General features: G+C 55.0%; 62 protein-coding genes, 4 tRNA genes and 5 pseudogenes (1 of these 71 only partly in view). 62 read left to right on the forward strand and 9 right to left on the reverse strand.

The window, feature by feature from the left end; translation table 11 throughout:
- The 6 genes and pseudogenes from OZX57_RS02080 to OZX57_RS02105 all read left to right on the forward strand — a co-directional run.
- A pseudogene (locus OZX57_RS02080) lies at positions 1–718 on the forward strand (NCS2 family permease); it begins 676 nt to the left of the window's first position.
- Between the two features lie 561 nt (positions 719–1,279).
- Positions 1,280–1,801, forward strand: a complete 522-nt coding sequence (gene rplJ / locus OZX57_RS02085; protein WP_277162526.1) for a 50S ribosomal protein L10 — start codon at positions 1,280–1,282, stop codon at positions 1,799–1,801.
- Positions 1,802–1,922: 121 nt separating this feature from the next.
- Positions 1,923–2,306 (forward strand): 50S ribosomal protein L7/L12, encoded by a 384-nt coding sequence (gene rplL / locus OZX57_RS02090; protein ID WP_277162527.1) that lies wholly within the window; start codon positions 1,923–1,925, stop codon positions 2,304–2,306.
- A 275-nt stretch (positions 2,307–2,581) separates the two neighbouring features.
- Entirely contained in the window at positions 2,582–4,498 is a 1,917-nt protein-coding gene (locus tag OZX57_RS02095; RefSeq protein ID WP_277162528.1) for an FHA domain-containing protein, read from the forward strand.
- On the forward strand, positions 4,495–8,112 hold the full coding sequence (locus OZX57_RS02100) for a helicase (RefSeq protein WP_277162529.1): 3,618 nt from the start codon (positions 4,495–4,497) through the stop codon (positions 8,110–8,112). The genes OZX57_RS02095 and OZX57_RS02100 overlap by 4 nt, the downstream gene beginning before the upstream one ends.
- Positions 8,109–8,312: a hypothetical protein gene (locus OZX57_RS02105; RefSeq protein WP_277162907.1), complete on the forward strand. Its 204-nt coding sequence runs from the start codon at positions 8,109–8,111 to the stop codon at positions 8,310–8,312. Before OZX57_RS02100 ends, OZX57_RS02105 begins: the two co-directional genes overlap by 4 nt.
- Positions 8,313–8,557: 245 nt before the next feature.
- On the opposite strand, the gene OZX57_RS02110 is transcribed toward OZX57_RS02105, so the two are convergent.
- From OZX57_RS02110 to OZX57_RS02120, 3 genes are all read right to left on the reverse strand, one after another.
- On the reverse strand, positions 8,558–9,367 hold the full coding sequence (locus OZX57_RS02110) for an SAF domain-containing protein (RefSeq protein WP_277162530.1): 810 nt from the start codon (positions 9,365–9,367) through the stop codon (positions 8,558–8,560).
- Between the two features lie 280 nt (positions 9,368–9,647).
- The gene (locus OZX57_RS02115; protein ID WP_277162531.1) at positions 9,648–9,851 is read right to left on the reverse strand and encodes an FmdB family zinc ribbon protein; all 204 of its coding nucleotides are present in this window, start codon (positions 9,849–9,851) and stop codon (positions 9,648–9,650) included.
- Positions 9,852–10,077: 226 nt separating this feature from the next.
- Complete coding sequence (locus tag OZX57_RS02120; protein WP_277162532.1) at positions 10,078–10,818, reverse strand: 5-formyltetrahydrofolate cyclo-ligase; 741 nt, start codon at positions 10,816–10,818, stop codon at positions 10,078–10,080.
- 152 nt (positions 10,819–10,970) lie between these two features.
- Between OZX57_RS02120 and OZX57_RS02125 the strand changes: the two genes are divergently transcribed.
- The 12 genes from OZX57_RS02125 to dapC all read left to right on the forward strand — a co-directional run bounded on the left by OZX57_RS02125 (position 10,971) and on the right by dapC (position 20,852).
- On the forward strand, positions 10,971–11,561 hold the full coding sequence (locus OZX57_RS02125) for a GNAT family protein (RefSeq protein ID WP_277162533.1): 591 nt from the start codon (positions 10,971–10,973) through the stop codon (positions 11,559–11,561).
- A gap of 260 nt (positions 11,562–11,821) precedes the next feature.
- Entirely contained in the window at positions 11,822–13,204 is a 1,383-nt protein-coding gene (locus tag OZX57_RS02130; RefSeq protein ID WP_277162534.1) for a hypothetical protein, read from the forward strand.
- A gap of 243 nt (positions 13,205–13,447) precedes the next feature.
- Positions 13,448–13,741, forward strand: coding sequence for a co-chaperone GroES (gene groES / locus OZX57_RS02135; RefSeq protein WP_277162535.1), 294 nt, complete (start codon positions 13,448–13,450; stop codon positions 13,739–13,741).
- 265 nt (positions 13,742–14,006) lie between these two features.
- Positions 14,007–15,089: a histidinol-phosphate transaminase gene (locus tag OZX57_RS02140; protein ID WP_277162536.1), complete on the forward strand. Its 1,083-nt coding sequence runs from the start codon at positions 14,007–14,009 to the stop codon at positions 15,087–15,089.
- 284 nt (positions 15,090–15,373) lie between these two features.
- Positions 15,374–15,455: transfer RNA gene (locus OZX57_RS02145), tRNA-Tyr, on the forward strand.
- A gap of 1 nt (position 15,456) precedes the next feature.
- Positions 15,457–15,528: transfer RNA gene (locus tag OZX57_RS02150), tRNA-Thr, on the forward strand.
- A 4-nt stretch (positions 15,529–15,532) separates the two neighbouring features.
- Positions 15,533–15,606, forward strand: a tRNA-Met gene (locus OZX57_RS02155).
- Positions 15,607–15,655: 49 nt separating this feature from the next.
- Positions 15,656–15,826 (forward strand): 50S ribosomal protein L33, encoded by a 171-nt coding sequence (gene rpmG / locus OZX57_RS02160; RefSeq protein WP_277162537.1) that lies wholly within the window; start codon positions 15,656–15,658, stop codon positions 15,824–15,826.
- Positions 15,827–15,956: 130 nt separating this feature from the next.
- Positions 15,957–17,219: a UDP-N-acetylmuramate dehydrogenase gene (locus tag OZX57_RS02165; protein ID WP_277162538.1), complete on the forward strand. Its 1,263-nt coding sequence runs from the start codon at positions 15,957–15,959 to the stop codon at positions 17,217–17,219.
- 257 nt (positions 17,220–17,476) lie between these two features.
- The gene (locus OZX57_RS02170; protein ID WP_277162539.1) at positions 17,477–19,036 is read left to right on the forward strand and encodes an amino acid permease; all 1,560 of its coding nucleotides are present in this window, start codon (positions 17,477–17,479) and stop codon (positions 19,034–19,036) included.
- Positions 19,037–19,092: 56 nt separating this feature from the next.
- Entirely contained in the window at positions 19,093–19,416 is a 324-nt protein-coding gene (gene fdxA / locus OZX57_RS02175) for a ferredoxin (RefSeq protein WP_277162540.1), read from the forward strand.
- A gap of 299 nt (positions 19,417–19,715) precedes the next feature.
- Entirely contained in the window at positions 19,716–20,852 is a 1,137-nt protein-coding gene (gene dapC / locus OZX57_RS02180) for a succinyldiaminopimelate transaminase (protein WP_277162541.1), read from the forward strand.
- Between the two features lie 20 nt (positions 20,853–20,872).
- Here the strand turns inward: dapC and dinB are convergent, their stop codons facing one another.
- Positions 20,873–22,339 (reverse strand): DNA polymerase IV, encoded by a 1,467-nt coding sequence (dinB, locus tag OZX57_RS02185; RefSeq protein WP_277162908.1) that lies wholly within the window; start codon positions 22,337–22,339, stop codon positions 20,873–20,875.
- A 277-nt stretch (positions 22,340–22,616) separates the two neighbouring features.
- Between dinB and OZX57_RS02190 the strand changes: the two genes are divergently transcribed.
- From OZX57_RS02190 to OZX57_RS02200, 3 genes are all read left to right on the forward strand, one after another.
- Positions 22,617–23,510 carry an EamA family transporter gene (locus OZX57_RS02190; RefSeq protein WP_277162909.1) on the forward strand — a complete coding sequence of 298 codons (894 nt, stop codon included), beginning with the start codon at positions 22,617–22,619 and terminating at the stop codon, positions 23,508–23,510.
- A 160-nt stretch (positions 23,511–23,670) separates the two neighbouring features.
- Positions 23,671–23,757: transfer RNA gene (locus OZX57_RS02195), tRNA-Ser, on the forward strand.
- Between the two features lie 203 nt (positions 23,758–23,960).
- Positions 23,961–25,229 carry a tyrosine-type recombinase/integrase gene (locus OZX57_RS02200; protein WP_277162542.1) on the forward strand — a complete coding sequence of 423 codons (1,269 nt, stop codon included), beginning with the start codon at positions 23,961–23,963 and terminating at the stop codon, positions 25,227–25,229.
- A gap of 8 nt (positions 25,230–25,237) precedes the next feature.
- On the opposite strand, the gene OZX57_RS02205 is transcribed toward OZX57_RS02200, so the two are convergent.
- Both OZX57_RS02205 and OZX57_RS02210 read right to left on the reverse strand, forming a co-directional pair.
- Entirely contained in the window at positions 25,238–25,519 is a 282-nt protein-coding gene (locus tag OZX57_RS02205; RefSeq protein ID WP_277162543.1) for a hypothetical protein, read from the reverse strand.
- Positions 25,516–26,190, reverse strand: coding sequence for a hypothetical protein (locus OZX57_RS02210; RefSeq protein ID WP_277162544.1), 675 nt, complete (start codon positions 26,188–26,190; stop codon positions 25,516–25,518). The genes OZX57_RS02205 and OZX57_RS02210 overlap by 4 nt, the downstream gene beginning before the upstream one ends.
- A gap of 526 nt (positions 26,191–26,716) precedes the next feature.
- Here OZX57_RS02210 and OZX57_RS02215 point away from each other — a divergent pair.
- From OZX57_RS02215 to OZX57_RS02230, 4 genes are all read left to right on the forward strand, one after another.
- Positions 26,717–27,130: a hypothetical protein gene (locus tag OZX57_RS02215; RefSeq protein ID WP_277162545.1), complete on the forward strand. Its 414-nt coding sequence runs from the start codon at positions 26,717–26,719 to the stop codon at positions 27,128–27,130.
- Positions 27,127–27,831, forward strand: coding sequence for a hypothetical protein (locus tag OZX57_RS02220; protein ID WP_277162546.1), 705 nt, complete (start codon positions 27,127–27,129; stop codon positions 27,829–27,831). Before OZX57_RS02215 ends, OZX57_RS02220 begins: the two co-directional genes overlap by 4 nt.
- A 20-nt stretch (positions 27,832–27,851) precedes the next feature.
- Positions 27,852–28,631, forward strand: a complete 780-nt coding sequence (locus OZX57_RS02225) for an FtsK/SpoIIIE domain-containing protein (RefSeq protein ID WP_277162547.1) — start codon at positions 27,852–27,854, stop codon at positions 28,629–28,631.
- A 182-nt stretch (positions 28,632–28,813) separates the two neighbouring features.
- Positions 28,814–29,563, forward strand: a complete 750-nt coding sequence (locus OZX57_RS02230) for a Rep family protein (protein ID WP_277162548.1) — start codon at positions 28,814–28,816, stop codon at positions 29,561–29,563.
- A gap of 106 nt (positions 29,564–29,669) precedes the next feature.
- Here OZX57_RS02230 and OZX57_RS02235 read toward each other — a convergent pair whose 3' ends face one another.
- The 3 genes from OZX57_RS02235 to OZX57_RS02245 form a co-directional block, all read right to left on the reverse strand.
- Positions 29,670–30,197: a hypothetical protein gene (locus tag OZX57_RS02235; protein WP_277162549.1), complete on the reverse strand. Its 528-nt coding sequence runs from the start codon at positions 30,195–30,197 to the stop codon at positions 29,670–29,672.
- 259 nt (positions 30,198–30,456) lie between these two features.
- The gene (locus OZX57_RS02240; protein ID WP_277162550.1) at positions 30,457–30,786 is read right to left on the reverse strand and encodes a hypothetical protein; all 330 of its coding nucleotides are present in this window, start codon (positions 30,784–30,786) and stop codon (positions 30,457–30,459) included.
- Between the two features lie 244 nt (positions 30,787–31,030).
- Positions 31,031–32,206 (reverse strand): hypothetical protein, encoded by a 1,176-nt coding sequence (locus tag OZX57_RS02245; RefSeq protein ID WP_277162551.1) that lies wholly within the window; start codon positions 32,204–32,206, stop codon positions 31,031–31,033.
- A gap of 106 nt (positions 32,207–32,312) precedes the next feature.
- On the opposite strand from OZX57_RS02245, the gene OZX57_RS02250 reads away from it, so the two are divergent.
- The 37 genes and pseudogenes from OZX57_RS02250 (at position 32,313) to rplQ (ending at position 55,583) form a co-directional block, all read left to right on the forward strand.
- Positions 32,313–32,594, forward strand: a complete 282-nt coding sequence (locus OZX57_RS02250) for a helix-turn-helix transcriptional regulator (protein ID WP_277162552.1) — start codon at positions 32,313–32,315, stop codon at positions 32,592–32,594.
- Positions 32,595–33,334: 740 nt separating this feature from the next.
- A pseudogene (locus OZX57_RS02255) lies at positions 33,335–33,960 on the forward strand (YigZ family protein).
- 70 nt (positions 33,961–34,030) lie between these two features.
- Entirely contained in the window at positions 34,031–34,282 is a 252-nt protein-coding gene (locus OZX57_RS02260; RefSeq protein ID WP_277162553.1) for a hypothetical protein, read from the forward strand.
- Positions 34,270–34,857 (forward strand): annotated as a pseudogene (locus tag OZX57_RS02265) (AbrB family transcriptional regulator); the annotation flags it as partial. The gene OZX57_RS02260 and the pseudogene OZX57_RS02265, both read left to right, overlap by 13 nt.
- Before the next feature lie 219 nt (positions 34,858–35,076).
- Positions 35,077–35,526 carry a 50S ribosomal protein L13 gene (gene rplM / locus OZX57_RS02270; RefSeq protein ID WP_277162554.1) on the forward strand — a complete coding sequence of 150 codons (450 nt, stop codon included), beginning with the start codon at positions 35,077–35,079 and terminating at the stop codon, positions 35,524–35,526.
- Positions 35,527–35,547: 21 nt separating this feature from the next.
- Entirely contained in the window at positions 35,548–36,039 is a 492-nt protein-coding gene (gene rpsI, locus OZX57_RS02275) for a 30S ribosomal protein S9 (protein ID WP_277162555.1), read from the forward strand.
- A 173-nt stretch (positions 36,040–36,212) separates the two neighbouring features.
- Positions 36,213–36,611, forward strand: a complete 399-nt coding sequence (locus OZX57_RS02280; protein WP_277162910.1) for a VOC family protein — start codon at positions 36,213–36,215, stop codon at positions 36,609–36,611.
- Positions 36,612–36,919: 308 nt separating this feature from the next.
- Positions 36,920–39,667 carry a bifunctional acetaldehyde-CoA/alcohol dehydrogenase gene (gene adhE / locus OZX57_RS02285; RefSeq protein WP_277162556.1) on the forward strand — a complete coding sequence of 916 codons (2,748 nt, stop codon included), beginning with the start codon at positions 36,920–36,922 and terminating at the stop codon, positions 39,665–39,667.
- Between the two features lie 446 nt (positions 39,668–40,113).
- Positions 40,114–40,422: a 30S ribosomal protein S10 gene (rpsJ, locus tag OZX57_RS02290; protein WP_277143821.1), complete on the forward strand. Its 309-nt coding sequence runs from the start codon at positions 40,114–40,116 to the stop codon at positions 40,420–40,422.
- A gap of 13 nt (positions 40,423–40,435) precedes the next feature.
- Positions 40,436–41,089: a 50S ribosomal protein L3 gene (gene rplC / locus OZX57_RS02295; RefSeq protein WP_277162557.1), complete on the forward strand. Its 654-nt coding sequence runs from the start codon at positions 40,436–40,438 to the stop codon at positions 41,087–41,089.
- 6 nt (positions 41,090–41,095) lie between these two features.
- On the forward strand, positions 41,096–41,755 hold the full coding sequence (gene rplD / locus OZX57_RS02300; protein ID WP_277162558.1) for a 50S ribosomal protein L4: 660 nt from the start codon (positions 41,096–41,098) through the stop codon (positions 41,753–41,755).
- Positions 41,756–41,760: 5 nt separating this feature from the next.
- Positions 41,761–42,057, forward strand: coding sequence for a 50S ribosomal protein L23 (gene rplW, locus OZX57_RS02305; protein ID WP_277143827.1), 297 nt, complete (start codon positions 41,761–41,763; stop codon positions 42,055–42,057).
- A 35-nt stretch (positions 42,058–42,092) separates the two neighbouring features.
- Positions 42,093–42,923, forward strand: a complete 831-nt coding sequence (gene rplB / locus OZX57_RS02310; protein WP_277162559.1) for a 50S ribosomal protein L2 — start codon at positions 42,093–42,095, stop codon at positions 42,921–42,923.
- A 14-nt stretch (positions 42,924–42,937) separates the two neighbouring features.
- Positions 42,938–43,216 (forward strand): 30S ribosomal protein S19, encoded by a 279-nt coding sequence (rpsS, locus tag OZX57_RS02315; protein ID WP_091847714.1) that lies wholly within the window; start codon positions 42,938–42,940, stop codon positions 43,214–43,216.
- A gap of 15 nt (positions 43,217–43,231) precedes the next feature.
- The gene (gene rplV / locus OZX57_RS02320; protein ID WP_277143833.1) at positions 43,232–43,591 is read left to right on the forward strand and encodes a 50S ribosomal protein L22; all 360 of its coding nucleotides are present in this window, start codon (positions 43,232–43,234) and stop codon (positions 43,589–43,591) included.
- Positions 43,592–43,593: 2 nt separating this feature from the next.
- Positions 43,594–44,426 (forward strand): annotated as a pseudogene (gene rpsC / locus OZX57_RS02325) (30S ribosomal protein S3).
- A 6-nt stretch (positions 44,427–44,432) separates the two neighbouring features.
- Positions 44,433–44,852 (forward strand): 50S ribosomal protein L16, encoded by a 420-nt coding sequence (gene rplP / locus OZX57_RS02330; protein WP_277143838.1) that lies wholly within the window; start codon positions 44,433–44,435, stop codon positions 44,850–44,852.
- Complete coding sequence (gene rpmC, locus OZX57_RS02335) at positions 44,852–45,109, forward strand: 50S ribosomal protein L29 (protein ID WP_277143840.1); 258 nt, start codon at positions 44,852–44,854, stop codon at positions 45,107–45,109. Before rplP ends, rpmC begins: the two co-directional genes overlap by 1 nt.
- A 2-nt stretch (positions 45,110–45,111) precedes the next feature.
- Entirely contained in the window at positions 45,112–45,378 is a 267-nt protein-coding gene (rpsQ, locus tag OZX57_RS02340; protein WP_277143842.1) for a 30S ribosomal protein S17, read from the forward strand.
- Positions 45,379–45,449: 71 nt separating this feature from the next.
- Positions 45,450–45,818 (forward strand): 50S ribosomal protein L14, encoded by a 369-nt coding sequence (gene rplN / locus OZX57_RS02345; protein WP_091847708.1) that lies wholly within the window; start codon positions 45,450–45,452, stop codon positions 45,816–45,818.
- Position 45,819: 1 nt separating this feature from the next.
- Positions 45,820–46,155 (forward strand): 50S ribosomal protein L24, encoded by a 336-nt coding sequence (gene rplX / locus OZX57_RS02350; protein WP_277162560.1) that lies wholly within the window; start codon positions 45,820–45,822, stop codon positions 46,153–46,155.
- Positions 46,152–46,724, forward strand: a complete 573-nt coding sequence (gene rplE, locus OZX57_RS02355) for a 50S ribosomal protein L5 (RefSeq protein WP_277162561.1) — start codon at positions 46,152–46,154, stop codon at positions 46,722–46,724. Before rplX ends, rplE begins: the two co-directional genes overlap by 4 nt.
- A gap of 1 nt (position 46,725) precedes the next feature.
- Positions 46,726–46,911, forward strand: a complete 186-nt coding sequence (locus OZX57_RS02360; RefSeq protein WP_091847705.1) for a type Z 30S ribosomal protein S14 — start codon at positions 46,726–46,728, stop codon at positions 46,909–46,911.
- An 88-nt stretch (positions 46,912–46,999) separates the two neighbouring features.
- Entirely contained in the window at positions 47,000–47,398 is a 399-nt protein-coding gene (gene rpsH, locus OZX57_RS02365) for a 30S ribosomal protein S8 (protein ID WP_277143853.1), read from the forward strand.
- A gap of 17 nt (positions 47,399–47,415) precedes the next feature.
- Entirely contained in the window at positions 47,416–47,955 is a 540-nt protein-coding gene (gene rplF, locus OZX57_RS02370; protein WP_277162562.1) for a 50S ribosomal protein L6, read from the forward strand.
- A 1-nt stretch (position 47,956) separates the two neighbouring features.
- Positions 47,957–48,328, forward strand: a complete 372-nt coding sequence (gene rplR / locus OZX57_RS02375; protein ID WP_277162563.1) for a 50S ribosomal protein L18 — start codon at positions 47,957–47,959, stop codon at positions 48,326–48,328.
- Positions 48,325–49,083 carry a 30S ribosomal protein S5 gene (rpsE, locus tag OZX57_RS02380; protein WP_277162564.1) on the forward strand — a complete coding sequence of 253 codons (759 nt, stop codon included), beginning with the start codon at positions 48,325–48,327 and terminating at the stop codon, positions 49,081–49,083. Before rplR ends, rpsE begins: the two co-directional genes overlap by 4 nt.
- Positions 49,083–49,262, forward strand: coding sequence for a 50S ribosomal protein L30 (rpmD, locus tag OZX57_RS02385; protein ID WP_277146295.1), 180 nt, complete (start codon positions 49,083–49,085; stop codon positions 49,260–49,262). The genes rpsE and rpmD overlap by 1 nt, the downstream gene beginning before the upstream one ends.
- A 1-nt stretch (position 49,263) precedes the next feature.
- Complete coding sequence (gene rplO / locus OZX57_RS02390; RefSeq protein WP_277162565.1) at positions 49,264–49,725, forward strand: 50S ribosomal protein L15; 462 nt, start codon at positions 49,264–49,266, stop codon at positions 49,723–49,725.
- A 240-nt stretch (positions 49,726–49,965) separates the two neighbouring features.
- Positions 49,966–51,297: pseudogene (gene secY, locus OZX57_RS02395) on the forward strand (preprotein translocase subunit SecY); the annotation flags it as partial.
- Positions 51,298–51,686: 389 nt separating this feature from the next.
- Positions 51,687–52,247: an adenylate kinase gene (locus tag OZX57_RS02400; protein WP_277162566.1), complete on the forward strand. Its 561-nt coding sequence runs from the start codon at positions 51,687–51,689 to the stop codon at positions 52,245–52,247.
- Positions 52,248–52,387: 140 nt separating this feature from the next.
- A complete protein-coding gene (infA, locus tag OZX57_RS02405) occupies positions 52,388–52,606 on the forward strand; it encodes a translation initiation factor IF-1 (protein WP_003808114.1) in 219 nt (72 codons plus the stop codon).
- A gap of 21 nt (positions 52,607–52,627) precedes the next feature.
- Positions 52,628–52,741, forward strand: coding sequence for a 50S ribosomal protein L36 (gene rpmJ / locus OZX57_RS02410; protein ID WP_043164480.1), 114 nt, complete (start codon positions 52,628–52,630; stop codon positions 52,739–52,741).
- Between the two features lie 125 nt (positions 52,742–52,866).
- Entirely contained in the window at positions 52,867–53,244 is a 378-nt protein-coding gene (gene rpsM / locus OZX57_RS02415) for a 30S ribosomal protein S13 (protein WP_277143870.1), read from the forward strand.
- A 104-nt stretch (positions 53,245–53,348) separates the two neighbouring features.
- Entirely contained in the window at positions 53,349–53,747 is a 399-nt protein-coding gene (rpsK, locus tag OZX57_RS02420) for a 30S ribosomal protein S11 (RefSeq protein WP_277146299.1), read from the forward strand.
- A gap of 79 nt (positions 53,748–53,826) precedes the next feature.
- Positions 53,827–54,822, forward strand: coding sequence for a DNA-directed RNA polymerase subunit alpha (locus OZX57_RS02425; protein WP_277162567.1), 996 nt, complete (start codon positions 53,827–53,829; stop codon positions 54,820–54,822).
- Between the two features lie 92 nt (positions 54,823–54,914).
- Positions 54,915–55,583, forward strand: coding sequence for a 50S ribosomal protein L17 (gene rplQ, locus OZX57_RS02430; protein ID WP_277162568.1), 669 nt, complete (start codon positions 54,915–54,917; stop codon positions 55,581–55,583).
- Positions 55,584–55,617 lie beyond the last annotated feature (34 nt).

A 55,617-nucleotide genomic window follows, 5' to 3' on the forward strand; every position in this document is an offset into this window, starting at 1 on the left:
ATTCGGTGTCCATCGGCTCCACCTTCGCCCAGCTGCCCACCACCTTCCTCGCGATCTTCAGCCCGCAGGGCTTCCCGGCGCTCTTCGGCAATCTCGGTCGTCTGCCACTCGTGATTGTCACCATCTTCGCCTTCTCGATGCCGATATGTTCGACACCATCGGCACCTTGGTCGGCACAGGCCGCAAGACCGGCATCTTCTCCGACCAGGACATCAAGAACATGGCCGACGGCCACGGCTTTAGCTCCAAGATGGACAAGGCCCTCTTCGCCGATTCCATCGCCACTTCCGTCGGCGGCTTGTTCGGCACCTCCAACATCACCACCTACGTCGAGTCCTCGGCCGGCATTGCCGCGGGCGGCCGCACTGGCCTGACTTCGGTAACCGTGGCCGTCTGCTTCATCATCTCGATGTTCCTCTCGCCGCTGGTCTCCGCGATCCCGTCCGCCGCAACGGCCGGCGTCTTGGTCGTGGTCGGCTGCATGATGGCCTCCAGCTTGAAGGAAGTCGACTGGGGCGACCTCGCCGAGGCCATTCCGGCCCTCTTCGCCTCGGTGTTCATGGCGCTTTCGTACTCGATTTCCTACGGCATCGCCGCGGGCTTCATCATGTACTGCCTGGTCAAGATCTGCAAGCGCAAGACCAAGGACATCAGCCCGGTGATGTGGATCGTCACTGCTCTCTTCGTCCTCGACTTCGCCTTGCAGGCCGTTCTCTGATTGTCCGCCGTCGCCATCGAGGCTGATTGTCTGGTCGCTTGATGGGCTGAGAAGCTGGTTGACTTCTGTCAACTCTTTGGATCGCATACTTTTCGCCGCAATTTATCGTCAGTTGCGGCGAAAAGTGCGTTTTGGCCCCATTTTCGTGCTTTTGGTCGTGTTAATGGTGAAGGTGCGGTGAAAAGTATGTTTCGGCCTACTTTTCGTGCTTTTCGTTGCAGCGGTGTTCAGCAGGGAAGTAGCGATGACACCCTCACAGGTGCTATCTACCTAGGTTGCGGGGCGTGTCGCGTGGTCGGCCGCCGTCCGTATACTGTTCATTTGTAAACCACAGACTGTTGGTTAGAGGTGCAAGCCTCTCGAAGTTTGGTTCGCCAGGCCAGCATAGGTTGAATGTCATAAGCCTTGTAAGAGGCGGGTCGTGCAAGCGGCTGGTATGGTGCTCTGCCTATGTGCAGGGCATTTTTTGTAGGGTTGCAAGTTTGCAGCAATGCAGGAAATCGCTCATCAAGCCGAAACGTTCCAACTTCCCAATCAATGGTCGACTCAGGAAGGAACGCCATGAAAAGGCCCGAAAAGGAAGCGGTGATCGCCGAGCTTACGGAGCAATTCCGTAACGCCGATGCGGTTTACCTTACCGAGTACCGCGGGCTTACCGTTCCGCAGATTTCCGATCTGCGTGAAAAGCTAGGCCGCGATACTTCCTACTCAGTGGCTAAGAACACGCTCGCTCGCATCGCCGCCAAAGAGGCTGGATACGAGGGCTTCGATGAAGTCCTTTCCGGCCCCTCCGCAATCACCTTCGTGAAGGGTGATTACGTCGAGGCTGCGAAGGTCCTGCGTGACTTTGCCAAGAAAACCCCAGCCCTCGTCATCAAGGGTGGTTTCGCAGACGGAACCATGTACGACGCCGAAGGCTTCAAAGTGCTCGCGAACCTCGAGTCTCGCGAGACCCTGCTCTCCAGGATGGCAGGCGACCTCAAGGGCTCCATGTCCAAGGCCGCTCGCACGTTCGCCGCTCTGCCTACCAAGGCTGTGCGTACGATCGACGCCCTGCGCGAAAAGCAGGAAAAGGCCGCTTGATTTCCTCGCGGTTCCGGCCGCGTAGACATCGTGCAGTTTTGCAGTGAAAATTAAAAATATTTAAGAATTTAGGTGACGGAACCCAACAAACATCCGTTGCCATGATTGAAAGGAAGCCATTATGGCTAAGCTCTCAAGCGATGAGCTCCTCGATGCGTTCAAGGAAATGACCCTGGTTGAACTCTCCGACTTCGTCAAGAAGTTCGAGGAAGAGTTCGACGTCGAAGCTTCCGCTCCGGCTGTTGCTGTTGCTGCTGCTCCTGCCGCTGGTGCAGGCGCTGGCGAAGAAGAGAAGTCCGAGTTCGACGTGGTTCTCTCCTCCTTCGGCGACAAGAAGATTCAGGTCATCAAGGCCGTCAAGAACATCACCGGCAAGGGCCTGGCTGAGGCCAAGGCTCTCGTCGACGGCGCTCCTGCCACCGTTCTCGAGAAGGCCAAGAAGGAAGACGCCGAGAAGGCTAAGGCTGAGATCGAAGAGGCCGGCGGCTCCGTCGAACTCAAGTAGTTCTTTCCTGCTTGTAGGCTTCAGGCAAAAGCGGCATGATGTCGCTCTGTGTCTGAAAGCTTGACAGATTGTTGCAAACCCTGTGTGCGGAATCTCCGCTCGCAGGGTTTGTTCATTTTGTCGGCTATCGTAGTAGATATGGTGTGTTTCCGATATAAGCGGGAACGGGCGCATGCGTGAGTGTTGTCAATGTCTGTCATTTTTCTGCTAAGTTCGACAGAAACATGGCACAATGGCAGTAACGCGAATAAAAGTGTATAAGGGGAGGCCGCAAGGTGTCTGATCCGCGAACGACGAAACATTGGGTCATCAAGGTCAATGGCTCCACGAAAGTCGATGTCGGTCCCGGCGAAAACGTCGAGATTGGGCGGAGGCCCTTGCGTCCGCTTGCCAATGATGGGCGTCATCGCCTGGAGATAGACGACAAGACCCGTTCGATGTCGAAGCGTCACGCGGTGTTCACCGTCGCCGACAATGGCGGTGCTTCGGTCACCGATCTCAATTCCACCAACGGGTCGTATGTGGTGGATGACAAGGGCTTGCGCCGGCTCAAGGCCAATCAAGATTTCATTCTTCCGGATTCGCCAGTTCGTCTGCAGTTTGGTGATGTGCCTGTCGATTTTGTGCGTATCGACGTCGAGGAAAAAGCTGAAGACAATCATCTGGTTACCGATTTGTTCGATTACGCGTTGAGTGGTGCGCAAAACCCCGATATCGAACCGGACATGGCCGATATGTCGGTTGATGACATTTTGAACTTGCGCGCCGGCGAGCCCACAACGGCCTTTAGCGCGGCTGATGTCGCCAACCGTCTGCAATCCGCTTCCGCTGTTGGCACAGGGCATGGTGATGGGCAGCTTTCGCAAAGCGCCCAGCCTGAACAGGGCAACGCTAATAACGCAGATAATAAAGACGTTAAGGACTCCGAGGTAAGTGACGAAAAGGAACCCGGGGAAGGTGCCGTTGAAGGTGCCGTTGCCAACCCTGCAGAAGCGACTGTAAACGATGAAATCAATCATGCGGTGGATCGTATCTCGCTCAATGTAATGGCCGCCTCGGATGCGCAGTCTGGCGATGGCAAGGCACGCGATTTGTTCAAGGACGCGATGGAAAGCGAGTTGGAAAACCATTCTGCGCCTGCTGGAAACGGTGGGGAAGCGCAGGCGATGCAACGGTCCCAGGCTCCTTCCTCTGCAGTCTCCCAATCTCAGGATTCCGCTGATTCATCAGCCGATTCTCCGGTGCAGGCGGCGCAGAGCGAGTCGGGAGTGCAGCGGGTCTCGTTGCCTTCGCGTCGAGGCGATGGGCAGAATAGTCAGACTTCTTCTCAACTGGTTCAGCAGGAGAATGCGGTTCGCCCTGCTGGTGTACAGCAAAGTTCGATTCAATCTGTTGGCCTGCCACAGGACTCGGTTCAGTCTGCTGGCTCACAGCAAGGTCCGGTTCAGTCTGCAGATGTGCAGCAGAAGATTCGTAATGGCGGTTCAATTGCTGTCACAGGCCAAGCCTCTGCGTCTGGTCGTATTTCAGGCTTGAACGGCAATGTCGAACGTGCCTCCGAGCGCAACACCGATAATGTAACTGCCAACGCCAACCAGCCAATGAATATGAGTGGCAGCGTAAGCGGCAACGAGCAATCTGCTGAGAAGTTCTCTCGCTCAGGTTCCGACAGTGCAGTATTCGTTCCCATGGATAAAGATCCTCGCCCAAATGGCAGTAGGCCAGTGAGTACGCAAAACATGACTCCGGCTGGCAATATCCCAACCAATGAATCTTCCAAAGCAAGTGATGAGGAACGCAACAAGTTCATGCGGCCCGTGGTGCGCGACATGGGTTCCTCGCCGGTTTCCGGAACTTCTGGCCTTGATGAGACACAGGCGTTCAAGCCGACGTTCGAGCCTGGTTCGGTTTTTGAAAAGGTGTCGAACGGTGAATTCGATCAGAAGGCGCCCGAGGTCGAGATCGAGGGCATGAGTTCCGATGATGCCAAACGGACTACCGATTTTTCCCAGCAGTTCGAGATGGCAAAGCATCCGGAGCTGCTGCCGTTCCTGGCGATGAATCCTTCATTATATGACGATTTGTATGAATGGCTTTCGGCGGTGGGCAACAACGACATCGACACCGCGCTGGCCGCCAATTCCGGCTATGTCGAATATCGTAAACAGGTTGCGGAGGGACGCGAACAATGAGTGACACGAAGCAGGCAGCGAGCGGTATCGAGCGCATGCGCCAATGGTATGACAGCTACCGTAGTGGGCTCGTTCCCTCGCCTTTGGAGGATGTCAGGCAACTGACCGCCCAGCTTGATTTGACCCATGCCCACCCCTCGGGCATCGCCCAACTTTTCGCCAGTGGTCACACCACGCTTGATTCCATGTTCCGCGATGCGGGCATGCTGCGCGCGGCGGGCCGTCACCTTGAACGTGTGTTGGAAGACGAGGCCGTTAAGGCACGTGCCGCCGGTGTGGCCGAGCTTTCGCTGGTTGTCGGCGTTGCCGGATGGAAGGGCAACTCTGTGCCAGTGTTGCTGTATCCGGTTGAAGTACAACGCAAGCCGGATGGCCGTGAGACCGATGCCACCATACGATTCACCGGTCATGTGAGCCTCAACCCTGCATTTACTACCGCGATGCACGAGCAGCATATCGATATCGATGAATCTGCCTTGTTCGATGGCAGGAATTATGCCAGCGGTACTCCCGACACCTCTTCGGTGTTCACCGCCATCATTGACGAAGTCAAACCGGTACTTGCCGATTTCGACATCGAACGCAACATCGTGCTGGGTTGCTTTATGGACCCCTCCACCAAGATGCTTGCCGAGGGTCGCCACATCATCGATGCTTTGGAAAAGAAGCCCAGCGGCAATGCCACCCTTGATGCGTTGGCGGGCAACAGCGATGCAGTCAGCGCGCTGAAAGACAGCAAACTGGCAGTGTATAGCCCCTTCGATTCCGACCCTCATAGCGAGCACGAAGCCGGGGATGTCGATAATGTGGTTCGTTATGCGGCGAATATGGCGGCGTTGGGCCACTCGCTGTTCGTCGACGATGCCGCAGGTACCGATACCGCGCAAATCTCCGCCGCCATCGCTTCGCGTTGCATCGGCGAGGGGAAGACCGTGCTGTATGTGCCTGGCGTCGCAGAACAGAAGAAACGGTTCACGCACGTCATGGAATCCCACCGCTTGGGCAACCGTGTCATCGACATGGCCGATCCCAAGGGGGCGCAACAGATTGATCAGGAGCTGATTGCGGCTGTAGGCTACCAACCGGGTGCTTCGGTGGCACGTTTCGATCAGGTTGCCGACGAGTTGGTCGGAGTGCGCTCGCGACTGACCCGCTATCTTGGAGACCTGCACGGGGTGAGCAAGGAATGGGGCGTTTCCGCCTACCAGACCATCCAGAACCTGGCCAGTATCTCGGCGATGCCGACTCATCCGGCCACCCATGTCCGCCTTTCCAAGGAAACCGCACGTGCCATCGCTCCGCACATGGAGGATTGGACCAAGAAGCTGCGTGAGGCCGGCCGGTACGGCGAATTCACCATCGGTCCGGAAGACACCCCGTGGTTCGGAGCGTCGCTGTTCTCCAATGACGATGCTGTTGCGGCCTACCAGAACGTCGAGAACCTTCTGCAACGCCTGCTGCCCGCCACTCGTGAGCAGGTGGCATCTGTCGCGGAGACCTGCGGCTTCCCAGTGCCTAACACCGTTAAGGAATGGAGCCGTCAGGTCACGGTGCTGAAGAATCTGCGCCGCGTGCTCGATGTTTTCCAGCCTGAGATCTTCGAACGTGATATCGACTCGATGATTGAAGCCAGCAAGCCTAAAGCACAGCGCAAGGCAGAGGGCAGCAGCATGGGCTTCTGGGAACGTCGTCGGCATGTCAAAGAGGCTAAGGGCCTGCTCCGTGCCGGTTCTCAGGTGGAAGATCTGCACGATGCATTGCAGGTCGTCGCCAAACAATCCGAGCAGTGGCATGAGATTGTGCCTCACGGCGGTTGGCCGGTGCTGCCGCCCAAGCTTGACTCCATTGTGGAAACGCAGGAATCCCTGATGCGGGGGATTACCGCGCTCGATGCCGTGCTGGCTACCACTGTCGCCGGCGGCGATCTTGAATCCGTCGATTTGGGCCAGCTCGAAGAACGACTGAAGCTGCTTTACGCCGACCGCAAGTCGCTGGACACATTGCCGGGCCGTGCCTGCCTGGAACGCGATTTCCATTCCATCGGACTCGATGCGCTGATTGAAGATCTGCGTACTCGTCGGGTGACTGTTGATGCAGTGGAAGGCGAACTCCAGCTTTCCTGGTGGACCACGGTTTTCGAGGACATCGTGCGTTCCTCGGCCATCATCTCCAATCAGGACGGCTCCGCGTTGCAGTCCGCCGCCGATCGTTTTGTGCAGGTAGACGTGGACCATGTTAATTCCATCGGCCCCATGATCGATCAGGAATCGATGCGTCGTCTGTGTGATCTGCTCTTCTCCCATACCCAGGAAGCCAATCAGCTGCACACGCTTTTGGCGAGCAATGCCCGTGTGCCGTTGAGCCGTATCGTCCGTGAATATCCGCAGATTCTCGGTGCGGCCAAACCGGTGATTATGGCCACGCCTTCCACTCTGGCTGTGTTGAGCGATCCCGCGCCGTTGGCCGATGTTGCTATCATCGATGCCGCCTCGCACTTGCCGTCTCTCGAGTTGCTCGGTATTGTCAGCCGCGCCAAGCGTGTAATCGTCATTGCTCACCAGTCCACCATCACCTCTGAGGCGTTGAAGGCTTTGGTCGCTTTGCTGCCCAAAGTCACGGTCGATGCTCGTCCGGTGTGCCGCGATCCGCGTCTTGCCTCCTTCCTTGCCACGCAAGGTTACGGCAGCGTGCCCAGGAATGTAGCTACGGAAGCCATGCAGGGCAGAACGCGTTTCCACAGGGTCGAAGCCAATGGTGTGCCGGTGCTTGCCACAGGTTTGGTCGAAAGCAGTCAACAGGAGATTGACGAAGTCATCGCCATCATCAAGAGGCGTGCTGCCAGTTTCACGGTTGTACCGACCGGTTATCTGTTGGCAGTGGTCACGCTGACACCGGTGTTCCGCACCAGGCTGGGCGCCGAGCTGAAGTCGCTTGCTAGCAAGAACGAGGCGATGGGTCGGTTCCTGCGCCATGTTCGTCTGGTCGACATCGATGAGGTGGCCGGCATTCGTTCCACTGATGTCATCCTTTCGCTCTGCTTCGCCAAAACGTCCCACGGTCGTCTGCTCCAGCAGTTCGGTGCGCTCGAAGGCGAAGGTGGCGACGGCAAGCTGCTTGATGCGCTCGCTTTGGCTGATCGCAATCTTGACATCGTTTCCGCTTTCGGATCGGAAGACATGGAAGACGACCGTCTTCATCAGTCTGGGCCGAAGCTGTTGAAGGTCATGCTTCATTGGGCAGAGCATCTGGGCAAGGAAGTAGTACGCCCTTCGGTGTCGCTTAAGGGAGACAATGTTCTCTTTGACGATCTTGCCGATCGCATTCGTGCTCGTGGGCTCAAGGTGGCTGCCAATTATGGTTTCGATGGTGGTGCCTCCATTCCTCTTGTCGTCGGTTTGAAAGACAAGCCTTTCTCATTGGCGGTGATGACCGATAACGCGCAGTTCATGGGCATTCAGTCCACTCGCAAGCGTCATCGTGTCCTTCCGCAGGATCTTGAGTCGTTGGGCTGGTCGGTGATCACGGTCTGGAGCGTTGCTGCGTTCGTTAACCCGGATAAGGAAGTCGATCGTATCGTCGCCCGTATCAGTGACATGTATCGTGAGGTCCGCTGATGGCTTACGATCCCCATCGCCGCTCGCCACGCGTCCACAAGCGCGTGGTGCGCGAAGGCAATGAGCGTTTCGATGTCGATGGCGCTGATTTTGACCCGTCGGACCGACGCCCACAGGGCAGCAAACAACACGACGATGACAGCCGGATTCTGCGTGAGCTACCGCCGCATTGGGGCATCTTCAGCGAGCGAGATCAATAGACTGGAGCAGTAAGGCAAGCAAAACCTGTATGTTTCTTGATGCGAAAAGGTGATGGCTTTATCAGGCTGTCACCTTTTCTCGTATCATCCCTTTTGCCCTCAACTTTGCTGCTGTCTGCCCATCTGTCATCTTTTATTACCGTTGCTATAACATTTTTTCTTCGCGTTATCCTTCCTTGTTTGTCTTTACTATCACGTTCTCGTCCACCATTCTTTCTTTGCCGACACTTTGCGCCATTCATCATTCATAATTTGGCAGCCATAATGGGCATCCGCTCCTGCACCGCCATGATGCGTGCCGCGTCTTGTGGAGGCATGGCAAGCTGAGCAGTGGTGATTCCGCCATCGTTGCGATGAGGGTTGCCCGTCACTGTCGCTTGAGGTGCCAGTGTGCAGGTTTGGCCTGTCGATTCCATGGGTGACGTTTCAGTACCGGCATCGTTCCCCTCTATATCACCAGTATCGATCGGCGATTGGCCGCTTTCGGATTCGTCGCTTGAGGCATTGTTTACCAGCGTTGGGCTCGCCGGATCTGTCGCGCTGGTAGGCTGCTGGTGCTGTGCTTGTGGAGCTATCGGATTCGGCACGGATTCGCATCCTGCACTGCCGACCAATGAGACGTTATCGCCGACAATCAGTGAGGATTGTGAACCGGTCACCCGTACGTCGATGACGGTCAGACCGTGCGCGATCACTGGGGAAGCCCGTGCCATCGGCTTGGAAATGATACCGCCTGAGTCGATATCGACCTGTGCCACCAATCCGTCCACGGCTTTTTCGGAAGTGAACAAAGCCGATAGGGCTGGACTGTCGTTGACCTGGACAAGGTGCACGTCGTCGCTACGAATGGTGTGGCCACGTTTGATGGCATGGACGGTGGCGACTACGGTTTTGGTGGCCATGCTGCTCGTCAAGGATTGCAATGCGAAAAACACTGCGAGTCCGGCGCACAATGCCGCCGATACGGTGCGCAGCTTTCGCATGTCACGTCGCTGTTTGAGCGTCGGCTTACGTCCCGTGCCGATCTTGCTGCCGATATGAAAAAGGTTCATCATGTGTACCATGATGAACCAAGATTAAAAATTTCCGCGTCCAAAACGACTACTGTGGTCGAACGCTATGGCTTATGCACATCTGAGGCGTGTGGCAGTGTACATCCGCAAAAGTTATTCACATTGCAAATTCCCTACGATATCCAGTGGATGCAGGTGTAGGCAATGAATAAGAATTATGAAGAACACACGCTTTGCCAAGCTCAATGGGTTCAGTATCCGGCTTCAAGCGAGAATGAATCGAATCCATCGAGAACGCCATTCGTATAAACCTATTCGAGGGTCACTTTTCGGACGAAGAGGATGATCCGCCCTTGTCGGTGCGATAGAAACCGTGCCCCTTGAACTCGATGGGTACCGCCGAATAGACCTTGCGCACCTGTTCCTCGCCGCATTTCGGGCAGATGGTGATGGGGTCGTCGGAAAATGACTGCTGCTCAGTGAAATCGTATCCACAATTCTTGCAACGATAATGATAGGTAGGCAACGGTCCCTCCAACAAAAGTAAAAACTCAACGATTGAACTGTTCATATCCTAGTCCCAGCCCTGACGCTCGTTCGTCACTGGTGAAGATATTGCTGCTCATACAGCTTGGGAAATATATCGAGATGCGAAGCGCGAGGAGTGATCAAACGTGCAATATATTTGCGATCTGGCCCATGAGCAAAGGAAATCACGTTTCAGCGATTTTTCATGAATTGCTACGTGTAAATCAGTTTGCAGAGCCATTGATGGCTAAGTTTTTCTTGGATATGCCGATGATTCGTTTGTCTGTCACCACGGCATCCACAGGAATATCGTGTGATTCACGTGGCACGGCCCCATATTGGTCGATGAATTCCCAATCCCAGCACACTCCGATTTTAAGCGCATCAGGACGGCAGAACCCGAGAACCTGGTCGTACCAGCCGCCACCGCGCCCCAATCGCAGGCCGTCAAGGTCGATGGCGAACGCGGGAATGAACACGATTGTTGCCTCTTCGATGGCTTGTGCTCCAAGGACTTTTCCATAAGGTTCCTTGGGCCGCAATCCGCCTGCAGCGTTGCGAGGCATCTCCTGCAAGCCGTTTTCGCCTGAGTATTCGCTCCATCCGATATCTCGTCCACGGCCAAGTCTGGGCACCAGTACCCGCAGTTCTTGGCTCAGCAGCCACTCCAGCAACGGCAACGTCGGCACTTCCGTTCCCATTGAAACGTATGCCGCCACGCTAGCTCCTACGGACAATGAAACATTGCATCGATCGCCGTTCGCAGCGTTCGCTTCGGTGTTCGTGTCAGACGGGAATGCGTCCGTTGCGTGCTTGCCATGGCTGACCAGTTTTTGTACTTGGTTCATCAACTTTTTCCCGGCCTCGGTGCGTTCTGCCTCGCCTACCGTCTTACGTCTGGCTATGGCAGCGCGGCGCATGCGAGTTTTGCACTCTTTTACGGTCAAGTCAGTTTCGTTTTCCATGTCTTCCATGCTACTAGCCGTGGGTGGTGCGGCTTTTTGAAAAATGGTTGCCCGAGTTTGTATAAAAGTAATGTGCGTACGCGTACTATGAGCGTGTGTCAGTATTTCGTTCGCTACGTAATGCGCTTGCGCCCAATCCCCATGCCATTGTCATGCCTCGAGAACTTATGCCACCCGATGGCGCCATACAGATTCGGCTACGGCCGATAACCGCCGAAGACGAAGCAGGCTGGAACGAAACCAGACAGCGCAATGCGGAGTGGCTTGCGCCTTGGGATTCCAACGATCCGATGCATGGTCCGGGCCTGACGTTCAACACGTGGATTCAGCGGCAGCGTGCTGACGAGGCCTGCGGAGCCGGGGCATTCTTCGTTATCGAATATCAAATGGCCATTATCGGACAGGTTTCGATAGGTGCGATTTGCTACGGTTCGATGCGTAGCGGAAATATCGGCTACTGGGTCGATCAAGGTCACATTGGTCATGGCGTGGCGCCGCTGGCCGTGGCGATGCTTGCGGATTGGGCGATGCTCGATTCCGCCGGTCCGAGACTGCATCGTCTGGAGGTTTCCATGCTGCCGGAAAACCAGCGTTCCCGCCGTGTCGCGCAAAAACTGGATGCTCACCATGAGGGCATTCGGTTGAAGAGCATGTTCATCAACAATCAGTGGCACGATCACGATGTCTATAGCCTGCTGGCTGAGGACGCCCCGCAAGGTTTTGTGCGTCGTTTGCTTGCATGACACGCCCGAATTACATGCGTGTAAAAAGTCACTAACACTCTCTATTCTTGGACATATGGATTATACGTGGGTGAGCAGCATTGTTGTGCTGGTCATTCTCGCTATTTTGATACTTGGCTGGCTGCCGCGGTGTACGGCGGATAGCATGAACAGGGTGGTCGAGCACCGCGAGGACAAGTATTCGCCGTCGTTGCATCTGGTTGATGAACGCAGCGGTACCAGGTTCTGCGATACCCGGCAACCTTTGTCAGGGGGTTCTCATGCATTCGGTTCAGGCAAATGCCATAGAGGGGTCATCGGCTGCGCCGATTGCAGATTCTACAAAAGCCGCCAAAGAGCGTGCAAAGGTCGCTCGTGTCCGTCAGTTGCGTCGTGAAGCAGCTCGTCGTCGCGCCATCATTGCTGCAACGTTGTTGGTCATTACCCTTGTTGTTTTGGGCATTTCGTTCCCTCTGAACTTCAGCCCGCTGTTTGCCTTGATTCCCGCCGTTTTGCTGGCAGTGGTCGTGGCCTTTGGCGTGCGCACGGCCAATCATGCACGTGCTTGGGAGCGTAATCTGAAAGCCAAACGCGAAGCCGAAGCTAGAACCCGAGCCCAGGCTCGGCGCTCGGCTCGCCAAGATAGTCCTCAGTCTGTCAAACAAAGCGACGTGACTGATCAAGATACCGCCAAGGCACCTGTCTCCGAAGATGAGCAGCCAACCGGCATGATGGCCGAGCAGGAGATTCAGCAGGCTCTGCGTGAGACCAAGGCCGAAAAGGAACGTGCCGAAAAGCGTCGTGCCAAGCATCAGTCGGCACAGGGCCGCAAGGGTGCCGAAGAGAAGATTGCTGCGCAAGCTAGTGTTGATGTAGACAGCAGCTCCGAGAAAGCGGAAGGTGCATCGACTGCGCGTGCCAGGGCCGATGCCCAGAAAGCCGATAAGGCATCGTCGTCCGCTAAGCAGCGTCAGCGTCGTCCTGAAGACAAGGATGCCGAAAAGTCCGTGAAGCGGACAGCGCAGGTTTCCAGCAAGCATACTGATGCGCATCGTACTGATGATGCTGTTTCTAAAGCACAAAAAGCTCAGCAGGCGCAGGCAAATGAGCCTACTGATGCCACGCATGAGCTAGAGCAGGTGCATCCCGCGCCGGCTCTTGATGTCGTTGATTTGGCATCGAACCAGGATCTCATTTCGTTCTCTCTGGGTGCGCCGCGCAACGGCGTCGAGGTCAAGAGCGAGGAGCCGAAGAGCTTGGAAATCAAGTCTACGCGGCAGGTAGCCGAAGCCAAGGCAACCACAAAGTCGGACGCCGAAAGCACTTCTGCTCATTCGGATTCGACGTCATCGGTTGCAGAGAAAACCGAGAGCGACAGCAAGAAGGTCGAAGCGAAGACGGCGAAGTCTTCCTCGTCTTCACGTTCTCATCGTACGGATGCCGCCGACTCTTCCCTGAATAAGAAATCTGTCAAGAAGAGTCGCAGGCGTGCCAAGGCTGCTGCCAAGAAAAGCAGCCCGGTGAACGATAAGTCGCGTGCGTACGCCAGCGATCCCGAGAAGTTCCATGCTTCCGAGCTTTCCGCTGATGCCGAGGCTCCGGCGGTCTCATCCGATTCTTTGGGCACTGGACTTGAGAAGATTCTTGAGCGTCGCCACGTCTGAGTGTTACATTTAGATTCTTTTCGTTGTTGGAGTTCCACGCATACGTTGGAACTCCAACTGTTTTTTATTGAAATGTGAAGGTTTCACTCAGAGCGTTAGCACTCGGGTTGGCAGAGTGCTAATTTTCGCGCTACGATAGACAGGTAAGCGCAAAGGGACGGTGCCGAAAGTGATCGTCAGCCTCTGAAAGCGGTGTCCTCGCGCGAGGAAATGAAACTCTCATAAAGAAAGAGGAGGTCCACAGTGTCGATCTCACTTACACCGTTGGAAGACAAGATTATTGTCAAGCAAGCCGAAGCGGAGACGCAGACGTCATCCGGCCTTTACATCCCGGACAACGCCAAGGAAAAGCCGCAGCAGGGCGAGATTCTGGCCGTCGGCCCGGGTCGTCGCGACGATAACGGCAACCGCATCCCGATGGATGTCAAGGTCGGGGACAAGGTGCTGTATTCCAAGTATGGCGGCACTGAGGTGCACTATCAGGGTGAGGATTACCTCATCGTCGGTGCTCGCGACGTGCTCGCGATTCTGAACTGATAGCGTCATTTTCGCAAGTTTGTAACGATGCGTCCCAGCCATGCAGATGGTGGTTGGGACGCATTTTTATTTGTTTTCTCGAATCTTTAAGCGGTTTGGTTTGATTTGTGTAATCATGCTTTATTGTTTATTGCGTCCGATCGCGTGATTTTAGAATTTTAAGGAATCGTCTTCCCTCTCTTTTGCAGCAAAGCGTATTTTGAAATCTGTCTTGAACTTGAATCGCAAATGTGCAATATTTCTTGTCGCGGCTTACAATGCGATTATGACTTTCAAACATCGTGCCATAGTTGATACCATCCCCGCTTACAAGCAGGGTAAGCCGGCCCCCGCAGTCGCGGGCCAGAAGTCCTTCAAGATCTCCAGCAATGAGAATCCGTACCCACCGCTGCCAAGCGTTCAGAAGGCCATCGAAGACCACGCGCTCGACCGCATCAACCGTTACCCAGACATGGGCGGTTGGCAGGTCGTCGAACGCCTCGCCAAGGATTACGAAGTCGGCCAGGACGAGATCGTCCTCGGCTGTGGCTCCACTGAGGTCATTACCCAGCTCACCAACCTTTTGGCAGGCCCGGGTGACGAGGTGATTTACCCGTGGCGCAGCTTCGAGGCGTATCCAATCATCGTTTCCGGCGCTGGTGCGACCAGTGTCCAGATTCCCAACCGTCCCGACGGCGGTCACGACATCGACGCGATGATTGCTGCGATCAACGACAAGACCCGTATGATCATCGTCAACAACCCGAACAATCCGACCTCTTCGTCGGTGAGCGACAAGGATGCCCGCCGCCTGATGGAGGCCGTTCCCAGCGATGTCATCGTGCTGTTCGACGAGGCTTACATCCACTTCAACACCGCCCCTGACACCAGCGTCGGTATGAAGCTCTATCGCGAGTATCCGAACATCGTCGTGGCCCACACCTTCTCCAAGGCTTATGGTCTGGCCGGTCTGCGTATTGGCTATGGCATCGCCCAGCCTGATGTCATCACCGGCATGCGCAAGATGTCACTGCCTTTCGGCGTCACCCAATCCGCCCAGATCGCCGCACTTGCTTCGCTCGATGCCAAGGACGAACTGATGGAGCGTGTACAGGCGCTGATTGGCGAACGTGGTCGTGTGGTGAGCGCGCTGCGTGAACAGGGCTGGGATTTCCCGGAGCCGTACGCGAACTTCTTCTGGCTTCCGCTTGGTGATAAAACCTCCGAAGCCGCAGCCCGTTTCACGGCCGCCGGCCTTTCCACCCGCGTCTTCGAAGGCGAGGGCATCCGCATCTCCATCGGCGAGACCGAAGCCAACGACAAAGTCATCGAGGTTTGCAAGTCCCTGAAAGACGACGGCATCGCCTGAGTTATCGTTGACGGTAATCGCTGAAAGCGGCCATTGCGCATTTCGCCAATGGCCGCTTTGCGATTGTGATGGATTTGACTGATGAGTTTGTTTTTTTAGTTTATATTTATACGCAAAAGCCAATGATTTGGCGGAATTTGAGCCTTGATGTCGCTTGAGAGCACCAGTTTTGTTACGCTGTTTTCGACACACTAGGCGTGTCGTGGCTTGCATCCGTCTGCAGTCCGTGCCATTATAGTCAAGTTGCCTGCTTCAAGGTGGTTAAAACTGAGAAGTGAGTAATTGGCGGATTTCCCAAGCGGTCAAAGGGAGCTGACTGTAAATCAGCCGCTGATAGCTTCAGTGGTTCGAATCCACTATCCGCCACGCCTCGATAGCTCAGTGGTAGAGCACTTCCTTGGTAAGGAAGAGGTCGTGAGTCCGATTCTCACCCGAGGCTCTTTGGCGGGATAGCTCAGCTGGCTAGAGCGTACGACTCATAATCGTAAGGTCAAGAGTTCGAGTCTCTTTCCCGCTACAAACTTCCGACATACGTCGGCAAGGAACAACACGCAGAAGGTGAACCAATGGCAAGCAAAAGCGCCGCAGTCCGTCCGGGCATCACGCTGGCATGCACGGAGTGCAAGGAGCGTAACTACATTACGACGAAGAATCGTCGTAACACTCCGGATCGTCTTGAGTTGAAGAAGTTCTGCCCTCGTTGCGGCAAGGAAACTGTGCATCGCGAGACTCGTTGAGTTTTAGCGGATTTGAAGCCTGACTGCGGTCGGGCTTTTTCGTATTTAATCCCGAATATTTTCAATTTGATATTAGAAAATGTCGGTAGCAAACACGATGAAAAATGATGAAAGGACAGGCGACGACAGCATGACAGGGCAAACGGATTCGTCACAACCTACGACACCGACATTGGCACAACTGACGACCGTTGGCGTCGGCGGGGCTGTCGATCGATTCGTCGAGGCGCAAAGCGAAGAGGAATTCATTGCGGCCGTTCGTGGTGCCGATGCCGAAGGACTGCCGCTGTTGGTGATTGGCGGCGGGTCGAATCTATTGGCTGATGATGAACCGTTCCACGGTGTCGTGGTGCGTGATGCCCGTCGAGGTATTTCGGTGTTGGACGATGATGCCCATGCCGGTGTTGATGCCGGTGCAGTTTCCATTGTGGCGCAGGCGGGTGTGAACTGGGACGATTTCGTCGCGTTTTGTGTTGATTCCGGTTTTTCGGGTGTTGAAGGGCTTTCCGGAGTGCCTGGAACCGTAGGAGCTTCAGTGGTGCAGAACATCGGTGCCTATGGCCAGGAAGTCGCTTCGTCGGTGTCTTCGGTCCGGGTTTTCGACCGCGAAAGCAAGAGAGTAAGCCAGCTTGATCGCAATGATATGCATTTCGGATACCGTAGTTCGGCCTTGAAATCAAGTATGTATACAGCTCCAGCGACTCCGGCCGACAGCTATTTCCCGACGCCGCGCTATGTGGTGCTTTCGGTCACCTTTACGTTGCAGCGTAACGAGACCAATGAGGTTGCGTTCGGTCAGCTGGCCAAGGCTCTCGGCGTCGAGATGGGGGAGCGGATGCCGATTGCCGATATCCGTCAGGCTGTGCTCAAAGTTCGTGCCGCCAAGGGCATGTTGGAAGACATGAGTCGATACTTGTCGCCTTGGATGCGTGGTTGCAAGAATTTCCATATTGTCACCGATGTGTTGTCGGCGGGCAAACTGGCCAGTCACGATCGCTTCACCAACGTGAGTGGTGAAGCCGGGTTCCATCAGGATTTTGACCGTCACAGTTGCGGCAGCTTCTTTATGAACCCGATATTGGACGCCGCTCAAGCGGCAGCACTTCCGGAAGATGCCCCGCGGTTCGATGCGGTTTTGCCCGATGGGCAACCGGGCATCAAGACCTCGGCCGCATGGCTGATCGACCACGCCGGTTTCCATAAAAGCTATCAGTTGCATGATGGCGCCTCTGCTGGCCTTTCGACCTTGCATACGCTTGCCTTGACCAACCGAGGTGGTGCCAAAGCGAGCGATATCGCCGAATTGGCACGCGTCATCCAAGATGGTGTGGAAGCAAAATTCGGCGTTCGTCTGGTTCCTGAGCCTGTGGTCGTTGGCATGGATTTGCGATGAGATGAGATTTCGGAATCTCATGTGTTAAATGTGTTAAAACGATACCTCCTCTTTACGAGGTGTTTTATCAATAATGGTAGTCACGTTTTGGCGACTATCGCTTTATAAGCTCTAACCATCGATATTCGATAGATATTGAGTTTCCGTCGAATAAATTGTCCGCTATATGAGTCGGACACTACCATCGTCATGCCATATTTCTATTCTTTCGATAGGTCTTTTTACCAGGCCACGAGAATGAGAAGGGTTAACTTCCAATGGATCTGTTTAGAACAAAATCGGTAGAGCAGACGCTTGCCGAAACCGCCACCGGCGACCGTAAGCTGGTGCGTAATCTGGGGGCTTGGGACCTTGCCGTCATGGGCGTGGCCGTCGCCGTTGGTGCAGGCATTTTCTCCGTGGGTGCACAGGCCATCGCCTTCCACGCTGGCCCTTCCGCTATCATCAGCTTCCTGATCGCCGGCATCATCTGCGCGGCGGCCGTGATGTGCTATGCGGAGTTTGCGTCGATGATTCCCGCAGCCGGTTCTGCCTACACGTTCACCTACACCACGGTCGGCGAACTGATGGCTTGGATTATCGGCTGGGACCTCATTCTTGAGATGCTCATGGCCAGCTCGGTGATCGCCAAGTACTGGAGCGTCTACCTCAACGATTTCCTGCACCTGATGGGCTTCAATTCCAGCACTGAAATCAATTTCGGCTGGTTCACCTTTGATTGGGCCCCGCTGATTGTTGTCGCGTTCTTCACCGTCCTTCTGGTGTTCGGCACCAAGATTGGCGCCCGTGTTGACGGTGCGTTCACGATTTTGAAGATTGGCATCGTCGTTTTCGTGGTCATCGTTGGCTTCTTCTACATCAAGCCGTCCAACTACACTCCGTTCGTCCCGCCGTCGCAGCCGGCTAGTTCCGTGCCGGGCGCCGCATCCAACGGCATCATGACCCAGCCGCTGTTCCAATGGATCATCGGCCAGCAGCCCACCATTTACGGTGTTTCCGGCATCATTTCCGGTGCGGCTCTCGTCTTCTTCGCGTTCATCGGCTTCGATGCGGTCGCCACCGTCAGTGAGGAGACCAAGAACCCCGCCCGCAACGTGCCGCTCGGCCTTGGTCTCGGCATGGTGCTCGTCATCATCATGTATGTCCTCGTCACCGTTGTTACCACCGGCATGGTCTCTTATAAGGACCTCGCCAAAGCCAAGAACCCGTCGTTGGCCACAGGCTTCGAGTTGGTCGGTGCCACCTGGGCCGCCAAGATTATTTCCTTTGCCATCGTGCTCGGCCTGACCACCGTGGTCATGGTCATGTTGCTGTCGCTGACCCGCGTGGTCTTCGCGATGAGCCGTGACGGCCTGCTGCCGCGTGGCCTTTCCAAGGTTGGCAAGCACGGCACGCCAGCCAAGCTGCAGGTCGGTGCCAGCGTCGTGGTGGCCTTCGTCGCCTCTTGCTTCAACATCAACGTTCTTTCCGACATGATCAACATCGGCACGCTCTCGGCGTTCACTTTGGTCGCGATTTCCATCCCGATCATGCGCAAGAAGCGTCCCGACCTGCACCGCTCGTTCAAGATTCCGGGCAATCCATGGATTCCGATTCTCATCGCCGTTGCCAACCTTTGGCTGATGCTCAACCTTTCGGTGCTCACCTGGATTCGTTTCGTCGTCTGGCTCCTGATTGGCTTCTGCATCTATTTCTGCTACTCCTACAGGCATTCGCGCCTGGGCACCGGCGAGCTGGATGCCGACCTTAAAAAGGTGAAAGCTCAAAGGGCCAAGGAGGCCGAAACGGCGCAGGCCAAGGCAGAATCCGGCGAATAACCGTCGTTGCGTTCACGTACCCTAAAGAAAGTTCAGGTTGTAAGGAGGCCTCCTCAATGGCTTATGTGATTGCTCAGCCTTGCATTGATGTCAAGGACAAGGCATGTGTGGACGAGTGCCCGGTCGACTGCATTTACGAAGGTGACCGTACGCTCTACATCAATCCCAACGAGTGCGTGGATTGTGGTGCGTGCGAGCCGGTGTGCCCCACCGAGGCGATTTTCTACGAGGATGACGTGCCTGATGAGTGGGCGTGGTACAAAGATGCTGCGGTCACTTATTTCAACGATCTCGGCGATTTGGGCGGTGCCCAGGCTGCTGGCCCGTCCGGCAAGGACGAGGCCCGTATCGCCGCGCTTCCTCCGCAGAATCAGGACTGATTCTTTCGGTTCGTTTTTACTAACCCGCGTGTTTTCATCTGATGAGGTGAAGCACGCGGGTTTGTTTTATCGGAGTGGAGGAGGGATGCGTCTCTTCCTGACGTATTCTTCTTTCTGACACATCAGCTCTTCAAGGGTGGAATGGATGTATCTGGAGCTTATCTTGCATCGTCATGAAAGCCGAAAACAGCAATAGTACAGATATCATTTGGCTTATCGAATGTCATTTGGCATTGTTGCCGGTATCATCGCAATTAGGTATTTTCCTTCAGATAGATTGATGTGAAAGGCGGCGGCAGATGGGTTTTTACAGGTTTGATTCTCCCTATGATTGGGATCGTGTTGTGCCTTTTAAGGAAACGGCGAAGAAGGCTCCTGGTGGCATGATCGACCTCTCCGTCGGCTCCCCGGTTGACCCTGTGCCGGCCAAAGTTCAACGTGCGCTTGCCGATTCCGCAAATTTGCCGAATGCTTACGGCTATCCGACCGTTGCCGGTACCAAGGATTTGCGTAAGGCTGTGCCGGAGTGGTTCCGTGCCAATCGCGGAGTCGATTTTGAAGCGATCGGTGCCGACTTCGTGCCCACGGTGGGTTCCAAAGAGGCTGTGGCCTTGATGGCCTCGCTGCTGCATTTCGGTCCCGGCGATGTCATTGTGCAGCCTGCGGTGTCTTATCCCACGTATGATATCGGCACCCAATTGGCCGGTGCCAAAACTTACAAGGCTGCCGACATTGCCGATGTGGATTCGTGGCGCTCCATTCCGGGCGTCAAGGCTGTTTGGGTCAATTCCCCAAGCAATCCTACCGGCGAGGTGCTTTCGGCCCCGCAGATGCGCGGCATCGTCGCCGCGGCTCGCGAAATCGGTGCCGTGGTCCTTTCCGACGAATGTTACGGCCTCTTGACATGGACTGATAACGACGACGCTGAGCCAAGTCCGGCGCCTTGCATGCTGCAGCCCGATGTCTGCGACGGCAGTGCCAAGGGCATTCTCGTGCTCTATTCGCTGAGCAAGCAGTCCAACATGGCCGGCTACCGCACCGCGCTTATCGCCGGTGATTCCGAACTTCTTCGACCGATGACCGTCTACCGCAAGCAAATTGGCGAAATCATTCCCGGCCCGATTCAGGCCGCAATGGCTGAGGCGTTGCGAGATTCTGATGCCGTCAGCACCCAGCATGCCCGCTATGCCAGTCGTCTGCACCAACTGGTTGACGCTCTGTGTGCTTATGGCTATGACGCGCATATGCCACAAGGTGCGCTCTACGTGTGGGTTCGTACCAAGAGCGGCGATTGCTGGCAAGACATGGGCGATTTAGCCCGTCTAGGCATCATCGCCAGTCCGGGCGAATTCTACGGCGCTCCCGCCTATCTGCGTTTCTCCGCTACCGCCACAGACGCGTCCATAGCCGAGGTCGTCGCTCGTCTGCGTAGCTGAAAGCTTGAAAGCCGTGCGACTCAGGGCTTAGGCTTGCTGTTGTTGGCGACTTGCTTGGCTTTCCAGTCGCCATGTTCCAGTCCCAGGCTGGCTGCGCCCGTTCCGTAACGCTCTCTGACGGCATCAAGCACGGTCTCGGCGTTGCGGATGCGTTTTTCGTTATTGTTGCGCTTGGTGCTGTTCGTGTTGTCGCTATTGCTGCCGCCGTTGTTGCTGTTTGTGGCGGAGTTGTTGCGCTCGTTGTTTTGCGACTCGCTGTGACCATTAAATGTATGGTCAGCGTTGCTGCCGTGTGCCTGATCATTGCTGTCGCTAGCGTTATCGCCCAGCAAATCCTCAATCGTCAGCTGCACTGGGGTTTCGTTCTTATTGCTCAGCGAGCTGGCGCTGACGCCGGCAAGCCGAATCTCGCGTGGCAGGGGAGTGTTGTCATCGGCATCTGCCGGCATTTTGAGCATGGCTTTCAAAAGTGCCACGGATTCGGGGTACATCGCCGCAGCAGTGTCAATGGGCCGTTCGAGCGTATGCGCCTTGGTGGAGTAGCTCATGTCGGCGAACCGTAGTTTCACCGTCACCGTTCGCGCCACCAAATCTTTCTGTCGCAAGGCGTGCGTCACTTCGTTGCTGCAATGGTGCAACAGCTCGCGAACCTCTTCGAAATTACGTGTGTCCTGCTCGAAGGTGATTTCCGCGCCGATGGACTTTTCCGGCGCATGAGTGACGATGGGTCGTTCATCCTCCCCGCGGGCGGCAAGATAGAGATTGTGCGCGGTTATTTTCGAACGCGTCGCCTGCAGCAAAGCCGTTTCGTCCATCTTGGCCAGGTCGGCCACGGTTTTGACGCCCCATTCGTTGAGCCGTTTCTCGAGCGAAGGTCCGATGCCAGGAATGCCACGCAATGGCATCATCTGGACGAATTGCGCATGCTGTGCCTTCGGAATGAGCAGCATCCCGTCCGGTTTCGCATTGGTCGAGGCCATCTTCGCCACGAGTTTGTTTGCCGCGATGCCCACCGAGCAAGTGATGCCGAAGCGTTGTGCCACCTGTGCCCGAATCCACGCGCCGATGACGCTCGGTGACTTCCAACGCAGCAGAGCGCCAGAAACGTCCATATAGCCTTCATCGACGGAAACCTGCTCGATCTGATCGGTGACTTGCCGGAACACTTCGTCGAAAATGCGTTTTGACATCATCCGGTAATAGGCCATGTCGACCCGCACATACGCACCGCCAGGGCAAAGCTGTTGCGCCCGTACCATCGGCATCGCCGAATTCACGCCGTATTTGCGTGCCTCGTAATTCGCTGCCGATACCACGCTTCGTGGCCCGGGCCAACCGATGATGACCGGACGGCCGCGAAGCTCGGGATGCCGAGCGATTTCCAGTGAGGCGTAGAAGGCATCCATGTCGATGTGCAGCACCGTGCAGCCGGTCTCGTCGTGACCCCAGTCGCGTTTCGCGGCGGCGTTCCTTGGTGCTGTACTCATGCCCCCATTGTAGGTGCGAGCCATGTCGTTCACTGTGCGTGTGAAGCCGCCGATGGCTCCGAAAATCCAGAGTGCCGCAATGGAAACGCATGCCGTATCATGTTTCAAAAGACACCCTTCAAATATTGGTCAGTATGGTGTAATTTAAGTGATTATGCCGTCGTCTTCATCGTCTTCTTCTCAGCAACACCGCGAATCCCGTACTTCCGTAGACGCTCGCTCGTCCGGTTCGCGACTGGATGCCGTATTCAACCGCATTCCGGTGGTGCTTATCATCATGGGCGAGGGCCTGATGATCTATCTGGCCACGTCGGTCGCCAAATTGGCGTTCACCCAGCTCGACCCGTTGCTTGCCGCCTGGTATCGCGTCGGTTTCGTCGCGGTGCTGATGATGGCTTGGCGTCGCCCGTTCTCGAAGGCGAAACGTGCTGGCTTGCCGCGCACTTCGCGCGATTGGTGGATTGTCGCGCTCGCAGGCATATCGGTAATGCTGATGAACACGCTGTTCTATTTGGGCATGAGCAACATGGACATGGGCATCGCCGTTTCCATTGAATTCGTCGGTCCTCTTGGTGTTGCCGTGATTACCGGCCACAGTTGGCGTGAACGTGTCGGTATCGTGCTCGCTGCCGCGGGAGTGGTCCTGCTTGCCGGCGTGTCGTTTGCAAATCCGACTAAATATCCGCATTTTCTACTTGGGCTGATTGCCATCCTCATCGACGGCGTGATGTGGGGTTGCTACATCGTCTTCGGCCGTATGGTCGCGCAGCGTTCGAATCCGCTCGATTCCCTGACACTCAGCATGTTCATCGGCTGGTTGGTTCAGTCGGTTTTCCTTGCCGTCCCGGCGATTAAAGGCGTCATCAGCCCCAAACCGAGTGCGACATGGGCTCGAGGCCAATTCGGTGCGCTGAAATTGCTGGGCGTGATGCTGGTGGTCGCCGTATTTGCCTCGTTCCTCCCTTACATCATCGATCAGGTCATCATGCGCCGTGTCAGTTCCGCCCGCTATTCCGTCATTCAGGCGATTAACCCGGTGATGGCGCTTTTGGTGGGTCTCATCATCGGCGAGATCCCGACTTTGGGCGATTTGGCAGGTGTCGCATTGGTCATCGTTGCCGTGGTGATTACGTTCTCTGGTCATCGTCAACTTGACCCGGAAACAATGTAGAAAGCGGGAATGCTGCGTCCATCACCGGTCATATTCATCGCCCCGTCGTGTAGGGCAGCAATTCGGCCAACGGAGACACGGGTAAAAATTCGGAGTGGCGCGAGTCGCCGGATGCTGTTATAGTATTCAAATGTTGCGCTCGCGTATGCGTGTGCAGCTCGGAGCTGTGCCTGAGTGGCCGATAGGGGCACCCTGCTAAGGTGTTAACTGCGCAAGCGGTTCGAGAGTTCGAATCTCTCCGGCTCCGCGAATAGGGCTTCCGAGGTTTTCCTTGGAAGCCTTTTTTCATGCGGTTTTCCTTGCAATTGCAAGGTTTTTCGGACTTTCTGTGACATACGGCGTTGTTGTCAGCATGACCCATAAATGGTCAGGAATACAGATAGTTATGGTACGTTTTATGGTACGCACCCTGACCGGAAGGGTCGGTGCGGTATGCCGAGGAGAAAAGCAATGCGTTCGGAGTTCGGAAATATCAGGACACGCAAGAACCGGCGTGGCGAAGCGGTGTCGCTATCGGCGCGGTACAAGAACCCGTTGTCGGGTGCCGAGATAACCAAGCGTTTCCCGTTGGGGGCGAAGGCCATGGCTCAGGCTTGGCTCGATGCCGAGGAGAAATACCGAGATGAATGTTTCCGAGACCATATCCAGTGGTTGACTCCGAAAGAGCGGGAAGTAACGGAATCGAGAAACGAGGTCATCTTTTCCGATTATGCGGACGATTTTCTACAACATTATCGTGCGTCTGATGGTTCCAAGCTTGTAGAGTCTTCCATGCGTAAGAAACGCGAATCGGTCGACCATTTGGACAGGTTTTTCGGTGAGATGCAGGTAGAGGCAATCAGTGAGGAAGATGTTAACCGTTGGTACGATGGCTTTGATGAAGGTGTGCATGCCCAGCGTCGTGCGTATCAGACATTGAAGGCCATTTTCAGAAAGGCGGTCAGCGAGGGCATCGTTAAGAAATCGCCCTGCATACGTCCGAACCCGAAGTTGCCCAAATCCGAGCAATCCATGATTCCCGAGGCTACTCAGGATGAACTGAGAGCAATGTATGAGGCTATGCCGGAATATTCGCGTATCGCAATATATCTGGGAGCGGTGTTCGGCTTGCGTATCTCGGAGGTTTGTGCGTTGCAGCGCAGGGACTTGGATTTCAAGCATGGCGTGCTGCATGTGCGTCATTCGCTTGCCCGTGGCGAGGGTGATGTGGGCGAATTGAGGCTGAAGGCGACCAAGACAGAGAGCAGCAACGCTGACCTGCCTATACCTGACGCTTTCGTACCCATGCTAAAGGCGCATTTGAAGAGCTATTGCGACAAGGGTGCAGAGGCTATGGTCATCCGTCCCCAGCGCGGGGATATTCTTGCTCCAATATCGTTGCGAGAACAGTTTGACAAGGCAAAGGAAGCTGCTGGTCGCCCCGATTTGCATTTCCATACGCTTCGAGCCACGGCAATCACTGCTGCGTCACGTATTGGTACGCCCAAAGAAGCCCAGCTCTATGGACGTCATGCTGACGCCAAAGTGAGCCTGCAACTCTATCAGCGTGCCAACGATAAGGGTGAGAGACGGGTCGCCGATAAGGTCTTTGATTCGCTGGTTGCTCCAGAGCGCACGCCTGAATTGGTGATGGCGGAACTCGAACAGGCCGAGAAAAGGCTGCGTGATGCCGAGGCAGATGTCACAAAGCTGAAAACCGAACTGGCGGGCTTGGAGTGATGGTTTGCTCATGAAAGGAAATCAAGCGATTCCAACAGCCCCTCGATGTATTCATCTTGTTCGTAGTGGGATGCGTCTTTAGACTTGCCGGGATGGCCATGGTCTTTGAGAAAACGAGTCAATGCTCTCACATCGAAATCGTCGTCATATAATTCGTCGGGTAGGTGTCCAAATTGCGTATTTGAGTTCCTTCTGAATTTCTTTTTGCTTTTGAGCGTGGCCCTTTCCTTCTTGCCCCATGCTCTGATGGTGCTTTCCGGAATGCCGGTGACCTTGTGTATGGATTTCACAGGGACTCCGATGACATAGCAAAGGAACCACAAAGTGACCCCCAGCTCATCCCTTGCCTGTTCCTTGAGTATGAACAGTTCATGTGCCGCCATGAGCAGTTGGATGCTTTGATAGCTGTTCTCATTGAATCCTGTTGCAGGTTTTTGGTCGGGTCATATTCGTAGACGTTGCAGTACATCAGGTCGAGAGGGTATGACTTGCTCGGCGGTTTCTTGCCCATGTCCAATAGAAGTTTTTTACCGGCTTTTTTGAGCTTCTTGTCTTGGTCCTTACCGGTTTTCCAGCCTATCGTCTTTCCGTTCTCGTCGTACTCGTAGCTCGCGAAAAGTTCCCGAATATATGCCCTATTCCGGTAGAATCTGTCGGCCTCTTTTTTGGATGTACGTTTTCCTTTTTTGCGCGGTTTTGCGCCATCGTCTTCAGTCTCTGACTCGTTTCCGTCAAACAGTTCGTTGCGGATTTCGTTGTTCAATATAGAATCAGTGTCCGGGAAACGCGGGCGTTGCGGATATTGAGGCTCACGGCCGTGGTCCCAACTGTTTTTGTAAGAGACATCGAAGTCATTGCACAATTTCAGCAGCAGGTTCCTCAGTACCGTTTCATTCGGCTCAACGCCGTATCTGCTGACCCCGACCCCGGATTCCAGGCTTTCCAAGAGCTGTTCTTCCATGATTATATGTTTCCGTAGTCGGACTATGAGCATGGCCACATACAAATGGACATCATCCAGAGGCCAGCCCCGTTCGTTTTCATGGTCTTCTTCCGTTTTCATTTTCTCTCCCAGCAAAATTGATGATATGGTTCTCATTTTATCATCGCTGGTTTATGGCGGAATTCCGGGCTTTTCGTTAAATGGGGGCACCATTTATGCGCCCCAAATATCAAAATCTCGGGTGCACGCTTATGCCTGTCAGCCGAAAGGAGGTGAGACATGGAAAAGCGTGAAAGGAACGCGGGACTGTTTGACGGTTACCCGGCCTTGCTGAGCAAGGAAGAAGCATCGAAAGCAATCCGCGTGTCAAAAAGCACTCTAAGCAGGCTTATCGCCACAGGCAAAGTGGAGGCGGTGAAACCTACCAAGCGCAGAACGTTGGTAACTCGAACCAGCCTCGAACGTTTTGTGCGTAAATTTCAACAATTACAAGAAATAAATGACGGTTACGAAAAATCGGAATGCAGATGGAAAGGAGCTAGCAATGCAAGTAAACGGAACCGATTTGACAGCCAAAAACAAGAACCAAAACAAAGAAAAGGAAATGAAAATGGTAACGGAAACGAATATCAAGAAGTCAGTCGCATTGACTGGGGTTATGGCCGAAGGAATCTCAAAGGCCAACAGACCCTATAAATATGTGCAATTGAAAACGGAGGAGACCGGCGAAGATGTCGCCCGACTTTACTTATCTCCATTATCTATGAAGGCCTTAGGGCTGGATGGCGGGGCAACCGTCCGATTCACTGGGGTGAAGGAGAATGCTGTTTCACGTGAAGGCAAGCCCTACACGTATCTGAGTGTGCGGTATGGAAACCAAGAAATAAAGAGGCTCTTTTTGGAGACACTTGATTATGTGGGTCTGGGTCTCGCTTCGATTGAGGAGGATGCACGATGAACAACTTTCCAGATTGGCTTGAAAACCTGATTACGATTTATTGGAGGCATTTTCTCTATCTCCTGATATGCGCAGGCATCGAAATTTTCCTGCTGTGGAGAGGGGTGAAATCGCTGCCATGGAGACCGGTTCTGTTCTTTGCGGCGACGGCTTGGTTCTGCATAGCAATATACCTGCCGCTACATGTGACATGGCTGCATGACAAGTTGCTGAAGGACAACAAGAAGAACAACGTTGGAAGTGAAAACAATGTCCAAAACGACCCCAACTCGCAACTTAAACAAAATATAGTGTGGAACTGGAAAAATGGAACGATACCGGAACGTATCGGATTGTCCAAAGAATGTTCCCCTGCCCCTGATGTAAAAGCGAATTTTGAACTGGGATACAGGCAGGCGGAATACAACATCGAGCAGCAGACTGTTCCCGCTCAAAAGATTCTGATGCAGACGAACCTTGACCGCCAAAAGTATCTCGATTCGCATGTCATTCCATACATTCAAGTTGCCGATGGCAAGAGCGAGGACTCGCTGCTGGTTTCTCTGACTGCGGTACCACCGATTACCACCTCGGAAATCAGCGAGGCGTTGGAAACCTATGGTGTCAACGTTTTCGGCTTCGAGTTCGAAGAACCTCGGATATCAGGCCAGAAAGTCTACATCGAGTTACATACGAGTCAACGTGCGGACTGGGCGCAATGACCGGGCAATGGTATTGCCCGATGGATTCGGCACGTGTCACGTTCGGTGTGGATGAATGGAACAGGTCATTGACACATGATTTTGCCAAGACTGCCAGCCACTTGTCCATCACTGGACTGACACGTTCCGGAAAAACCGCCCTTGCCTATGTTCTGCTAGGAAATCTCAGCCAAATGCCACATGTACGTGTGGTCGGTTCTGACCCCAGCTCCCTGCTTCTTGCCCCGTTTAGGCAAAGAGGCGAGAAACAGGTGGCTTTGGGCGGTGATGCCGCCGAGCATGTCAAGGTGCTGGAATGGTGCGTTGGCGTCATGCAAGAGCGTCTCAAATGGCTGCTCGAACATGGCATCGACAAGCTCACGGCCTTCACTCCCGAACGCCCGCTGCTCATCGTGTTCATGGAAGAGGAACTGATGCTTTCCCAAATGGCCAAGGCCCAAGACGCGAGTTCTTCGCCGAAAGGCAAAAACGAGGCTCGAATCAAAGCCTTGCTATTGGAACTGTTGGCGGGTGGAGCAAAGTGCGGGATACGCGTAGTCGTGTCTATGCAGCGCCCGGACGCCGAAATACTCGGTGGCCCGGCACGTAGCCAGATAGCGGCCAGATTCGTCCTCAAAAGCGATGCTGAGGGCATACGGATGGTTTTGCCCGGTCTGGATGAACGGAACAAGGCGTTGCTTGCGGATGCAAGACCCGGTGTCGGTGTCTATAGTGTGCCTGGCAAACCTCCGACCGCATTCAGAGGAAAAGACCTCTCATACCACAAATATGTGGAGGCTGTGCTTGCTCATGGGGTATGAAGCGGCAGCGGGGGCAAAGCGGCGCGAAGCGCCGCGCCGCCCCCTACTACGACTTTATATAGATAGAAGATTGAACAATGAATCGCTGTGGGAACATTGAAGTGGAACCCGCAAAAGTACCCGTTTTGATGTTCCTGCGGCGGTTATCGTTGTCGAGGATATTTTAGAAGAGACCATTAACAATGACGAATACGTATCAGAAACACAGGTTCTTCAGCTTTCTGGCTTATCCGGAGTCGATGCCGAAGGATTGGAAGGAACAATTGGAGCTTTCAGGGGTGAAGGCGCTGGCCATTCTGCATGACCGGGATTTGTCCGATGACCCTGAGAAGCGCAAGGGCGGGGAACTGAAGAAAGCCCATTACCATATCCTCGTGGATTACGGTGCTGCTACGACGATGAGGAAGATGTGCAGCTTCGCTGAGAAAATCGGCGGCACGAAGCATGTCGAGGCTTTGGTTCATCCCGACATGTACGCCAAATATCTTATTCATGATGGCTGGCCTGAGAAATTTCAATACCTGCCGGAAGATGTTCTGGAGTTCGGCGGCGCGAATTATGAAGAGATGTCGAAAAGCTCGGAAGACCGGAAATCCTCGGAAGGAACCGACGTGCTGGACTTGGTTGAGCGTCTTGGCATCAACGGCTATATTCCCTTGCTGAAGGCCGCGCGTGATGAACGCCCCGACCTTGTCGGTTTCATCGTTCACAACACGTACTTCTGCAAGGAAATCCTTATCGACCGTGCCAGACGGCAAAGTATGAATGCCGAGATGCCTGTACCGGCAAACCGGAACAGGAGGCCCGAAGAATCGCATAAGGATACCATTCGAGGCAACAGGGCTACGAACAGTGGGGAGCCGGACTATTCCAAGTACGGGTTGACCCAGATTACCGTGGATGACATTCTTGGGGACGAAAAGGAAAGGTGATAACTCAAAATATACAAAACATACCCCAATTCGGTTTCATGCCGGATTGGGGTATGTTTTTAGTTATTTCTGGAATTGCTTTGTCCTAACGCCTATCGGTTTAGGGTCAGTCTGAAATTCTCTTGAAGTACACGCGGTTTGTTTCGCTGCCTTCCCACCTCTTCAAGGCTTCTTTCAGGCTGTCGCCCTCGCGCAGGCCACTCGCGTTCTGCCCGTCTCCGGACTTCGGACAATATGCGTAGTTCTCGACGTCGAAATTGGATACGAGTCTCACGTTCTTCAGCTCAATGCATGTAGTCGCGCTGAAGGTCTCGAAACACTTCGCAGGTTGAAAATACTGGCCGTTTTTGTTGTTCCATTCGTCCGGATATTTTCCTCCGAGCTTGTTGATGACGCCGACCAAAGCGGGATAGTTGTTGCCGCCTTCGTGACTAATCAGAACAAGCTGCATTCCTTCTTGACAACTGTTTTTGGAAATCGCGTAAGGGGTTTTGAACAGCACTGTTCCCTCATGGGAAGAGGCTGTGTTGAAAAGCTGCCACATGGTTCCAAGAGGCGAGTAAATCACTTCTTTGCCTTCTTCATCTATTCCATCTTGGCTGCCGGCTTTGAAGACGATGGTATCCTGTTCCATTTCCGCTCCTTTGGGTAATCTACTTTGATTCGCAAGACCATTATAGATTCATATGAGCAGATTTATCTAACGGGCTTCAATGCTTGTTTTTCAGACAAAAGTCCTCATCTGGTCATCCGTAAATGTTTGTGAAAATTCCGGCGTCCCATAACCGATATGATTACAATCAAACCAATAGAAATTCCTGACAGACATCGCCACTCCAATCGGACAAAACCACGACACAAAACGGATGACCTTACAACCGATGGCTAAAGCACTAAAAGCTGGTCGCTACAAACAAATATCTTTCATACAGGTCTTCACAACCCAGCGAGTTCAGATAATCAGCATCACCATTACCTACCCCAGTCAAAGCCCTCACAAGCCAAGTCTTGGCTTCATCCTTATTCACTCGTCTGGCAAATACCATGTTGCACATTTTCCTATTGAACTCATTGTTACCGTCGACCCACGCGCTTCGCTCCTTGGCATTAGTAAAAGCATAAATCTTCGTATTGAAAATACCTCCAACATAATCACCGAATCGCAACTGATTGCAGACATTATCAACATCATGCTTAATACCCTCTACTGCATAACAGGTCATAACACGCCTCCAAAGGAAAAATAAAATACAATTACAAACAAAGGAATCAACAATGAGTCATCAAAGGCAAATCAGCATGTATTCGAACGTGTGACATAAGAGAGACCACAGGACATACAGAACTACCTATAAGGCGACATCCACGGTCTAAAGCACCATATTAGAAGGTTCAGAGGCATACCACAAAAAATACAAGATACAATAAAGCCTCCTCATTTCTGAGGAGACTTTATTAATTATTTAATCAACCAACATTAATTGGAACCCAATCATGCTGATTCAAGTCACCTGGAGTAGAAGGTCCAAACACTCCTGAAGCACCGCCGTTGTTGGAAGGAGCTGAGGGAGCTGGAGATGAGTGACTCGGAACATTTGGGGCACTGTAGTGAGGAGCACTCGGAGCCTGAGAATGGCTCGGAGCTGGGGCACTGTAGTGCGGAGCTGAGGAACCATTGCCACGGCTCGGGGCACTGTAACGGTTGCCGCCACCCCGTGAGGAACCACCATTACGGGATGAAGCCGAATACCCACTGGTGGAACCCTGCGAGGAACCACCCTGAGATTGAGCCGCCTGCTGCTGGGATTGAGCGTCCTGAGCGGACTGGTCTGCTGCCTGCTGAGCGGCTGCGTCAGACTGCTGCTTTGCGGCTTGGGAATCGGTTACTGCCTTCTGGGCTGCGTCAAGCTTCGACTTCGCATCGGTGAACTTCTTAACCCAATCGGACGGGGTAGTGGTCTTTATGTGGAGGTCCTTTATAACCTGCTGCGCCTCTTTCGTGCCTTTGTTCTTCAACTCGGAGAACAGCTTGTTCGCACTGTCAATACCCTTCTTCAGGGCGTCACGGGTGCTCGCATCCGCCACCTGACCCTCAGTCGAATTATAAAGGTTCTGAGCATTCGTGATGTCAGCCTTCAAATCGCTCTTCGCCTTGTCAAGCTGCGAACCGGTCACCTTGCCTTCAAGGTCGGAAAGCTTCTTGGTCTCCGTGTTAACCTTTTCCGTGTAGTCCTTCTGAATACCCTTGGCCTTCGTGGTCTCCCACACAAGCATGCCATTAGGCGAAATTGATGGTGTTTCCTCGGTCTTGCTCTTGGACGCCTTCAGCTCGCTTTGCAGGTTGGTGATGGTATTCGCGTCCGCCACCTGCCCCGGCTTCACATCCTTCACGAGCTTCTGCGCCTTGTTATACTCATTGATAAACGATTCAGAGGCCTGTTCGGAATCGTTCACGCTGCCGTTGTACTGGCTGTCGGACGCATAGGCCACACCTGAATAGCCTCCCACGACCACCAAAGCGGCTATCGCGGCAACCAGCGTATAGAACTTTCGGCCGTGCTTCTTTTTCGGCTTGGCTTCTTCAGCGGAGTCTTTGGAAGTCTCAGCGTCTTCCCTCGCTTCGTCTTTTTGGGGATTATCCATCTTCGTTGCTCCCTTACGCTCACCCATGTATTGCACAGTATCATCATACAACGAAAAGACTACATATATGGGCCACATATATGTAGTCAGGCGCTTTGCTGGAATCATGAGCGCGAAAATCTCTGATGACATGACGTGGGAAGAATATTCCCGCAAGATAGGCCTGCAATTGCAGAAAGAGCGGGAACGGCGGAAATGGAGTCAGGAACGTGTTGCCTATGATGCCCACATGTCGAAAGTCCAGTACCAGCGTATCGAGGGCGGTGGTTACCGCAATGACCCCGTATCCAACCCGACCATCAAGTCGCTTATAGCCATTGCCGAAGTGCTTGACCTCAAAATCACGGACTTGCTTGCACAGCCTTGGCCTGATTTGCGAAGTCGATAATTGCGTCGCTGGACGTGTCATAACGTCTTGGGTTATGTCGATAATATGGTACGTAATGTGGTACGCAATCAGGTTGTGCTGATTACAAACGTTGGAAATAAAGGGAAAGCTCTTTGATAGTCGGAATCTCTCCGGCTCCGCTTTTAAGGTTTCCCGGATTTTCCGGGAAACCTTTTTGTTCTCTTCTCAATGTTTTCAACGCTTTAGGAATGCTCGGGCGACCGTGCCGTTTGACGTGTTGCGGCCGTGAATCGGTCATACGCGGCTGAAATAAATCGCGTCAGGTTGCGTTTGAGGTTCCGTTTGAATGCACGAATTGTTGGCGATTGGTTGCAAACTCATAGACCCGTTCCGGACATGGTTATGGCTGCAATCGATGCATGTATGAGGAGTGAGGAACATCCTTGTCCCTTGCTCCTTGGATGCAAGTTTAAATAAGATATGATTTCAATTTCTCTTGCGTCTCAAGCTTTGAAATTTTAAGAGAATATTTTTACGTTGAGTCAATTCAGAATGGCCTGGATATACCTTTCGAGATGGCATGAAGGCTGGCGTGAGGGCAAAAGAACAAAAGCACTATAGCCAGTTCGTCACGAGCTTCGGCAGCAAAACATGAGAATGTTGCATGTATCCGGTCTCAGGATTATAAGATTATTGAGACGTAAAGCGACTATGAAAAAGTTTCAAGGTCGACGCGAGGAGACAAACCAGTGGGCATAGGCAGCGGACAGAACGGTACCATCGAGGGGTTCTCGACGATTACCAACACCGCCGAAACACCCGCTCATGATTCGTTCATCGAGAAAAATCCGAATTCATCGGTGATGCCTGCCATATCGAGACTCTTGATGAAGCGCTTGCGTTCGTGCAATCCATCCGCGATCAGCATCCGAAGGCGCGGCACGTCGCCTTTGCTGCGATTCTCGGCGCTGCGCAAGGAGCGGCCAAGGAGCGGATGAGCGATGACGGCGAGCCGAGCGGCACGGCCGGCAAGCCGATTCTCGACGTGATTCGCATGGGCAAGCTCACCGACTGCGTCATCACCGTCACCCGTTATTTCGGAGGCATTCTTTTGGGCTCCGGCGGTCTTATCCGCGCGTATTCCACAGCTGCATCGATGTCGGTGAAAACGGCCGATATCATCGGAATTGTGCCGATGCAACGCTATAAAGTTGTACTTGAGTATTCGTGGCTCGGCCGTTTCGAACAGCTTTTGGCCAGTGTTGACGGGCAAGAGGAACATCGCGATTTCACGGATCGGGTTGCCGTACGGTTCTCTGTTCCACAAGTAAGAGCCGAGAGATTCGAAGAACAGGTTTGTGAAGCGTTTAATGCTCGTGCACGATTGTCTCGCCTCCAGAACTAGCGCTGTCTTTTGCCCTATTGCGTCTGTCCCTCTCAATCATCGGCTCTCAGCCTCGCGTTAAGCTGAGGTCATGAGCGAAATGGAACAAGACGACACGGAACAGCGTCAGGATGAAGCGTCTCAAAATGCGGAATCCGAGGTATCTACCGAGCAGACTCAATCAGCGCAAACCGCCGATAACGATGATAACGACACTGAGACGAGCGATAATTCCAGCGATGTTAAAGCCTCAGAAGAGAAGGCTGCGGAACAGGATTCTCAACAATCCGGTGACTCAGAGACGGGGAGTCTCAGGGTGCCGATGCCAATTTCGAACCGTTGACGGACACCTATGAGGAGCTGCGTCATTCCGAAGATTCCGCAGAGCTTAGCCATTTCGCCCGTGAGCCATTGCCGCCCAAAGAGAATCAGGCGGCCTTCTCCCGATCCACCGCATTGCTCGAGGCTGTGGCCGGCAATCAGCACACACCGCTGGAGGATCGTATCTTTTTGGCTTCTACCATGCCGTTCCCGAACATCCTCGTCAAGCTTTCCGAAGACGAAAACGACGAAGTGCGCGCCGCCGTGGCGGCCAACCCGGATGACAAGAACTGGTTGGTGGGCAGGCTCACCAAGGACAAGTCAGGCAAGGTGCGTGAGGCCGCGCTGCGCAACCCGCAGACCTCTTGGAAGATGCGTCTTGAGGGTGCGGAAGACGCCGAGACTTCGGCTGATACGCTTGATTTCCTCGCCAAGCTTGGTGTTGAATCCGAGCCCAAAGCCCCTGCCGTTTTGGCAGCGATGGTGCGCCGTGCTGTCGCGCTCAATCCCAGCTGTTCCCAGGCTACGCTGGGCCGGCTCGCCAAGGATGAGGCAAGCGATGTTCAGAATGCTGCGGCCATTCGGCTTGCGCAGTAGTTATCTGCCTGCCACGCACCCTGATTTTGTCGTGTTGCAGTTAGTCAGGGGCTTAAGTACAATGGTGAGTTGTTGTGTTTCCCTAGAGGGGTCCTTCAAAGCGCTTTCCCACTCGCACTAGGACTTTCAGGGAGCCCACGGATAAAGCGGTCGGAAAGGCATCATCGTAAGGTTTTGCCGATTTGGCCGGGAACACAATATAAAGAAAAAGGTACACTCGTGAAAACTTTCACACCGAAGCCAGCTGATCTGACTCACGACTGGTACATCATTGACGCCACCGACGTGGTGCTGGGCAAGCTTGCGACCAGGGCAGCGCTTTTGCTGCGCGGCAAGAACAAGCCGACCTTCGCTCCGAACGCCGATCTGGGCGATCACGTGATCATCATCAACGCCGAAAAGATTGCGTTGACTGGCAAGAAGATGGACAAGGTGCTTTATAAGCACTCCGGTCGTCCCGGCGGCCTTCGTGCCGACAGCTACGCCGATTTGCTCAAGCACAATCCTGAGCGCATCATTCGCGAAGCGGTCAAGGGCATGATGCCGAAGAACCGTCTGTCCAAGGTCGAGCTCGATCGTCTCCACATTTTCGCTGGTCCCGATCACCCGCACACCCCGCAGAAGCCCCAGCCGATTGAGATCGCTGCGGTTTCGCAGCAGGCCAAGTGAACCGAGAGGAGATAACGAATCATGGCTGAAAATACCAATAACTCCGCGGTTCAAGAGACCGAAGAGGAACTTACTTCATTTACCACTGAAACCAACACCGGTGCTGGCACTGGTGCTTCCACGATTGCCCCGGGCTACGGCACGGGTCGCCGTAAGGAAGCCATCGCCCGCGTGCGTTTGGTTCCCGGTTCCGGCAAGTGGACCATCAACGGCCGCACCCTGGAGGAGTTCTTCCCCTCCCGTCTGCAGCAGCGTGAGGTCAACTCCCCGATCGTTCTGCTGAAGCTTGAGAACAAGTTCGATATCATCGTCCTCGTTGAGGGCGGCGGCACCACCGGTCAGGCAGGCGCCATCCGCCTCGGCGTGGCTCGTGCACTGAACGCCATCGATCGCGACGCCAACCGTGCCGCGCTCAAGAAGGCCGGCTTCCTCACTCGCGACGCCCGCGTCGTGGAGCGCAAGAAGGCAGGTCTGCACAAGGCACGTCGTGCACCTCAGTTCTCGAAGCGTTGATTTTTATCGTTTCTCAAACCTCTCGGATCTTTGCGGATTCGGGAGGTTTTTGTATATCAGGGTTCATTCAGGCAAGATTTCGACAAAGAATCTGCTGATGGGATGTTTATGGCCGGTGGTCAAGGTCGACAAGTAGATTCGGTCTTACATCACTTAATAACCTCAAAGGGGCGATTATGAAGTCAATGTCCGATTTCACCACAGATTTTCAGCATTCCGGCATGCCTGCCAAGAATTTGGACGAAACCATCGAGTTCTATACCAAGAAACTCGGTTTTGAGCTCGTAGGCTTGTTCCCGAACGGCAAGAATCGTTGCGCGTTCCTGCGTTATGGCCACCTCACCATCGAGACTTGGGAGGGTGATCCGGTAGCGATGAAGGACGGCGCCATCAACCACTGGGCGTTGGATACCCCAGATATCGAAGCCGCATTCGAAAATGCCAAGGCACTGGGGCTTGAGTTGAAGGACAAGGAGATTCAGTCCATCCCTACCTTCTGGGATAATGGCATCCGCTACTTCAATGTCTACGGTCCGAACCGTGAGACCATCGAGTTCTGCCAGATCGTCTGAGGCTCAAGGGAAAACAAGATCAGATTACCTTCGTTTATTTTCTATATTTCCGTTAGCGCTAACAAAAATCCCTTATATCTCATGGAAAATGTTCACTTTTGTGTACTTGAACAAACTAGAGCCATTTAGCGCACAAAAAGGAAACAAATTTGTGCGTTTACGGTAGATGAACCAAACATAATGTGCACAGTAATACATCAGGCTAAAACAAAACAAGAAACGTAGCGTTCTTCGGTTATATTGTGATGTGACTCACATTACAGAAGTGATGTGTGATACGAACACGATTGCCAGCAGAAAGGGGAGTCATGACTGCACAACCTAAGGGTGCCGGGACTTCACCTGTTACGAAACCTACAACGAAGCAAGTGACGAGCGCAAAGTCTGACGTCAAGCGAGAGGTGGACCAACTGGTCGCCCGTGGAGTCGAGGCGCTGAACCAATTTGAGAAGCTCAATCAGGAGCAGGTCGACCGCATTGTGGCGAAGGCTTCGATTGCGGCGCTCAACAAGCACTTGGTGCTTGCGGATATGGCCGTCAAAGAGACCGGCCGTGGCTTGGTGGAAGACAAGGCCACCAAGAACATCTTCGCTTGTGAGCACGTCACCCACTATTTGGCGGGGCAGAAGACGGTGGGTATCATCCGCTCCGACGACGTGGCGGGCATCGATGAGGTGGCTGAACCGGTCGGTGTGATTGCCGGCGTCACGCCCGTCACCAACCCGACATCCACCGCGATTTTCAAGTCGCTGATAGCACTGAAGACTCGTTGCCCGATCGTCTTCGGTTTCCATCCTTTCGCGCAGAAGTCCTCGGTTGAGGCCGCACGCATCGTACGAGACGCTGCGGTTGCTGCTGGTGCTCCTAAAGACTGCATCCAGTGGATTGAGCATCCTTCCATCGAGGCTACGGACATGTTGATGACCCATCCGGATGTGGCCACGATTCTTGCCACGGGAGGTCCTGGCATGGTCAAGGCCGCTTATTCCTCCGGCAAGCCCGCTCTGGGCGTTGGCGCGGGCAATGCTCCGGCATACGTCGACACCAATGTTGATGTGAAGCGTGTGGCCAACGATCTGGTACTCTCCAAGCACTTCGATTACGGCATGATCTGCGCCACCGAACAAGCCATCATCGCCCACACCGACATCTACGACGCTCTCGCCGACGAACTGAAACGTCGCAAAGCCTACTTTGTCAATGCCGATGAGAAGGCCAAGCTCGAGCAGTACATGTTCGGCTGCACCGCCTATTCCGGCGGCAAACCGAAGCTCAACTCCGTCGTTCCAGGAAAATCCCCGCAGTATATCGCTCACGAGGCTGGCTTTACCGTCCCAGACGATGCCACGATTCTGGTGGCCGAATGCAAAGAGGTGGGGGAGCGGGAGCCACTCACACTCGAAAAGCTTTGTCCCGTCCATGCCATGCTGCGCTTTGAAACCGAAGAGCAAGGCTTCAAGATGTGCGAAGGCATGCTCAAATTCGGTGCCGGCCACACCGCTGTCATCCACTCCGATGATGAGGATCTCGTGAAGCGTTATGGCCTACGCATGCACGCCTGCCGTATCATCTGGAACCAACCTTCGGCGCTTGGCGGCATTGGTGACATCTACAACGCCATCGCTCCATCCCTGACGCTTGGCTGCGGCTCCTACGGCGGCAATTCCGTCTCTGGCAACGTTCAGGCCGTCAATCTGCTGAACATCAAGCGCATCGCTCGAAGGAACAACAATATGCAATGGTTCAAAGTCCCGCCGAAGACCTATTTCGAGCCCAACGCCATCCGTTACCTGCACGATATGTACAACATCCGCCGTGTGGTCATTGTCTGCGACAAGGTCATGGAACAGCTCGGCATCGTCGACAAGGTCATCGACCAGTTGCGCAGCCGCCCCGAGCCGGTCACGTTCCGCACCATCGATTACATCGAGCCCGAACCGTCCGTCGAAACCGTTGAGCGTGGTGCAGCCATGATGCGCGACGAGTTCCGCCCTGACACGATCATCGCAGTGGGCGGTGGCTCGCCGATGGACGCGGCCAAGATCATGTGGCTGCTCTACGAACACCCGGAGATCTCCTTCGATGATGTGCGCGAGAAGTTCTTCGACATCCGCAAGCGCGCCTTCCGCATCCCGCCGCTCGGAAGCAAAGCCAAGCTGGTCTGCATCCCGACGTCGTCCGGCACTGGCTCTGAAGTCACACCTTTCGCGGTGATTACCGACCACAAGACCGGCTACAAGTACCCGATCACCGACTATGCGCTCACCCCGTCGGTCGCCATAGTCGACCCAGTCCTGGCTCGTACTCAGCCGCCAACGTTGGCCAGCAACACTGGCTTCGATGCGCTCACGCACTGCATGGAGTCTTATGTCTCCGTCTATGCCAACGATTTCACCGACGGTATGGCCTTGCACGCCGCCAAGCTCATTTGGGATAATCTCGAGACCTCGGTTCGTGCCGAACCCGGTGAAGTCAAGCAGGCGGCACAGGAGAAGATGCACAACGCCGCTACAATGGCCGGCATGGCGTTCGGTTCAGCGTTCCTTGGGATGTGCCACGGCATGGCCCACACCATCGGTGCGCTGTGCGACGTGGCCCACGGCCATACCAATGCGATTCTTCTGCCTTATATCATCCGTTACAATGGCTCGATTCCGCAGGAGCCGACCAGCTGGCCGAAGTACAACAAGTACGTTGCCCCTGAGCGTTATCAGGAATTCGCTCGCGTGCTTGGCATCGATCCGGGTAAAACTCCGGAAGAAGGTGTCGAAAACCTTGCGCTTGCGGTTGAGGATTACCGCGACAACAAGCTCGGTATGGATTCCAGCTTCCAACAGTGCGGTGTCGACGAGAACTATTTCTGGAGCATTCTCGACCAGATCGGCATGCGCGCCTATGAGGACCAGTGCACCCCTGCAAACCCGCGTATCCCGCAGATCGAAGATATGAAGGACATCGCCATCGCCGCCTACTACGGTGTCTCGCAAGCTGAGGGGCACGCCCGCCGTCTTGAGCGTGAAGAGACGACCTCCGTTGATGAGACCGAAGTGAAGTAAAACTGATAGTCTAATTGCCTGAAGATCATCATGATTATGCCTGCCGTTGCAAAGCGGCAGGCATAATTGGTATTTGTAGCAATATCTGCATGGTTTATTACAGATGATTGAGAAGTTGCAGCATCATATTATTTTCTAAAATCGAAAATTTTTGATAGTAAAAAACTGCATGAAAGTACTCTGCAAAATCGTTGAAATCCAAGTAATGTCAACGACACGCCCGAATTTTTCTAGTAGCCCCCGAATGCTTTAATAGAACAGTTGCCTGTTTTAGGCTCGCAAATTGTAAGAAAAAGAGCGAGTGCAGTCCGGTGCCGTCCTCTCGAAGGCGCTGTAGTGCTGCACACTGATGTGGTTCGGCCACGGGATTTTCCCGGGGGTCGTGCGCGCCGGTGTCCTTAAAATAGGTTGGTAATGTCAACAATCGCTAGAAAGGGCGGACGGCAATGGCGGGACAGAAAATCCGCATCAGGCTTAAGTCCTATGACCATGAGGTCATCGACCAATCGGCGAAGAAAATCGTCGAGACGGTCACGAACGCGGGTGCCACTGTAGTGGGCCCGGTTCCTCTGCCTACTGAGAAGAACGTCTTTGTGGTAATTCGTTCTCCTCATAAATACAAGGATTCTCGCGAGCAATTCGAGATGCGCACTCATAAGCGCCTCATCGACATCGTGGACCCGACCCCCAAGGCCGTGGATTCATTGATGCATATCGATTTGCCTGCGGATGTCAATATCGAGATCAAGCTGTAAGGAGGGGAGAAGCATGTCGTTGCAGAAAGCAAATCGCTCTGCGCTGCTGGGCCGCAAGCTCGGTATGTCGCAAGTTTGGGACGAACAAGGTTTCTTCGTTCCCGTGACGCTCGTAGATGTGTCCACTAACGTGGTCACCTGCGTCAAGACCGAAGAGAGCGACGGCTACAAGGCCGTTCAGCTCGGCTACGGTCAGATTGATCCTACTAAGGTGACCAAGCCTATGGCTGGTCATTTCGCGAAGGCGGGCGTTACCCCGCGTCGTCATCTGGTCGAGGTCCGTACGGACAACGTCGACGAGTTCAAGCCCGGTCAGGAACTGACCGCTGACTTGTTCGCTGACGGTGCCGTTGTGGATGTCACCGGTACGACCAAGGGCAAGGGCTTCGCTGGAACCATCAAGCGCTGGGGCTTCAAGTCCTATCGCCGTACTCACGGCTCTCACAAGAACGAGCGTCGCCCCGGCTCAGTCGGTGCATGCGCTACGCCGAGCCGTATTCTCAAGGGCAAGCGTATGGCCGGTCGTATGGGCCATGTCACTTCCACCGTGCAGAACCTTGAGGTCGTTTCCTCCGATACGGAGAACGGCATCATCGCCATCAAGGGCGCTCTTCCAGGGCCCAAGGGCGGCATCGTTCTGCTTCGCTCGGCTGTGAAGGGAGCCTGATAAATCATGGCAAAAGTAACACTCAATGTCACCGACGCCAAGGGCAAGTCTGCTGGCACCGTTGAGGCGCCGGTCGAGATCTTCGGCATCTCCAATGAAGAGGTCGAGGCTCACGTTCCGCTGATTCATCAGGTGGTCACCGCTCAGCTCGCCGCTGCTCGCCAGGGCACGCACGCGGTCAAGAACCGTGGAGCTGTTTCCGGTGGCGGCAAGAAGCCGTGGAAGCAGAAGGGCACCGGTCGCGCTCGTCAGGGCTCGATTCGCGCTCCTCAGTGGGTTCACGGTGGTGTCGCTCACGGCCCAGTGCCGCGCGACTACTCCCAGCGTACTCCCAAGAAGATGAAGGCCGGCGCTCTGCGCTATGTGCTTTCCAACCGTGCGAACGCTGGTCGCGTCGCAGTCGTCGACTTTGGCATCAAGGACACTCCGTCCACCAAGGCCGCCGTCGCAGCGCTCACCCCGGTAAGCCAGAACGAGTTCACGACTGTCGTGCTTTCGCGTGACAACCTCAACGAGTGGCTTTCCGTTCGCAACATCCCGACGGTGCATGTGCTCTTCGCAGATCAGCTCAACACCTACGATGTGGTTACCGCTCAGTATGTCGTCTTCAGCAAGGAAGGCTTCGATGCCTTCGTCGCTGCCAAGACTGAGCCCAAGGAGGCCTGAACGATATGGTAGCTATTCACAATCCCGCCCACGATGTCATCATCAAGCCGGTAGTCTCTGAAAAGAGCTATGCCGCCGGTGACCGTGGTCAGTACACTTTCGTGGTCGCTCCTGATGCCAATAAGGTTCAGATCAAGCAGGCCGTCGAAAAAATCTTCAATGTCAAGGTGACGAACGTCAACACCCTCAACCGCGCCGGCAAGCGCCAGCGCACTCGTACCGGATTCGGTCAGCGCGTCAATCAGAAGCGCGCGATCGTCACGGTCGCCGAGGGCCAGTCGATCGACATCTTCGGCAACTGAAGCAATAGCCGAAAAAGTCAAAGGAAGAACTAATTATGGCTATCCGCGTTTATAAGCCGACGACTCCGGGCCGCCGCAACGCGTCTGTGTCGGATTTCTCCGATCTTACGCGCTCCACGCCTGAGAAGTCGCTGGTACGCAAACTCAACAGCACCGGCGGTCGTAACTCTTACGGCCGTGTGACCTCCCGCCATCGTGGCGGCGGCCACAAGCGCCAGTACCGTCTCATCGATTTCAAGCGTTGGGACAAGGACGGCGTGCCCGCTAAGGTTGCTGAGATCGAATATGATCCGAACCGCTCCGCCCGCATCGCCCTTCTGCACTATGCAGATGGCGAGAAGCGCTACATCGTAGCGCCGAAGGGTGTCAAGCAGGGTGACGTCATTGAGACCGGCGAAAAGGCTGATATCAAGCCCGGCAACAATCTGCCGCTGCGCAATATCCCCACCGGTACGATCGTTCACGCCATCGAGCTCCGTCCTCTGGGCGGCGCCAAGATCGCACGCTCCGCAGGTGCAGGCGTTCAGCTTGTCGCCAAGGACGGCGCTTACGCCCAGCTGCGTATGCCGTCCGGAGAAATCCGCAACGTCGACGCACGCTGCCGCGCTACCGTCGGTGAGGTCGGCAATTCCGATCACGCCAACATTCAGCTCGGTAAGGCTGGTCGTGCTCGTTGGATGGGCAAGCGCCCGATCACTCGTGGTGAGTCCATGAACCCGGTCGACCACCCGCATGGTGGTACCACTCGCGGTGGTAAGCCGCCAGTGTCGCCGTGGGGCAAGGGCGAAGTTCGTACTCGCCGTCCGAAGAAGGCTTCGAACAAGATGATTGTCCGTCGTCGTCCTAATGGCAAGAACCGTAAGTAAGGAGCGTCGAATAGATGTCACGTAGCATCAAGAAGGGCCCCTTCGTCGACGCCCATTTACAGAAGAAAGTCGACGAACAGAACGAGAAGGGCACGAAGAACGTCATCAAGACGTGGTCGCGCCGTTCGATGATCACTCCGGACTTCATCGGTCATACCTTCGCCGTGCACGATGGTCGCAAGCATGTCCCGGTCTTCGTGACCGAGTCCATGGTTGGCCACAAGCTCGGTGAATTCGCACCGACGAAGACCTTCCGTGGTCACGTTCATGATGACAAAAAAGCTCGCCGCTAAAGGAAGAGAAAGATTATGGAAGCTAAAGCAATCGCACGTCACGTCCGTGTGACGCCGCGCAAGGCTCGCCGCATGGTCGACCTCATCCGAGGCAAAAAAGTGAGCGAAGCCGTCACCATCCTGAAATTCGCCCCGCAGGACGCCTCTGAGCCAGTGCTCAAGGTTCTGCAGAGCGCCACCGCGAACGCACGCGTCAAGGCCGACAAGGCCGGCGAGGCGTTCCGTGAGAACGACCTGTATGTGAAAGAGACCTATGTGGACGAAGGCGTGACGCTCAAGCGTTTCCGTGCTCGTGCACAGGGCCGCGCCGGACGCATCAACAAGCGCACCAGCCACATCACCGTCGTTGTCGCCAGCAAGGAAGGAGCCCGCTAAAGATGGGTCAGAAGATCAATCCGTTAGGCTACCGCCTGGGTATCACTGAGACCACCGTTCTAAGTGGTTCTCCGATTCCAACAAGCCTGGTGAGCGTTACAGCGACTTCGTCCTTGAGGACGATAAGATTCGCAAGGCCATGAACAAGGACCTCGAGCGTGCAGGCGTGTCCCGCATCATCATCGAGCGCACCCGTGACCGCGTGCGTGTGGATATCCACACCGCTCGTCCGGGCATTGTCATCGGCCGTCGTGGAGCAGAGGCCGAACGTGTTCGCGCCAAGCTCGAGAAGATCACGGGCAAGCAGGTTCAGCTCAACATCTTCGAAGTCAAGAACGCCGCTCTGGACGCCCAGCTTGTTGCTCAGTCCATCGCCGAGCAGCTGACCAACCGTGTCACGTTCCGTCGTGCCATGCGTAAGGCTCAGCAGGACGCGATGCGCGCTGGCGCCAAGGGTATCCGCATCAAGCTCTCCGGCCGCCTTGGAGGCGCCGAGATGAGCCGTTCCGAGTTCTATCGTGAAGGTCGCGTTCCGCTGCAGACCCTCCGTGCTCTTATCGATTATGGATTCTTCGAGGCCAGCACGACCTACGGTCGTATTGGTGTGAAGGTCTGGATCTACAAGGGCGATATGACCGAGCGTCAGTTCGATGAGCAGCAGGCTCAGCAGGACAACAACCGTGGACGCCGTGGCGGCGATCGTCGCCCGCGTCGTGGTGGTCGTCCTTCCGGTGCTCGTGGTTCCAAGCCGGAAGCCAAGGCCCCGCAGGTCGAAGCTTCTGCCGCCGAACCCGCAGCAGCCGCAGCACCTGCCGCCTCGGAAGCAAAGGAGTGAGCAGATATGCTTATCCCAAAGAGGACTAAGTACCGTAAACAGCAGCGTCCGAAGCGTCGCGGCATGTCCAAGGGCGGCAATGAGATCGCGTTCGGCGATTATGGCATTCAGGCTTTGGCCCCTGCCTACATCTCCAACCGTCAGATTGAGGCTGCTCGTATCGCCATGACCCGCTACATCAAGCGTGGCGGTCGTGTGTGGATCACGATCTTCCCTGATCGTCCTTTGACCAAGCACGCGCTCGGAAGCCGAATGGGTTCCGGCAAGGGCACCCCGGAGTCCTGGATCGCCAATGTGCATCCTGGACGCGTGATGTTCGAAATCGGCGGTGTTGATGAGGCAACCGCGAAGGAAGCCCTTCGCCGCGCCATCGACAAGCTGCCGATGAAGTGCCGCATTATCGCACGTGAAGGCGGTGACATCTGATGGCAGTCGGAACAGCAGACTACAGCATCAAGAATCTCAACGAGAAGACCAATGACGAAATCGAAGGCTTCCTCAAGAAGTCTAAGGAAGAGCTCTTCAACCTGCGCTTCCAGAACGCCACCGGTCAGCTTGACAATTCCGCTAGGCTCAAGGCCGTGAAGCACGACATCGCTAGGATGTACACTGTCCTGCGTGAACGTGAACTCGGCATCAGCCAGGAGCCTGAGTCGGGCGACACGAAGACTGAGGAGAAGTAAGCATGGCTGAAAAGCAAGAGCGCAACTTCCGCAAGACTCGTAGCGGTTACGTCGTGTCCGACGCAATGGACAAGACCATCACCGTCGAGCTCGAGCAGCGTTCGACCCACCCCCTGTATGGCAAGGTCGTCCGTTCCACTCGTAAGGTCAAGGTTCATGACGAGCACAATGACGCCCACAATGGCGACTTCGTGCGTATCATGGAAACTCGGCCTTTGAGCAAGACCAAGCGTTGGCGTCTCGACTCCATCGTCGAACGCGCCAAGTAACAAGTTCGGCAAGGCTCCGCTGCTCACCCTCACGGGTGGCAGGGGAGAACCAGCGCGGCTAAGGAGAATCAATGATTCAGCAGGAAACGCGGCTTCATGTCGCCGACAACACGGGTGCCAAGGAGATCTTGGCCATCCGAGTGCTCGGCGGATCGAAGCGACGCTATGCCGGCATTGGCGACGTGATCGTCGCCTCCGTCAAGGACGCGATCCCTGGCGGGTCGGTCAAGAAGGGCGACGTGGTCAAGGCCGTTGTCGTCCGTACGGTAAAAGAGCATCGTCGTAAAGACGGCTCGTACATCAAGTTCGACGAGAACGCTGCGGTTATTCTTGGCTCCGGCCATGAACCCAAGGGCACTCGTATCTTCGGACCGGTTGGACGTGAACTGCGCGACAAGCGCTTCATGAAGATCGTGTCCCTCGCCCCGGAGGTGATCTGAGATGGTAGCCAAGATCAAGACCGGCGACCAGGTCAAGGTCATTCGCGGCAAAGATCGCGGCAAAGAGGGCAAGGTCACCCGTGTACTTCCTAACGATCGTCTGATCGTTGAGGGCGTGCAGATCGTCAAGAAGCACGTGCGTGCCACCCAGCAGGGTCAGCAGTCCGGTATTGTCTCCGTTGAGGCGCCGATTCATCGCTCCAATGTGATGGTCATCGACCCGGAGACCAAGGAACCGACTCGCGTTGGCGTTAAGGTCACGACCAAGGCCCAAGACGGCAAGGTCAAGACCGTGCGCACCCGCATCGCCAAGAAATCAGGAAAGGAGCTGGCATGAGCGATACAACAGTCGAAGCGCCGGCAACACCGCGCCTGAAGCAGCAGTACATCGACAAGATCGTGCCTGAGCTCGAGAAGGAATTCAAGCATTCCAACCCGATGCAGGTTGCTAAGGTCCAGAAGGTCGTCGTCTCCATGGGTGTCGGTGCCGCAGCTCGCGACTCCAAGCTCATCGAAGGCGCCGTCAAGGATCTCACCGCGATCACCGGTCAGAAGCCGAAGATCACCAAGGCCAAGAAGTCTGTCGCGCAGTTCCATCTGCGTGAAGGCCAGGCCATCGGTGCCTATGTGACGCTTCGTGGCGACCGCATGTGGGAGTTCCTCGACAGGCTGCTCGTTCTGGCTCTGCCGCGCATCCGCGATTTCCGCGGTATCAGCGATAAGCAGTTCGACGGCCAGGGCAACTACAACTTCGGTCTCACCGAGCAGTCCATGTTCCACGAGATCGATCCGGATGCGATCGATCATCAGCGTGGTATGGATATCACCGTGGTGACCAGCACCAAGGATGACAAGGAAGCTCGGGCTCTGCTCAAGCACCTTGGCTTCCCCTTCAAGGAGAACTGAAATGGCAAAAACCGCTCTTAGAAACAAGGCTGCTGCCAAACCAAAGTTCAAGGTGCGCGGCTATACGCGCTGCCAGGTTTGCGGCCGTCCCCACTCCGTATATCGCAAGTTCGGCCTCTGCCGCATCTGCCTTCGTGAGAAGGCTCATCGTGGCGAGCTGCCCGGAGTTACGAAGTCCAGTTGGTAAACATCGACGCTGAAGGTCCTCGGCCGGGGCAGGTTGCAAATACCTGCTCCGGCGGAGGAAACCACGGCGAGAAAGGGCGTTAGCCCACATGACAATGACAGATCCAATCGCAGACATGCTTACGCGTCTGCGTAATGCGAGTGCGGCGAAGCATGAGACCGTTTCCATGCCGTACTCCAAGTTCAAGGCGGCGATTGCCGAGATCCTCAAGCGCGAAGGCTATATCAAGGACTTTGCAGCTACGGATGCTCGCGTCGGTCAGAACCTTGAGATCACGCTGAAGTATGGTCCTAATGGCGAACGTGCCATTCAGGGCATCAAGCGCATCTCGAAGCCCGGCCTGCGTCGCTATGCGAAGTCGGATGCGCTGCCGATGCCACTTGGTGGCATGGGTGTCGCAATCATTTCGACCAGTGCAGGATTGTTGACCCAGAAAGATTGCCTCGACCGGGGCATCGGCGGCGAGATCGTCGCCTTCGTTTGGTGAGAAAGGAGAGCTAAAACATGGCATCACATATTGGTAAGCTCCCCGTCACCATTCCGGCAGGCGTGGAAGTCAAGATCGACGGACAGAACTTTAGCGTCAAGGGCGCCAAGGGTTCTGATTCCTACACTATTCCCGACGGCATCACCGCTCGCGTCGAAGACAACACCATCTACTTCGATCCTGCTGATGATCAGCTGCAGACCCGTGCAAACCACGGTCTGGCTCGTTCCATCGTTGCTTCGATGATTCAGGGCGTGCACGAGGGCTTTACGAAGACCTTGGACATCGTCGGCACCGGTTATCGTGCGCAAATGAAGGGCCAGAGCATTGAGTTCTCGCTCGGCTATTCGCACACCATCACCGTCAATCCACCCGAAGGCATCACCTTCGAGCTGCCGAACGCCAACCAGGTGCTCGTCAAGGGCACAGACAAGCAGGCAGTCGGTCAGGCCGCGGCCAACATCCGTGCGCTTCGCAAGCCGGAACCCTACAAGGGCAAGGGCATCAAGTACTCCGACGAACACATCCTGCGCAAGGCTGGAAAGGCTGGTAAGTGATATGACAGTCAAGATTTTCGGTAAAGGCAAGAAGGTCGCAAGACTTCGTCGTCACGCTCGTCTGCGCAAGCACATCAGCGGTACCGCCGAGCGTCCACGTCTCGTCGTCACCCGTTCGAACCGTCACATGGTCGCTCAGATCGTTGACGATACCAAGGGCATCACTTTGGTCAGCGAGTCCACCATCACCCATGATTTCGATGGGTTCAAGGGCACCAAGACCGAAGCCGCTCAGAAGGTCGGCGAGCTGATTGCCAAGAAGGCCAAGGACGCGGGTATTGATTCCGTCGTCTTCGACCGTGGCGGCAACAAGTATCATGGTCGCGTCGCAGCAGTTGCTGAAGGCGCCCGTCAGGGAGGTCTTGCACTGTGAGCGACAACGAAAAGGAAACCCAAGTGACTGAAGAAAATCAGAACACGCAGGCGTCCAACGACAACAAGCAGGGTCAGCGCAATGACGATCGTCGCGGTTCACGCCGCGGCGGACGTGGCGAAGGCCGTCGAGGAGAGCGTCGCGGCGAACGCCGTGGTCGTCACGAAGAAAATCGTGGCGATGAGCTGCTCGATCGCGTTGTGACCATCAATCGCGTTTCCAAGACCCGTAAGGGTGGCCGTAGCATGAGCTTCGCCGCTCTCGTGGTGGTCGGAGACGGCAACGGCACCGTTGGTGTTGGCTATGGCAAGTCCCGTGAGGTTCCTGCCGCCATCGCCAAGGGTCAGCTTGACGCCAAGAAGCACATGTTCACCGTTCCGCGCGTTCGTGGTACTGTGACCCACCCGGTCGTTGGCCATGACGCTGCAGGCACCGTTCTGCTTCGTCCTGCCGCTCCCGGCACCGGTGTAATCGCCGGCGGCGCAGTCCGCGCCGTCATGGAGTGCGCTGGCATCACCGATATTCTCACCAAGTCCATGGGCAGCGCCACTGCAGTCAACGTGGTTCGCGCCACTGTGGATGCCTTGAAGCAGCTTGAGGAGCCGGAAGAGATCGCGGCACGCCGTGGCTTGACCGTTGAGGAAGTCGCTCCTGACACCCTGCTCCGTGCTCGTGCAGAAGGTATCGCCGAAGCCCGCAAGGCTCGTGAGGATGCCAAGGCCGAAGCTGAACAAGCCAAGGATGGTGAAGAGTAATGGCAGATCTGAAGATCACACTCACAAAAGGTCTGGTCAACCGCAAGCCTGCCCAGCGCGACACTGTTCGCACGCTCGGCCTGCACAAGATCGGTCAGACGGTTGTCCGTGAGGACACTCCTGCAACCCGCGGTCTGATCAATGCGGTTCGCCACTTGGTCACGGTTGAGGAGGCCTGATATGGCAGAACAAGAAGAAAACACTATTTTGCAGATGCATGATCTGCGTCCTGCTCCGGGTGCTAAGAAGAACCGCATCCGCGTGGGCCGTGGTGAAGGTTCCAAGGGTAAGACCTCGGGCCGTGGCGCCAAGGGCACTTTGAAGCGTTATCAGGTTCGTCCTGGTTTCGAAGGTGGCCAGCTGCCTCTGTACATGCGTCTTCCGAAGCTCCGTGGCTTCAAGAGCCCCTTCAAGAAGGAGTTCCAGGTCGTCAACGTCTCTGCACTCTCCGAGTTGTTCCCGAAGGGTGGAGAGGTCACTGTTGAAGATCTCGTCAAGGCCGGTGCAGTTCGCGCCGGATACCCTGTCAAGGTTTTGGGCGACGGTGAGACCAAGGTGGCGTTCACGCTTAAGGGCGTGAAGGCTTCCAAGTCCGCCAAGGCTAAGATCGAAGCCGCAGGCGGCTCCATTTCCGAAGAGTAATTCGGATGTTTTTGTGTCGCCAGGCTTAGCCTGAAGACATATATAGCTGGTCCTCCTTGCTTGAGCGAGGGGGCCGCTTTTTCATAGTGGCACAATTTATTGTCCACAGAAACGTACGACAACAATTTTTGACGTTGTAGTTGTGTCAAGTGCGTATTTGGTAGACGCTTGACGCTAAGATTGTCGTTTAGTGTGTTTGGATCGGTACATCAGGTGTGCCGAATAGGGAAGGAAATCCAGGTGAGGACGTTAATCCAGGCCCTGAAGACGAAGGAACTTCGCCATAAGATCCTCTTCGTGCTCGGCATCATTGTCATCTACCGTATCGGTTCGTTTATACCGACCCCGGGAGTGGACTACAAGGTAGTCCAGCAATGCGTGGGCACCATGAAGACGGCCCAAGAGAACTTCGTGGGGCTGGTCAACCTCTTCTCCGGCGGCGCCATGCTCCAGCTTTCAATCTTTGCATTGGGCGTGATGCCGTACATTACGGCGTCCATCGTCATTCAGCTGTTGCGCGTGGTCATCCCTCGTTTTGAGGCACTGCACAAGGAAGGCCAGTCCGGCGAGACCAAGCTGACGCAGTACACGCGTTATCTCACCATCGGTCTTGCCATTCTGCAGTCCACCACGATTCTTGTCACGGCACGTTCCGGCGCGCTTTTCAATTACCAGTGCGGCCAGGTCATTCCCGATGGCTCAGTCTGGAACCTCGTGGTCATGGTCCTCATCATGACCGGCGGCACCGGCCTGATTATGTGGATGGCCGAGTTGATCACCGACAAGGGCATCGGTCAAGGTATGTCCGTCCTGATCTTCATGTCCATCTGCTCCGGCTTCTTGCCGCAGCTCTGGCAGATCGGCTGGGGCACCAACGGCAAGAATGGTAACTGGACCTACTTCGGCATCGTTGTTGCAGTCCTGGTTGTCATTCTCATCTTCGTTGATTTCGTTGAGCTTGCCCAGCGCCGTATTCCAGTGCAGTACACACGCCGTATGATCGGTCGCAAGATGTACGGCGGTTCCTCCACCTATCTTCCTCTGAAGATCAATATGTCCGGCGTTATCCCTCCGATTTTCGCCTCTTCAATTCTGGCGATTCCGACGTTGATTGCTCAGTTCGGCAAGTCTGACCAGAAGTGGGTCAAGTGGATTAACACCAACCTGGCCAATACGACTTCCATCTGGTACATCGCGCTGTATGCCGTGATGATTGTGTTCTTCTGCTTCTTCTACACGTCAATTACCTTCGATCCAGATGAGACGGCAGACAACATGAAGCAGTATGGCGGCTTCATTCCTGGCATCCGTGCCGGTAGCGCAACCAGCCGCTACCTGAGCTATGTGATGAACAGGCTCAACACGGTCGGCGCTATCTATCTGCTCTTCGTCGCTTTGATTCCGACGATGCTCATCATGATATTGAAGCTCAACAACAAACTTCCGTTCGGTGGCACGACCATCCTGATTATCGCAGGCGTCGGTCTTGACACCTTGCGTCAGGCCAAGGCTCAGACCGAACAGTTCCAGTACACCGGCTTCTTGCTCGATGATACCGACCATGTGGAAGGCAAAGACGTTAAGACTGCCAAGAAGTCTTCAACAAAAGTTGTGGAAGCCAACGACGATCAGGTTGCAGTAACTGACGAAGCGCTTACCAAGACCGAAGACGTCGCAGATGCCTCTGCAACTGTCGTTGAAAACTCGGAGAATACGGATATTGAAACTACTGATACCGTAAGTTCAGAGACTGCTGACACTGAGACTGTTGATTCCGAAGATTCAACCAGTAACGCGAAATCCTCAGAAGACGATACTGATACCGACGATAAGTCCGAGTGATTATTCGCTTGGATCGCTGATAACAGTTATTAAAAGAAAAACCATGAAATGATGCTCATCTGTCTTTGAAACGGATGGGCATCATTTGCTAAGTACACAATCAAGAAAGTAGATGTGATATGCGTCTGTTGATTATGGGCCCGCAAGGAGTGGGCAAAGGAACCCAAGCCAAGCTGATTGCCGAACATTACGGCATTCCGCACATCTCCACCGGAGACATCTTCCGCTACAACATGAAGAACAACACCCCGCTGGGGCAGGAAGCCAAGAGCTATACCGACAAGGGCCAGCTCGTTCCCGATGAGCTGACCAACAAGATCGTCAAGGATCGCCTGGCCATGGACGATGCCAAGAACGGCTGGATTCTCGACGGATATCCGCGCAACGCAGCCCAGGTCGAAGCGCTCGACAAGATGCTCGAAGAACTCGGCACCCCGCTCGACAAGGTCGTGGCGCTCGATGCCGACCGTGACATTCTGATGAAGCGTATCGCCAAGCGCGCCGCCGAAGAGGGACGTGCCGACGACAACGCCGAAGCCATCGCCCGAAGGCTCAAGACTTACGACGAAGAAACCGCCCCGTTGCTTGACACCTACAAGTCCCGCGGTTACTTGGTTGCGATTGATGGCCAAGGTGATATCGAAGATATCTCCAAGACCATCTTCGATGCTTTAGACTGATTTTATCTTCATTACCACAGGAAGAGGCTGATTGCAACACGCCGTGTCGCAGTTGGTCTCTTCTTTTGCTATAGTAATAAGTTGGTGTGTCTTCGGACATGCTGAAACTGTAATATCGGCCAAAGAACGGAATGAGGCTCATGGCTAAAGACGGTGTGATTGAAGTCGAAGGTCAGGTAGTGGAAGCACTGCCGAACGCGATGTTTCGCGTCGAACTTGAAAACAAGCACATCGTGCTGGCCACAATTTCGGGCAAGATGCGCAAGAATTATATTCGTATCCTCCCGCAGGACCGTGTGGTCCTGGAAATGAGCCCCTACGATCTGAACCGTGGTCGTATTACGTACCGTTATAAGTAAGGTACAAAGAAAAGGAAAACCATGAAGGTCAGCCCTAGTGTGAAGAGGATCTGCGAGAATTGCCGCGTGATCCGTCGTCACGGTCGCGTCATGGTGATCTGCTCTAACCCGCGCCACAAGCAGCGTCAAGGCTGAGCGGAAAACCTCCGACCAGAAAAGGTACTGAGTCGCAGCTCAAAAGCTGAACCCCGGGTACGTAGGCCCGAGCCGGGAAACCGGATGACTTGGTACAAACCTACGGAAACATAGAAGGAATCGCAATGGCACGTCTTGCCGGAGTCGACATCCCCAATGAGAAGCGCATCGAGATCGCCCTCACCTATATCTTTGGTGTCGGTCGTACTCGCGCGAAGGAAACGCTTGCCGCAACCGGTGTAAATCCGGATACTCGCGTCAAGGATCTGAGCGATGAGCAGCTTATTACGCTGCGCGATTATCTTGAGGCCAACTACAAGATTGAAGGCGATCTGCGTCGTGAAGTTGATGCGGATATTCGTCGCAAGATTCAGATCAACTGCTATCAGGGCCAGCGCCATCGCCATGGTCTGCCTGTGCGCGGTCAGCGCACCAAGACCAACGCCCGTACCCGTAAGGGGCCGAAGCGTACCGTCGCTGGAAAGAAAAAGGCCGTCAAGTAAGGCCTAAGCAGTTATGAAGAGGGACGGGGCGTCGCTTGTAGTGTTGCAGCGTTCCATGCTCTTCGTGACGTTTGGAATCATTCGTAATTAGGAAACGAGGATCAATGGCAGCTGCAAAGCAAGCCGCGCGCAAGCCGCGTCGCCGTGACCGCAAGTCGGTACCGGTCGGGCAGGCGCACATCAAGTCCACTTTCAATAACACCATCATCTCCATCACGGATCCCTCGGGCGCAGTTGTAGCCTGGGCTTCCGGTGGCGATGTCGGTTTCAAGGGCTCACGTAAGTCCACCCCCTACGCCGCAGGTATGGCCGCTGAGTCCGCCGCCCGCAAGGCGCAGGAGCATGGCGTCAAGAAGGTTGACGTCTACGTCAAGGGTCCGGGCAGCGGTCGCGAAACCGCCATCCGTTCCTTGCAGTCCGCAGGTCTTGAGGTCGGTTCCATCACCGACGTCACCCCGCAGGCCCATAACGGTGTGCGCCCTCCGAAGCGCCGTCGCGTCTGAAGCACTTCATTTAACCATCCGTCCAACCCGCTTATGACCAGTGAGTGCACCACCGATCAGAAGCTGAAAGGATAACACAGTGCTTATTGCACAGCGTCCGCAACTTACTGAGGAATCACTGAATCCGCAGCGTTCTCGTTTTACTATCGAGCCGCTTGAGCCTGGATTTGGCTATACGCTCGGTAATTCGTTGCGTCGTACCCTGTTGAGCTCCATTCCCGGAGCAGCAGTCACTTCCGTGCGTATCTCCGGTGCCCTGCATGAGTTCACCACTTTGCCCGGTGTCGAAGAGGATGTCACTGAGATCCTGCTCAATATCAAGGGAATCGTGCTCACCAGCGAATATGACGAACCGGTTGTCATGTATCTGCGTAAAAGCGGCAAGGGCGAGGCCACCGCAGGGGATATCACCCCTCCGGCCGGTGTCACCATCGCCAACCCGGATATGCATATCGCCACCCTCGCCGATGACGGCGAACTCGAAATTGAGTTCACTGTCGAGCGTGGCCGTGGCTATGTGCCGGCACAGATGAACAAGCAGGATGGCGACGAGATTGGCCGTATTCCGGTCGACTCCATCTATTCGCCTGTTCTCAAGGTGAGCTACAAGGTCGAGGCAACCCGCGTGGAACAGCGCACGGACTTCGATAAGCTCATCCTCGATGTGGAGACCAAGCCGGCGATTTCGCCGCGCGACGCCGTCGCATCTGCCGGTTCTACTTTGGTTGAGCTCTTCGGCCTGTGCCGCGAACTCAACACGCAAGCGGAAGGCGTCGAGGTCGGCCCGGCTCCGGTTGAAGAAGAAGTCAACCCGGAGATGTCGATTCCGATTGAGGAACTCAATCTCACCCAGCGCAGCTACAACTGCCTGAAGCGCGAAGGTATTCACACCGTTGGTGAATTGGTGTCCCACACCGAGCAGGATTTGCTCGACATCCGTAATTTCGGTATGAAGTCGATTGATGAGGTCAAGGAGAAGCTCGAAAGCATGGGTCTCTCGTTGAAGGCCTCCCCGCTGGGCTTCGATACCAACAACCTTGAAGGTGGCACCTTCTTCTCGCCTGAAGACGAGTAAGAGCCAACTTCATTTTAAGCTTCGGTGTCCGTTCGGATGTTCGGGCGTATGCCCACCTGAACGGTGCAAAGCCGGAGCGTTAAGGAGTAATAATGCCTACACCTAGAAAAGGGCCGCACCTGGCTTCTAGCCCGGCTCATGAGCGTCTGATGCTCGCGAACATGGCGACCAGCCTGTTCGAGCACGGCCGTATCGTCACCACGCTGCCGAAGGCCAAGCGCCTCCGTCCGGTGGCCGAGCGCCTCATCACCTTCGCCAAGCGCGGGGATCTGGCCAGCCGCCGTCGCGTGATGCGCGTCATCCGCAACAAGTCCATCGTGCACAAGCTCTTCACCGAGATTGCCGAGCAGATGCAGCAGCGTGAGGGTGGCTACACCCGCATCGTGAAGATTGCCCCGTCCAAGGGCAACAACGCGCCGCGCGCCATCATCGAGCTCGTCACTGAGCCGGTGAGCGCCAAGGAATCCGTGGTCAAGGAAGCTGAAGCTTCTGCCGCCGTTGCCGCCGACAAGGCTGCAGTCGAAGAGGCCGAAGCCAAGGTCCAGAAGGACGCTGCCGAGACCGCCAAGACCAAGACGGACAAGGCTGTTGACGAAGCTGAAGCCAAGGAGACTGAGGTCAACGCCGACGTCGCCGCGGATAAGGCTGAAGTCAAGAAGACTGAAGCCAAGGCCAAGAAGCCTGCTGCAAAGAAGGCTCCCGCCAAGAAGCCGGCAGCTAAGAAGACCGCTGCCAAGAAGGCCGATAAGGAAGAAAAGTGAGTCGTTAAGATTCACTGAATTCTTATACAAGAAG

It is taken from the genome of Bifidobacterium sp. ESL0682 (assembly GCF_029392815.1).
Lineage (GTDB): Bacteria > Actinomycetota > Actinomycetes > Actinomycetales > Bifidobacteriaceae > Bifidobacterium.

Coding starts and splice junctions, on each gene's coding strand:
- rplW (WP_277143827.1), top strand. CDS start 41,761: ATGGTAGCTATTCACAATCCCGCCCACGATGTCATCATCAAGCCGGTA.
- OZX57_RS02215 (WP_277162545.1), top strand. CDS start 26,717: ATGCAAGTAAACGGAACCGATTTGACAGCCAAAAACAAGAACCAAAAC.
- rpsM (WP_277143870.1), top strand. CDS start 52,867: ATGGCACGTCTTGCCGGAGTCGACATCCCCAATGAGAAGCGCATCGAG.
- OZX57_RS02360 (WP_091847705.1), top strand. CDS start 46,726: ATGGCAAAAACCGCTCTTAGAAACAAGGCTGCTGCCAAACCAAAGTTC.
- OZX57_RS02110 (WP_277162530.1), bottom strand. CDS start 9,367: ATGATGAACCTTTTTCATATCGGCAGCAAGATCGGCACGGGACGTAAG.
- adhE (WP_277162556.1), top strand. CDS start 36,920: ATGACTGCACAACCTAAGGGTGCCGGGACTTCACCTGTTACGAAACCT.
- OZX57_RS02210 (WP_277162544.1), bottom strand. CDS start 26,190: ATGGAAGAACAGCTCTTGGAAAGCCTGGAATCCGGGGTCGGGGTCAGC.
- rplF (WP_277162562.1), top strand. CDS start 47,416: ATGGCATCACATATTGGTAAGCTCCCCGTCACCATTCCGGCAGGCGTG.
- OZX57_RS02240 (WP_277162550.1), bottom strand. CDS start 30,786: ATGACCTGTTATGCAGTAGAGGGTATTAAGCATGATGTTGATAATGTC.
- rplC (WP_277162557.1), top strand. CDS start 40,436: ATGTCGTTGCAGAAAGCAAATCGCTCTGCGCTGCTGGGCCGCAAGCTC.
- rplJ (WP_277162526.1), top strand. CDS start 1,280: ATGAAAAGGCCCGAAAAGGAAGCGGTGATCGCCGAGCTTACGGAGCAA.
- OZX57_RS02260 (WP_277162553.1), top strand. CDS start 34,031: ATGAGCGAAATGGAACAAGACGACACGGAACAGCGTCAGGATGAAGCG.
- dapC (WP_277162541.1), top strand. CDS start 19,716: ATGGGTTTTTACAGGTTTGATTCTCCCTATGATTGGGATCGTGTTGTG.
- OZX57_RS02235 (WP_277162549.1), bottom strand. CDS start 30,197: ATGGAACAGGATACCATCGTCTTCAAAGCCGGCAGCCAAGATGGAATA.
- rpmJ (WP_043164480.1), top strand. CDS start 52,628: ATGAAGGTCAGCCCTAGTGTGAAGAGGATCTGCGAGAATTGCCGCGTG.
- OZX57_RS02230 (WP_277162548.1), top strand. CDS start 28,814: ATGACGAATACGTATCAGAAACACAGGTTCTTCAGCTTTCTGGCTTAT.
- rplN (WP_091847708.1), top strand. CDS start 45,450: ATGATTCAGCAGGAAACGCGGCTTCATGTCGCCGACAACACGGGTGCC.
- rpmD (WP_277146295.1), top strand. CDS start 49,083: ATGGCAGATCTGAAGATCACACTCACAAAAGGTCTGGTCAACCGCAAG.
- rplB (WP_277162559.1), top strand. CDS start 42,093: ATGGCTATCCGCGTTTATAAGCCGACGACTCCGGGCCGCCGCAACGCG.
- rpsS (WP_091847714.1), top strand. CDS start 42,938: ATGTCACGTAGCATCAAGAAGGGCCCCTTCGTCGACGCCCATTTACAG.
- rplL (WP_277162527.1), top strand. CDS start 1,923: ATGGCTAAGCTCTCAAGCGATGAGCTCCTCGATGCGTTCAAGGAAATG.
- OZX57_RS02250 (WP_277162552.1), top strand. CDS start 32,313: ATGAGCGCGAAAATCTCTGATGACATGACGTGGGAAGAATATTCCCGC.
- rpsQ (WP_277143842.1), top strand. CDS start 45,112: ATGGCTGAAAAGCAAGAGCGCAACTTCCGCAAGACTCGTAGCGGTTAC.
- OZX57_RS02245 (WP_277162551.1), bottom strand. CDS start 32,206: ATGGATAATCCCCAAAAAGACGAAGCGAGGGAAGACGCTGAGACTTCC.
- OZX57_RS02225 (WP_277162547.1), top strand. CDS start 27,852: ATGGATTCGGCACGTGTCACGTTCGGTGTGGATGAATGGAACAGGTCA.
- OZX57_RS02125 (WP_277162533.1), top strand. CDS start 10,971: ATGCCTCGAGAACTTATGCCACCCGATGGCGCCATACAGATTCGGCTA.
- rpmC (WP_277143840.1), top strand. CDS start 44,852: ATGGCAGTCGGAACAGCAGACTACAGCATCAAGAATCTCAACGAGAAG.
- rplR (WP_277162563.1), top strand. CDS start 47,957: ATGACAGTCAAGATTTTCGGTAAAGGCAAGAAGGTCGCAAGACTTCGT.
- OZX57_RS02220 (WP_277162546.1), top strand. CDS start 27,127: ATGAACAACTTTCCAGATTGGCTTGAAAACCTGATTACGATTTATTGG.
- rpsH (WP_277143853.1), top strand. CDS start 47,000: ATGACAATGACAGATCCAATCGCAGACATGCTTACGCGTCTGCGTAAT.
- OZX57_RS02120 (WP_277162532.1), bottom strand. CDS start 10,818: ATGGAAAACGAAACTGACTTGACCGTAAAAGAGTGCAAAACTCGCATG.
- dinB (WP_277162908.1), bottom strand. CDS start 22,339: ATGAGTACAGCACCAAGGAACGCCGCCGCGAAACGCGACTGGGGTCAC.
- rpsI (WP_277162555.1), top strand. CDS start 35,548: ATGGCTGAAAATACCAATAACTCCGCGGTTCAAGAGACCGAAGAGGAA.
- rplE (WP_277162561.1), top strand. CDS start 46,152: ATGAGCGATACAACAGTCGAAGCGCCGGCAACACCGCGCCTGAAGCAG.
- rplD (WP_277162558.1), top strand. CDS start 41,096: ATGGCAAAAGTAACACTCAATGTCACCGACGCCAAGGGCAAGTCTGCT.
- rplQ (WP_277162568.1), top strand. CDS start 54,915: ATGCCTACACCTAGAAAAGGGCCGCACCTGGCTTCTAGCCCGGCTCAT.
- fdxA (WP_277162540.1), top strand. CDS start 19,093: ATGGCTTATGTGATTGCTCAGCCTTGCATTGATGTCAAGGACAAGGCA.
- rplO (WP_277162565.1), top strand. CDS start 49,264: ATGGCAGAACAAGAAGAAAACACTATTTTGCAGATGCATGATCTGCGT.
- rplP (WP_277143838.1), top strand. CDS start 44,433: ATGCTTATCCCAAAGAGGACTAAGTACCGTAAACAGCAGCGTCCGAAG.
- OZX57_RS02100 (WP_277162529.1), top strand. CDS start 4,495: ATGAGTGACACGAAGCAGGCAGCGAGCGGTATCGAGCGCATGCGCCAA.
- OZX57_RS02130 (WP_277162534.1), top strand. CDS start 11,822: ATGCATTCGGTTCAGGCAAATGCCATAGAGGGGTCATCGGCTGCGCCG.
- rpsJ (WP_277143821.1), top strand. CDS start 40,114: ATGGCGGGACAGAAAATCCGCATCAGGCTTAAGTCCTATGACCATGAG.
- OZX57_RS02170 (WP_277162539.1), top strand. CDS start 17,477: ATGGATCTGTTTAGAACAAAATCGGTAGAGCAGACGCTTGCCGAAACC.
- rplV (WP_277143833.1), top strand. CDS start 43,232: ATGGAAGCTAAAGCAATCGCACGTCACGTCCGTGTGACGCCGCGCAAG.
- infA (WP_003808114.1), top strand. CDS start 52,388: ATGGCTAAAGACGGTGTGATTGAAGTCGAAGGTCAGGTAGTGGAAGCA.
- OZX57_RS02190 (WP_277162909.1), top strand. CDS start 22,617: ATGGGCGAGGGCCTGATGATCTATCTGGCCACGTCGGTCGCCAAATTG.
- OZX57_RS02165 (WP_277162538.1), top strand. CDS start 15,957: ATGACAGGGCAAACGGATTCGTCACAACCTACGACACCGACATTGGCA.
- rpmG (WP_277162537.1), top strand. CDS start 15,656: ATGGCAAGCAAAAGCGCCGCAGTCCGTCCGGGCATCACGCTGGCATGC.
- rplX (WP_277162560.1), top strand. CDS start 45,820: ATGGTAGCCAAGATCAAGACCGGCGACCAGGTCAAGGTCATTCGCGGC.
- OZX57_RS02140 (WP_277162536.1), top strand. CDS start 14,007: ATGACTTTCAAACATCGTGCCATAGTTGATACCATCCCCGCTTACAAG.
- OZX57_RS02200 (WP_277162542.1), top strand. CDS start 23,961: ATGCGTTCGGAGTTCGGAAATATCAGGACACGCAAGAACCGGCGTGGC.
- OZX57_RS02400 (WP_277162566.1), top strand. CDS start 51,687: ATGCGTCTGTTGATTATGGGCCCGCAAGGAGTGGGCAAAGGAACCCAA.
- rpsK (WP_277146299.1), top strand. CDS start 53,349: ATGGCAGCTGCAAAGCAAGCCGCGCGCAAGCCGCGTCGCCGTGACCGC.